At 59.7% G+C, this 57,671-nt stretch carries 45 protein-coding genes (2 of these 45 only partly in view); 29 read left to right on the top strand and 16 right to left on the bottom strand.

What is annotated here, in order from left to right:
* The 4 genes from RHM69_RS02785 to RHM69_RS02770 all read left to right on the top strand — a co-directional run.
* Positions 1-1,920, top strand: partial view of an efflux RND transporter permease subunit gene (locus RHM69_RS02785; RefSeq protein ID WP_060767815.1) — the 3' portion only. 1,179 nt of this gene lie to the left of the window's left edge; only the last 1,920 of its 3,099 coding nucleotides appear in the window; the start codon falls outside the window, past its left edge; its stop codon occupies positions 1,918-1,920.
* Positions 1,921-2,041: 121 nt separating this feature from the next.
* The gene (locus tag RHM69_RS02780; protein WP_060767814.1) at positions 2,042-2,683 is read left to right on the top strand and encodes a DUF1345 domain-containing protein; all 642 of its coding nucleotides are present in this window, start codon (positions 2,042-2,044) and stop codon (positions 2,681-2,683) included.
* A 72-nt stretch (positions 2,684-2,755) separates the two neighbouring features.
* On the top strand, positions 2,756-3,595 hold the full coding sequence (locus RHM69_RS02775; protein ID WP_038450369.1) for an AraC family transcriptional regulator: 840 nt from the start codon (positions 2,756-2,758) through the stop codon (positions 3,593-3,595).
* A gap of 50 nt (positions 3,596-3,645) precedes the next feature.
* The gene (locus RHM69_RS02770) at positions 3,646-4,239 is read left to right on the top strand and encodes a LysE family translocator (RefSeq protein WP_014718718.1); all 594 of its coding nucleotides are present in this window, start codon (positions 3,646-3,648) and stop codon (positions 4,237-4,239) included.
* Positions 4,240-4,291: 52 nt separating this feature from the next.
* On the opposite strand, the gene RHM69_RS02765 is transcribed toward RHM69_RS02770, so the two are convergent.
* The 3 genes from RHM69_RS02765 to RHM69_RS02755 form a co-directional block, all read right to left on the bottom strand.
* Positions 4,292-6,556: an autotransporter outer membrane beta-barrel domain-containing protein gene (locus RHM69_RS02765; protein WP_060767813.1), complete on the bottom strand. Its 2,265-nt coding sequence runs from the start codon at positions 6,554-6,556 to the stop codon at positions 4,292-4,294.
* 231 nt (positions 6,557-6,787) lie between these two features.
* Entirely contained in the window at positions 6,788-8,860 is a 2,073-nt protein-coding gene (locus tag RHM69_RS02760; protein WP_234452075.1) for a hypothetical protein, read from the bottom strand.
* A 140-nt stretch (positions 8,861-9,000) separates the two neighbouring features.
* Positions 9,001-10,977: a hypothetical protein gene (locus tag RHM69_RS02755; RefSeq protein WP_322255472.1), complete on the bottom strand. Its 1,977-nt coding sequence runs from the start codon at positions 10,975-10,977 to the stop codon at positions 9,001-9,003.
* A gap of 248 nt (positions 10,978-11,225) precedes the next feature.
* Between RHM69_RS02755 and RHM69_RS02750 the strand changes: the two genes are divergently transcribed.
* From RHM69_RS02750 to RHM69_RS02725, 6 genes are all read left to right on the top strand, one after another.
* Positions 11,226-12,287, top strand: a complete 1,062-nt coding sequence (locus tag RHM69_RS02750) for a LacI family DNA-binding transcriptional regulator (protein WP_282377365.1) — start codon at positions 11,226-11,228, stop codon at positions 12,285-12,287.
* 84 nt (positions 12,288-12,371) lie between these two features.
* Positions 12,372-13,154, top strand: a complete 783-nt coding sequence (locus RHM69_RS02745) for a sugar phosphate isomerase/epimerase family protein (RefSeq protein ID WP_200600339.1) — start codon at positions 12,372-12,374, stop codon at positions 13,152-13,154.
* Entirely contained in the window at positions 13,147-14,088 is a 942-nt protein-coding gene (locus tag RHM69_RS02740) for a sugar kinase (RefSeq protein ID WP_014718724.1), read from the top strand. The genes RHM69_RS02745 and RHM69_RS02740 overlap by 8 nt, the downstream gene beginning before the upstream one ends.
* A gap of 45 nt (positions 14,089-14,133) precedes the next feature.
* Entirely contained in the window at positions 14,134-15,426 is a 1,293-nt protein-coding gene (locus tag RHM69_RS02735; RefSeq protein ID WP_069558964.1) for an MFS transporter, read from the top strand.
* The gene (locus RHM69_RS02730; RefSeq protein ID WP_200600337.1) at positions 15,423-16,400 is read left to right on the top strand and encodes an NAD(P)-dependent oxidoreductase; all 978 of its coding nucleotides are present in this window, start codon (positions 15,423-15,425) and stop codon (positions 16,398-16,400) included. Before RHM69_RS02735 ends, RHM69_RS02730 begins: the two co-directional genes overlap by 4 nt.
* A gap of 462 nt (positions 16,401-16,862) precedes the next feature.
* The gene (locus RHM69_RS02725) at positions 16,863-18,164 is read left to right on the top strand and encodes an IS4 family transposase (protein WP_074059269.1); all 1,302 of its coding nucleotides are present in this window, start codon (positions 16,863-16,865) and stop codon (positions 18,162-18,164) included.
* A 318-nt stretch (positions 18,165-18,482) separates the two neighbouring features.
* Here RHM69_RS02725 and RHM69_RS02720 read toward each other — a convergent pair whose 3' ends face one another.
* Positions 18,483-20,108: a methyl-accepting chemotaxis protein gene (locus RHM69_RS02720; protein ID WP_014718728.1), complete on the bottom strand. Its 1,626-nt coding sequence runs from the start codon at positions 20,106-20,108 to the stop codon at positions 18,483-18,485.
* A gap of 233 nt (positions 20,109-20,341) precedes the next feature.
* On the opposite strand from RHM69_RS02720, the gene RHM69_RS02715 reads away from it, so the two are divergent.
* Positions 20,342-21,772 (top strand): nucleobase:cation symporter-2 family protein, encoded by a 1,431-nt coding sequence (locus RHM69_RS02715; RefSeq protein WP_032901653.1) that lies wholly within the window; start codon positions 20,342-20,344, stop codon positions 21,770-21,772.
* Positions 21,773-21,784: 12 nt separating this feature from the next.
* Positions 21,785-22,246, top strand: a complete 462-nt coding sequence (locus tag RHM69_RS02710; RefSeq protein WP_014718730.1) for an LEA type 2 family protein — start codon at positions 21,785-21,787, stop codon at positions 22,244-22,246.
* A gap of 56 nt (positions 22,247-22,302) precedes the next feature.
* Here the strand turns inward: RHM69_RS02710 and RHM69_RS02705 are convergent, their stop codons facing one another.
* Positions 22,303-23,229 (bottom strand): carbon-nitrogen hydrolase family protein, encoded by a 927-nt coding sequence (locus RHM69_RS02705; protein WP_019817808.1) that lies wholly within the window; start codon positions 23,227-23,229, stop codon positions 22,303-22,305.
* Between the two features lie 91 nt (positions 23,230-23,320).
* Between RHM69_RS02705 and RHM69_RS02700 the strand changes: the two genes are divergently transcribed.
* Complete coding sequence (locus RHM69_RS02700; protein WP_014718732.1) at positions 23,321-24,241, top strand: LysR family transcriptional regulator; 921 nt, start codon at positions 23,321-23,323, stop codon at positions 24,239-24,241.
* Here the strand turns inward: RHM69_RS02700 and RHM69_RS02695 are convergent.
* On the bottom strand, positions 24,213-24,467 hold the full coding sequence (locus RHM69_RS02695; RefSeq protein WP_003190904.1) for a hypothetical protein: 255 nt from the start codon (positions 24,465-24,467) through the stop codon (positions 24,213-24,215). The two genes, RHM69_RS02700 and RHM69_RS02695, sit on opposite strands and share 29 nt — an antisense overlap.
* Positions 24,468-24,631: 164 nt before the next feature.
* On the opposite strand from RHM69_RS02695, the gene RHM69_RS02690 reads away from it, so the two are divergent.
* On the top strand, positions 24,632-24,952 hold the full coding sequence (locus RHM69_RS02690; RefSeq protein ID WP_019817806.1) for a DUF883 family protein: 321 nt from the start codon (positions 24,632-24,634) through the stop codon (positions 24,950-24,952).
* Between the two features lie 33 nt (positions 24,953-24,985).
* Here RHM69_RS02690 and RHM69_RS02685 read toward each other — a convergent pair whose 3' ends face one another.
* Positions 24,986-26,023, bottom strand: coding sequence for an Ldh family oxidoreductase (locus RHM69_RS02685; protein WP_020301093.1), 1,038 nt, complete (start codon positions 26,021-26,023; stop codon positions 24,986-24,988).
* Positions 26,024-26,193: 170 nt separating this feature from the next.
* On the opposite strand from RHM69_RS02685, the gene RHM69_RS02680 reads away from it, so the two are divergent.
* Entirely contained in the window at positions 26,194-31,335 is a 5,142-nt protein-coding gene (locus RHM69_RS02680) for a dermonecrotic toxin domain-containing protein (RefSeq protein WP_322255471.1), read from the top strand.
* 19 nt (positions 31,336-31,354) lie between these two features.
* On the opposite strand, the gene RHM69_RS02675 is transcribed toward RHM69_RS02680, so the two are convergent.
* Positions 31,355-31,624, bottom strand: coding sequence for a PepSY domain-containing protein (locus RHM69_RS02675; RefSeq protein WP_014718736.1), 270 nt, complete (start codon positions 31,622-31,624; stop codon positions 31,355-31,357).
* A gap of 148 nt (positions 31,625-31,772) precedes the next feature.
* Between RHM69_RS02675 and RHM69_RS02670 the strand changes: the two genes are divergently transcribed.
* From RHM69_RS02670 to RHM69_RS02640, 7 genes are all read left to right on the top strand, one after another.
* On the top strand, positions 31,773-32,771 hold the full coding sequence (locus tag RHM69_RS02670; protein ID WP_014718737.1) for a FecR family protein: 999 nt from the start codon (positions 31,773-31,775) through the stop codon (positions 32,769-32,771).
* 314 nt (positions 32,772-33,085) lie between these two features.
* The gene (locus tag RHM69_RS02665; RefSeq protein WP_019817803.1) at positions 33,086-33,544 is read left to right on the top strand and encodes a hypothetical protein; all 459 of its coding nucleotides are present in this window, start codon (positions 33,086-33,088) and stop codon (positions 33,542-33,544) included.
* Positions 33,544-34,095, top strand: coding sequence for a hypothetical protein (locus RHM69_RS02660; protein ID WP_020301092.1), 552 nt, complete (start codon positions 33,544-33,546; stop codon positions 34,093-34,095). The genes RHM69_RS02665 and RHM69_RS02660 overlap by 1 nt, the downstream gene beginning before the upstream one ends.
* 68 nt (positions 34,096-34,163) lie before the next feature.
* Positions 34,164-34,898, top strand: coding sequence for a hypothetical protein (locus RHM69_RS02655; RefSeq protein WP_003190893.1), 735 nt, complete (start codon positions 34,164-34,166; stop codon positions 34,896-34,898).
* Positions 34,899-34,959: 61 nt separating this feature from the next.
* Entirely contained in the window at positions 34,960-35,640 is a 681-nt protein-coding gene (locus RHM69_RS02650) for a C39 family peptidase (RefSeq protein ID WP_020301091.1), read from the top strand.
* 37 nt (positions 35,641-35,677) lie between these two features.
* The gene (locus RHM69_RS02645; RefSeq protein ID WP_032901657.1) at positions 35,678-36,421 is read left to right on the top strand and encodes a hypothetical protein; all 744 of its coding nucleotides are present in this window, start codon (positions 35,678-35,680) and stop codon (positions 36,419-36,421) included.
* Between the two features lie 49 nt (positions 36,422-36,470).
* On the top strand, positions 36,471-37,778 hold the full coding sequence (locus RHM69_RS02640; RefSeq protein WP_032873010.1) for a hypothetical protein: 1,308 nt from the start codon (positions 36,471-36,473) through the stop codon (positions 37,776-37,778).
* A gap of 1,164 nt (positions 37,779-38,942) precedes the next feature.
* Here the strand turns inward: RHM69_RS02640 and RHM69_RS02635 are convergent.
* Positions 38,943-40,265: a sigma-54 dependent transcriptional regulator gene (locus RHM69_RS02635; protein WP_102666935.1), complete on the bottom strand. Its 1,323-nt coding sequence runs from the start codon at positions 40,263-40,265 to the stop codon at positions 38,943-38,945.
* Between the two features lie 344 nt (positions 40,266-40,609).
* On the opposite strand from RHM69_RS02635, the gene RHM69_RS02630 reads away from it, so the two are divergent.
* Complete coding sequence (locus RHM69_RS02630) at positions 40,610-40,870, top strand: hypothetical protein (protein ID WP_014718744.1); 261 nt, start codon at positions 40,610-40,612, stop codon at positions 40,868-40,870.
* A gap of 67 nt (positions 40,871-40,937) precedes the next feature.
* Here the strand turns inward: RHM69_RS02630 and RHM69_RS02625 are convergent, their stop codons facing one another.
* From RHM69_RS02625 to gnd, 3 genes are read right to left on the bottom strand one after another with little or no spacing between them, the layout of a single operon-like run.
* Positions 40,938-41,762: a Cof-type HAD-IIB family hydrolase gene (locus tag RHM69_RS02625; protein WP_014718745.1), complete on the bottom strand. Its 825-nt coding sequence runs from the start codon at positions 41,760-41,762 to the stop codon at positions 40,938-40,940.
* On the bottom strand, positions 41,759-43,282 hold the full coding sequence (gene zwf, locus RHM69_RS02620; protein ID WP_014718746.1) for a glucose-6-phosphate dehydrogenase: 1,524 nt from the start codon (positions 43,280-43,282) through the stop codon (positions 41,759-41,761). Before zwf ends, RHM69_RS02625 begins: the two co-directional genes overlap by 4 nt.
* Positions 43,279-44,262 (bottom strand): phosphogluconate dehydrogenase (NAD(+)-dependent, decarboxylating), encoded by a 984-nt coding sequence (gene gnd / locus RHM69_RS02615; RefSeq protein ID WP_019817573.1) that lies wholly within the window; start codon positions 44,260-44,262, stop codon positions 43,279-43,281. The genes zwf and gnd overlap by 4 nt, the downstream gene beginning before the upstream one ends.
* 259 nt (positions 44,263-44,521) lie before the next feature.
* Here gnd and RHM69_RS02610 point away from each other — a divergent pair, with 259 nt between their 5' ends.
* The 4 genes from RHM69_RS02610 to RHM69_RS02595 all read left to right on the top strand — a co-directional run bounded on the left by RHM69_RS02610 (position 44,522) and on the right by RHM69_RS02595 (position 49,318).
* A complete protein-coding gene (locus RHM69_RS02610) occupies positions 44,522-44,698 on the top strand; it encodes a DUF6026 family protein (RefSeq protein ID WP_196492057.1) in 177 nt (58 codons plus the stop codon).
* 157 nt (positions 44,699-44,855) lie between these two features.
* On the top strand, positions 44,856-46,598 hold the full coding sequence (locus RHM69_RS02605; RefSeq protein ID WP_003190879.1) for a phosphoethanolamine transferase CptA: 1,743 nt from the start codon (positions 44,856-44,858) through the stop codon (positions 46,596-46,598).
* A 128-nt stretch (positions 46,599-46,726) separates the two neighbouring features.
* On the top strand, positions 46,727-48,964 hold the full coding sequence (locus tag RHM69_RS02600; protein ID WP_200601236.1) for a TonB-dependent siderophore receptor: 2,238 nt from the start codon (positions 46,727-46,729) through the stop codon (positions 48,962-48,964).
* A gap of 141 nt (positions 48,965-49,105) precedes the next feature.
* On the top strand, positions 49,106-49,318 hold the full coding sequence (locus RHM69_RS02595; RefSeq protein ID WP_014718750.1) for a hypothetical protein: 213 nt from the start codon (positions 49,106-49,108) through the stop codon (positions 49,316-49,318).
* A 101-nt stretch (positions 49,319-49,419) separates the two neighbouring features.
* Here RHM69_RS02595 and RHM69_RS02590 read toward each other — a convergent pair whose 3' ends face one another.
* Together RHM69_RS02590 and zapE are read right to left on the bottom strand one after the other, a co-directional pair.
* Positions 49,420-49,911 (bottom strand): GNAT family N-acetyltransferase, encoded by a 492-nt coding sequence (locus RHM69_RS02590; protein ID WP_014718751.1) that lies wholly within the window; start codon positions 49,909-49,911, stop codon positions 49,420-49,422.
* 165 nt (positions 49,912-50,076) lie between these two features.
* A complete protein-coding gene (gene zapE, locus RHM69_RS02585; RefSeq protein ID WP_200601237.1) occupies positions 50,077-51,183 on the bottom strand; it encodes a cell division protein ZapE in 1,107 nt (368 codons plus the stop codon).
* Positions 51,184-51,659: 476 nt separating this feature from the next.
* Between zapE and RHM69_RS02580 the strand changes: the two genes are divergently transcribed.
* Positions 51,660-52,961, top strand: coding sequence for an IS4 family transposase (locus tag RHM69_RS02580; RefSeq protein WP_322255506.1), 1,302 nt, complete (start codon positions 51,660-51,662; stop codon positions 52,959-52,961).
* A gap of 458 nt (positions 52,962-53,419) precedes the next feature.
* Here RHM69_RS02580 and RHM69_RS02575 read toward each other — a convergent pair whose 3' ends face one another.
* On the bottom strand, positions 53,420-53,644 hold the full coding sequence (locus tag RHM69_RS02575) for a DUF465 domain-containing protein (protein WP_014718181.1): 225 nt from the start codon (positions 53,642-53,644) through the stop codon (positions 53,420-53,422).
* A 175-nt stretch (positions 53,645-53,819) separates the two neighbouring features.
* Between RHM69_RS02575 and tkt the strand changes: the two genes are divergently transcribed.
* A complete protein-coding gene (gene tkt, locus RHM69_RS02570; RefSeq protein ID WP_102667036.1) occupies positions 53,820-55,877 on the top strand; it encodes a transketolase in 2,058 nt (685 codons plus the stop codon).
* A gap of 58 nt (positions 55,878-55,935) precedes the next feature.
* Here tkt and uvrA read toward each other — a convergent pair whose 3' ends face one another.
* Positions 55,936-57,671 carry the 3' portion of an excinuclease ABC subunit UvrA gene (gene uvrA, locus RHM69_RS02565; RefSeq protein WP_200601235.1) on the bottom strand. The gene runs 784 nt beyond the window's last position, so 1,736 of the gene's 2,520 nt are visible here — the last part of the coding sequence; its start codon lies beyond the right edge, outside the window — the gene reads right to left on this strand; it ends in the stop codon at positions 55,936-55,938.

Here is a 57,671-nt window from a genome sequence, read left to right as displayed (position 1 = left end):
ATGTTCGGCATGGTATTGGCCATCGGTATCCTGGTGGACGATGCCATCGTGGTGGTGGAGAACGTCGAGCGCATCATGGCCACCGAGGGCCTGTCGCCCAAGGAAGCGACGAAGAAAGCCATGGGCCAGATCACCGGCGCCATCATCGGTATCACCCTGGTGCTGGTGGCGGTGTTTCTGCCGATGGCCTTCATGCCGGGTTCGGTGGGGGTGATCTACCAGCAGTTCTCGCTGTCGATGGCCACCTCGATTTTATTCTCGGCGTTCCTGGCCCTGACCTTGACGCCGGCACTGTGCGCCACGCTGCTCAAGCCGATTGCCAAGGGCGAGCATCATGCCAAGGGTGGTTTCTTCGGCTGGTTCAACCAGCGCTTTGAGCACCTCACCAACCGTTATGAAGGTTGGGTGGCCTATGCCCTCAAGCGCAGCGGCCGCTATTTGCTGATCTACCTGGTCTTGCTGGTGGGCATGGGGCTGTTGTTCAGCCGTTTGCCCTCCTCGTTCCTGCCGGTGGAAGACCAGGGCTACACCATCACCGATATCCAGTTGCCACCGGGCGCCAGCAAGAACCGTACGGTGCAGGTGGCCGAACAGATCGAGGCGCATAACGCCGGCGAGCCTGGGGTGGGTGATACCACCATGATCATGGGCTTCAGTTTCTCCGGTTCCGGGCAGAACGCGGCGCTGGCGTTTACCACGCTCAAGGATTGGTCAGAGCGTGGCAGTGATGACTCCGCTTCCTCGATTGCCGATCGCGCCAACATGGCCTTCAGCGAACTCAAGGACGCGATTGCCTACGCGGTTCTGCCGCCGCCGGTAGACGGCCTGGGCACTTCCAGCGGTTTTGAGTTCCGTTTGCAGGACCGTGGTGGCGTTGGCCATGCGGGGTTGATGGCTGCGCGTACTGAACTGCTGGACGCTGCAGCGAAAAGCCCGATCCTGGCCAACGTGCGTGAAAGCGCCCTGGCCGAAGCACCGCAAGTGCAGCTGGAAGTGGACCGCAAGCAGGCCAACGCCTTGGGCGTTTCGTTTGCCGACGTGGGCAACGTGCTGTCCTCCGCGATTGGTTCGGCGTATATCAACGACTTCCCCAACCAGGGCCGCATGCAGCGCGTGGTGGTACAGGCCGAAGGCGACCAGCGCAGCCAGGTGGCCGACCTGATGAAGATCCACGTGCGCAACAACGCTGGGAAAATGGTGCCGCTGTCAGCCTTTGTCGAAGCCAAGTGGACCCAGGGCCCAACGCAGTTGACCCGTTACAACGGCTACCCGGCCATCGCCATCAGCGGCGAAGCGGCGCCGGGGCACAGCACGGGCGAGGCCATGAACGAAATCCAGCGCCTGGTCAGCCAGTTGCCTGCCGGGCTGGGCCAGGAATGGACGGGCTTGTCGTTGCAGGAGCGCTTGTCCGGCTCCCAGGCACCGTTGCTGTTGGGCCTGTCGCTGCTGATCGTGTTCCTGTGCCTGGCCGCGCTGTATGAAAGCTGGTCGATCCCCACCTCGGTGTTGCTGGTGGTGCCGCTTGGGGTGCTGGGCGCGGTGTTAGCCGTGTCGCTACGCGGGATGCCTAACGATGTGTTCTTCAAGGTCGGCCTGATCACCATCATCGGCCTGTCGGCGAAGAACGCGATCCTGATCATCGAGTTCGCCAAGGACCTGTATGACCAGGGCGAGGATTTGATCGACGCCACCTTGAAGGCGGCGCGGTTGCGCCTGCGACCGATCATCATGACCTCGATGGCGTTTATCCTCGGCGTGGTGCCATTGGCAATTGCCACCGGGGCCAGTTCGGCCAGCCAGCAGGCGATTGGTACCGGTGTGATTGGCGGGATGATCACAGCGACATTGGCGGTGGTGTTTGTGCCGGTGTTCTTCGTGGTGGTGATGAAGCTGGTGCGCAAGCGCCATAAAGCAAACTGATCAACGCCGCAGCCAAATGTGGGAGCTGGCTTGCCAACTCCCACAGGGTTATTGATTGCATTCATGATCAGGTACACCCGAATAAGCTATGGTGCTCACACATAGTTCTTTGTGAGCCACCATGCCCTTCCTCGCCCGCACCCACCCTCGCCTCTCATCCGCCGCCTTACTCGGCCTTGCCGTCGGCCTCCTGGTGCCGGCCGACACCCTCGCCAGTAAAATCCTGATCGGCTGGAACGCCGGGGTCTGGACCTACCTGATACTGATGCTGTGGCTGACCATTCGCGCCAAGGCCGAGGACGTCAAGCGCATCGCCGAAATCGAAGACGAGAACGCCGGCCTGGTGCTGTTCATGGTATGTATCGCCGCCATCGCCAGCTTGGCGACCATTACCTTCGAACTGGTCGGCAGCAAGGACCTGGCCACCTCCGAGCGCCTGCTGCACTACGGTTTCACCGGGCTGACGGTGATCGGCTCCTGGCTATTGATCGGGGTGATTTTCAGCGTGCACTACGCCAGGCTCTATTACACCTGGCCAGGCAAGGAGCCCGCCTTGCGTTTTGCCGAAGGCTTGCTCACGCCCAACTACTGGGATTTCCTGTACTTTTCCTTCACCATCGGCGTAGCGGTACAAACCTCGGATGTGGGCGTCGCCACCCGTAGCCTGCGCAAGGTGGTACTGGGGCAGTCGCTGATCGGTTTTTTGTTCAACACCGCCATTCTGGGCTTTTCGATCAACATCGCCGCCGGGTTGTTTGGCTAGACTGCACAAACCTTCTAGACGCCCACTGAGGCGTCGCCGCTAATAACCCTTCACTTTCCGCCTCGGTGTTGTATGCCTGCGCACAATTGGATCGACTTGTCCCAGGACGCCGACACCGGCATCGAGACCCTGCGCGCGCATTTCGAAGGCCATGCGTATGATCCCCATTGGCACGACAGCTACCTGGTGGGCGTCACCGAACAAGGCGTACAGCAATTCAACTGTCGGCGCATGCGCCATGACAGCGTGCCGGGGCAGGTATTCCTGCTGGAGCCAGGGGAGCTCCACGACGGCAATGCTCCGACGGTCGACGGCTTCACTTACCGCATGCTCTACCTCGACCCGCAGTGGCTGGAACGGGAAATCGCCAGTGTCTTCGAGGAAGCACCCGCCCATCATCAGCTGAGTTTCGCCCGCACCTTGGCCAGCGATCCACGCCTGGCCCTGGCCACCAGCCAGGCGTTTGAGAGTTTGCACCACGGCGAACTGCGGATCGTGCGGCAAAGCGCTCTGGATCAGTTATTGGAACGCCTCACAGGCCAGCTTTACTGGCGCATGCGCTACCGCGATGACCCGCGCTTGCCGCAGGTGGCCCACAAGGCACGGGACTACCTGCACGCCCACCTGCATCAGGACGTCGGCATGGATGAACTCGCCCTGACCTGCGGCGTCGACCGCTTTCGCCTGAGCCGCGCGTTCAAGAGTGCCTTCGGCCTGCCGCCCCACGCTTATCTGGTGCAACTGCGCCTGGCCCGTGCCCGGTATCTATTGGCCAAGGGCGATCAACCGGCAGACGTGGCGATGGCCCTGGGTTTCGCCGATCAAAGTCATTTGGGCCGCTGGTTCATGCGGGCTTATGGGCTGACACCGGCCGCGTACCGCAAGCGCTGCACAAATCTTCCAGACCGGTAACGCCCGGACTTGTGAAGATGGTCGCTCTGAGCCCGCCGGAGTCACCCGCCATGCTGTCCACCTTCGTGCCTTTCATGCTGTTCGCCTTTGTCGCCTCCATCACCCCCGGCCCGACCAATATCCTGGTGCTCAGCAACAGCGCCCGTTACGGTTTCAAGGCTGCGCTGCCAATCATCATTGGGGCTTGCGTGGGGGCATCGGGGATTGTGCTGCTGGTGGGTTGCGGTGTGGGTCAGTCATTGGTGCAACTGCCCAACGTGCAAACGGCGATGCAGTGGGCCGGTGTGGCTTGGCTGAGTTACCTGGCCTGGCAGATCTTCAGGGCGCCAGCCCAGGCCATCAATGCCGATGACACGCAAAAACCCTTGGGCCTGTTGGGCGCCGCGGCCCTGCAATTGATCAACCCCAAAACCTGGATGATGGCACTGGCGGTGGTCAGTGTGTTCGCTGGCCAGGGTGGGCAGCGCCAGGTGGTGTACCTGTCCCTGATGTTTTTCCTGATCGCCTTGCCCTGCCTCGGCGCCTGGGCTTTATTGGGTGCCGGGTCTAGCCGCCTGTTGCGCTCCCCCAGGACCGTAGGCGCATTCAACCGAGTCATGGCCTTGCTGCTGTTGGGCTCAGCCTGGCTGAGTGTGCTGATCTGAAGGCGAAAAAAAGGGGAAGCCTAAGCCTCCCCTGTTCGGGTGGATGGATGAATTAAAAGTCGTAACGCACGCCGAAGTTGACACCCCATGGCTGGTCGACGGTTTTACCACGTGTATGCTCGAGGTCCGCATGCAGCTTGACGTTCTGAGTCACCGACATCGCCACACCACCGGCCATTTCAATGCGCGAACCGAATACATCGTTGTTGAAGCGCTCGCCGTTTACCGTGACCTTATTGTTGTGGTTGAACTCGTGGGCCAACGCAGTACGCAAGTACGGTTGCAACACACCACCGCTGTCCAACTGGATATTCTTGCCCACCGTGACGCCAGCCTTGCCCACGACCGAGGCCGAACGGTCACCTTTGGCGTGCAGGCCATTGTCCAGGTCATAACTCTGGGCCTGGGTGATCGCAGCGTTGAGTTGTCCGTAGGGTTCTACGAAGTAGCCGTCATCCAGTTTGATATGCCGACCGACTTCCACCGAAGCCCCCACGGCGTTCTGGGTGTAGTTGCCCTTGGCTTTTTTGCCGTCGCTCATGCTCACGTTGACTTCGTTGTGCAAGCGGTTGAGCTTGACCACACCGTCGAAATACAGGCCGCTCTCGTCATCGAGCCACGTGGCATAACCGCCCAGGTAGTAGCTGTCGACTGTACCGCCACCGGAGCGGTTGAGGTCGATATCGGAGGTGCTGTGACCGGCCATCACACCGGCCACCCACTGCCCATCGCCGCCGTACAGCGGTGTGTCGATACCCAAGGTAAAGCCGCGCTGGTTCTGCGTGTAGCCGCCACCATCCTGATTGCCGCTGACCTCGTACTTGTTGCCGTAGCCGCGCATCCAGAAACCTTCGTTGTTGCCCTGGCTGAAGCGCAGCTCACCCATGCGGGTACGCAACAAAGTCATCTCGCCGTACAACACTGTGGGCGAGGTGTTGAACAACGCCATCACCGCTTTGGTGCTGTTGCTGGTGCCGCGCCGGTTAGGGTCCAGGTACCAATCGGTGTCTTCCTGCTTGAGCCCGTAACTGTAGGCACCTGCGTCAACCGTTCCGCCGACCAGGGCGAACTGTGCATCACCGCCCTCGGTGCTCACCACGCGAATCGGCTCGGCCGTGGCCAACTCCGACCCCGTGGCCGCCAGCAACAGGCTGTGGTTACCTTCGGCGATGCCATTAACGGCGAGCAAGTCGGTCTGGCCGCTGCCAAAGTCGGTATGCATCACGAACGTGCCTTCGCCCGACAGGCTGTCGACATCCAACCGGTAGAACTCATCAGGCCCACCAAAATGCACGCTGCCGCCCGCCATTTTCAGGTCACCGACTTCGCTGTCACCCACCAGCGCCCAGTGGGAGGCGTTGTTCACGCTTAACTCAGCTACGTTTTTCAACTGGCCGGTCAACCACGAGCCGTTGTTGAGCTGCAACTTCGCGGTGCTGCCCTCCTCGACCACGACGTCACCGAACAAGGTACTGCCGTCGACATTCATGTTGGCGAAGGAGCCACCGGTGACTTCGAGGATATTGCCGTTGCCGCCCTTGAGGGTCGCACCGTTGCGCACATCTATAGTTGCATTAGCCGGTGTACCCGCCTTTGAGCTTTCGACCAGAATGGCTGCGCCCGCTTTTCCTTCCACGTATGAGCCATCAAGGATCAATGCAGCTGGCACGTCGGGGCTGCGGTCCATATCCAGCCGCACGCCATTGAGCTCACCGGTGATGGAGCTATCGATCGCAATGGCTTGACCGAACAGATACAGACCCACGCCATTTTCGCCAGTGCCTGCAACGTCGGTTTGGTAGAGGGCCAACGCGCTGTTACCACCCACACTGACGCCACGCGTGGTGCCGGTGATGCTGCTGTTGAATACCGAGCCAATTGCCCCCTCGTCACTGCCGATCGGACGAGAAACGACCAGGCCAACGCCATTGCTGTGGGTAAGTGTGCTGTTCTTGAGCGACAGCGTCCCGCCACTCATGAACACTGCTGCCGGCTGTGTCGCCCGCGCAGTGATCTCGGCGCCATCAATATTCACGTTCGAATTGAATGCCGTGATGTCTTGAGTTTTGCTGCCCGGATTAACGGTCAAGTTGGCAGACTGGGCACGGATTTGTTTGGTAGTGGCCCCTTCCACGGTGAGACCCGAGCCGGGCCTGAGCTCGAAACTGTCAGGTGGAGGGCCAGGCCGAACTGTTTCATTCGGGCCCGTAACCACGCGGGCTTCGGCCACGCTTGACATAAGAACTGCTAATGAAACCGCGTTGGCCTTCAAGGCAAAACTCAACGGCTTGAGCTTAAAATTAAACATTGACGACATCGAAAACCCTCTGGGTTTGGCATTCCTATTGAAGAAATTGGCCGGTACCTAAGAGCGTGGAACCCTGCCAATCAAGCGGTGCCAAAGTTATCCAGAGTTGTTCCCTATTTATGTAGGATTAATCTTAATACCCCCGAATCAATCTCGATGCGCACGGTGAGAACAAATGAGTTGTCCCTCTATGAACCTTGGGAGCAGCGTGGCTGCTCCCAGGCTGTTTTCGCAACCACGTCAAGGCGCTGCGGGTACCGGCGTGCCGTCGCAGTAGGTGGGAGAGGCGCCGGTTTTGACCGAGCGTGCCCGATGCAAAGCGTCGCTCGATGTTAAAGGCCCTGTTGGCAGTTGGATGGTGTAGTTGATCCTTGCCGCCCCCCGGAGCCGTTGGCCTGAGTGTGTATGAATCGTCTTCATGAGGGTGGAGAAAGGCGCGTCTAGGGTCACCAGAAACCCCAGCGCGATCATGGAGGCGGTCAACGGAGGGGAGTCTTTGAACCCTACGGATGCAAGCACTGGGGTCGTGCCATCATTATCACTGTAGCCTTGCCAGTTCACCCGGACCACCATGGTCGGCTCAAACAAGTCCGACGGAGGAATACGAACAGTGATACGTCCGTCCATATTCAAAGGCCTGAAGGTAGTACAGTTGATCACGCCTGGAGCACCGCCAATTAAATCCAGGTCCTGGACCTCGGGCATGACAAGGGCCTGGACATTGGCCTGTACGTCCACCGAGGTCACCTCAGACTGCTGCCGATTCGTACCGAGGCCCGCGTCGATTGTGTAATGCACCTGTTTCATAGGCGGTGCATTACCGTGCTTGGCGATCAGCGCCCACGGAATCTGCAGCGGCGGGGTGACCGGGGCGCCGGCAACCCCGCCCGTTATCTGGCGAGTGGCGGCGAGTTCACCCTCGTACCACAGCCGGATGAAAAAATCCTCGGCGTCAGGGGTTGGGGCCTCATCCCACAACGTGATATGGGCATTGGCGGGCCGATTGGCGTGCTCCGGCAATAGCTCGTTGTCAGCGCCCTCCATGCCAGCGGCATTTACCCCCTTGATCACCACCGGATCCAGGTCGGTATTCGTGAGTTCCGGAGGATCGGTAGGAGTCGGCCCGACCACGTGCAAATTCAAATTGATGATCGTCGACGGCGCAGCAGGATACGTGACGGATCGACGGCGGATGACGTAAGTGACCGTCAACAGCTCGTCACCTGTCAACGCGCCATAGAGAATTTGCAAAATATGAAGTGGAACAACAATGGGCACTGGAAAGCTCGTACCGTTGCCCAATGCCGTACCCTCGATGGTTTCGGTACGGACGCTGGTCGACAGTATGACGTCAAAGACATCACCATCATTGCCCCGCTGCGGATGGTCATAAGCGGGAATTCTTACAATCATTCCCAGGTCAATGGAGGCGTCAATCCGGTCGAAGCGGTTATCTCCCGGAAACGCCCTGCCGATCAAGGGCTGCTTCAGATTAGCCGGTGCAGGTAGCAAGGCCACATCCAACCGCAAGGAGGAGGAAAGCTGGCTGGGATTGCCCGCGGCGTCCAGTAACTGATATCGAAGCGTGTTAAACGCGTCCGGTCCAGCCGAAACAACACCCTTGGGCAACGGGAACCTAAGGTCCGTCACCGGCCAATCCACCTCGGTAGAGGGAGGATCAGGAGCATATGGGGTATCGGAACCGCCGTAGAACGCCCTCAGCCTGTCACCCGGCGCACGCCCGTGGAGAACATAATCTGGAATTGAAAAAAACAACCGATCATTGGGAGCAGCTGGAAAATCGGCCTCGTCAATGGGCAGTGTCAAGCCTGCCGGTAGGGTAGGCGCTGGCGGAAGACTCGGAGATGATGCGTACGGTGCATCAGTATCGACAATCAAACGCATCTCGGTCGATTCGCTCAAGTTATCCGCACGTCTGATATACACCTCGTACTTGATATCCCAGTGACCTGGCGGACGCCTGCCTCGGGCGATATTTGCAGTTGCATAGGCTTGTGGCAGTGTTGCATCGAAATTAAAAGTGAACGTTAGGAACGGTTCTCCATACTCCGCATCATCTACCGGCTTTATAAACACTCTCACGATATCCTGATCGCCACCACTGTCGCTGTAGTCTTGCCATCGTGGCATTCGCAGTTCCAAATATTCGGACAACGCCTGTTCCCGAGAAAGCAATCCTGGAAAACCTGGAACAAAATCAACTTCTGGCGGATCCAACTGTGAGAAAACAACTGTCGACGGGCTAACAGCAGAGTTTAATCTGGCAAAATAATCACGCGTTTTTTTATTCATCATCGTTCTCCATTAGTGACAATATGGGCGACGAACAACTGCGAAAAATATTCGTTTAACCCTATTCGTTTAGTACAGCCATTTGCCGGCTAGAAGCACCTGTGCCCGCCGCTCATTTCAGACGCCCTGCCCCGATGTCATCAACTTTTCTTTATCAGGGTGGGCACGCCGTCACTTGAACACTGAATAATGTCGCCTGCCTGGCAGTAACCACCTGCGGGATAAGCCAGGTCAACTCTGAAGCGCCGCAGGATGGATTCGCCGATTTTGCGCCCACCACGCCACACCTCATACCACGCGACAGCAGTACTCTCCTGGCGCAGCGAATACACCACTGGATCGAAAGGCGTCACTGTAAAGTCCAACCCATTGACCAAGTCCGCCGGCGTATCAAATGTCTTGCCTTGAGTAAATCGACTGTCCTCCACCACGGGGTCATCCCAGCCGTTATTGTTATAGCCATGGGTAAAAAATCGAACTTCATCGTTCAAATCAAAATCGCCATGAGCGACAACTTTCCAACTCACGCCGACGAATATCTCTGGGGATGAGCAACAGGTGAGAAACGTACCCGTGCTACCCACCAGCGTGTGCTGAATAATCGGAGTAGGAAAGCTCAGCAGCGGCCCGGTATGAACATCGACTTCAGTATGTCGGGACTGTTGCTGGTTAATCCCATTATCGGTGGTGTAATGCACAGGCAACGAAGCGTTAATAGTGCCCTCCATCACCGCCCATGGAATAACACTGGAGAATACTAATTGGCCGGCGACTTCCCCGACTTGAACTGTCTTGGTAGCCACAGGCCCTATACCATTCCAAAAGAATCTCAATACCTGGCCTGGCTGTGGGTCGTCATAGAGAAACACCCGGGCACGGGCGCCTACATCCTTGTCGCGAAGGTCAACCAGATTGGCCTCATCTGACACCAGGCCACGTACTTCAGCCAACGGTAGATCGGGGTTTAGCAGTGCGGGCGCACCCGCATGGTCTTGCCCGGCAACCGTGAAATCCTGGCTGATACGACGCCGGTATGACGGGTAGATCGTCAGACCGCGGATGATTTCGTAACGTATCCGGATCTCTTCTGCCACCAGGACTGGGGATGGCCCCCGCATAGTGGCCCAGGGAACCGGTACCTGTGTTACGACGCCGTCGAACACCGGCACATCTGCGAGCGGCCGCTCGTCCCAAAAAGCCCGGGCGTGATCTCCGGCGGCCCAATTGATATAGGGGTCAATCAGCAGCACCACCGCGGCCCGGGCGTCGTCGCGCTTGATGATATTGTCATCGTAGGCCGGCGGCATGATAGTGGGTGCAGGCAGCGGTACATCTGGACCTGCTATCAGATCGAGTGAAAACGGTAAACCGGCACTACGCGTACTGAAATTCCCGGCCTCGTCGAACACTTGATAAAAGATATAGGCTGGGCCGTTATTCAGGCGACGAAACGCAGCCGCTGGCAACTCACAGACCAGCGGGTCTGAAACATCTACCAGTACATAGTCGCCGTCCGGCGCAGCAGCAGCTGGGTTCGGACTATTGGATAGCACCATTTCGATACGATCATTTCGCTCACGCCCCCGATAAGGCGGAATATTGAAGCGCACCGGGTCATTGCTCGCCAAATAGGCTTCATCAACACCTGTGACGGGTGGATTCACGAAGCTGAGTTGGTCATCAGGCCGGAGCAATTCCGGGGATTCCAAATCAATGGTCAACGTGACCTTTGGATCAAGCTCGCTGCGTTGTCCCTCGGAATCGATCACGCGATAAAACAGTTTCACAGTGCCTGAACGCTCTCTGAGCATGGCTAATGGCACGTGCATTGGCACAAACGCAGGCAGAGGTGGAGGAGGGGCATCGATAAGCTTCAGATCAGCCTGCCTTTCAATACCGTCTCGCTCCCAGAGAAGTTGCACCCGGTGGGGTGTATCCAATGGTTCAGGCGCCGGGAGCCACATAGGTATCCTGACCAACAGAGGCGCAAGAGTCAGTGAGACCGGTACGAGACCGTTTGGGTCAAGAGGATCGACACCTGGGATGTCCATCGGGTCTAGCGCAAGTACACCGCCACTGGTCGCTTCAGGAAGGTGACTCACTTTTGAGATGGACATGTTCTTTCCTCTTTTAATTTTAACGGCGGGTTCACAGAACCGTCCTCCCCCGTCAAGTTATGGAAAAGTAAACGCCAAACCGTCCTTTCTGGGTACTGTCAGATCTAACAGGTTGCGAGTGCCATTCGTCAGTTGTCTCGAGCTTGCCGCGTCTGAATGTCGAAGATTAACTTGACGGTTTCTTATACTTGGTGTTTTCTGAAACCGGTTTCAGCGTCTCTCCCAACTCCAATAAGAAAGGCTTTAGCGTGACTCCATTCTCCGCCGCCCAGCGCAGCCGCGTGACCATGCTCGACGTCGCCCAGCGCGCCGGAGTATCCAAAGCCAGCGTCTCGCGCTTTATCGGCGATGACCGCGCCCTGCTCTCCGATGCCATCGCCCTGCGCATCGAACAGGCCATCGACGAACTCGGTTATCGCCCCAACCAGATGGCCCGCGGTCTCAAACGTGGACGCACGCGCCTGATCGGTATGCTGGTGGCTGATATCCGCAACCCTTATTCCATCGCGGTGATGCACGGCGTCGAAACCGCCTGCCGCCAGCACGGCTACAGCCTGGTGGTGTGCAACACCGACCGCGATGACGAGCAGGAGCGCCAACATCTGGCCGCGCTGCGCTCGTACAACATCGAAGGCTTGATCGTGAACACCCTGGGCCATCACCTCGACCAACTGCTCGAACTGCAACGGGAAATGCCCCTGGTGCTGGTGGACCGCAAGGTCGAACCGCTGCACAGCGACCTGGTCGGCCTGGATAACCCGGCGGCGGTGCGCATGGCGGTGGAACACCTGGAGCAACAGGGTTACCGCGACGTGCTGCTGGTAAGCGAGACCACCGATGGCACCAGTTCACGTTTGGAGCGTCTGGAGAGTTTCAACACCGAAATTGCCAAGCGCCCGGCGTTGAAAGGTGCCGTGGTGGAACTGGACGGTGAACTGGAAAACCGTTTGCAAGCCTTTCTCGCCAAACCCGGCCCCAAGGCATTGTTTTGCGCCAACGGCGTGGCAGCACTGGCCTGCACCCGTGCACTCAAGGCCCAGGGTTGCGAGCTGTTCGGCGACGTGGGCTTGATCGCCCTGGATGACCTGGACTGGTACCCGCTGGTAGGTAGCGGCATCACCGCCCTCGCCCAACCGACGCAAGCAATTGGCGCCAGCGCCTTTGACTGTTTGCTCAAGCGCCTGCGCGGCGATACCGCCCCCACGCGCACCCTGGATTTTTTACCGGAGCTGATTATCCGTGGCTCGACACAATCCCCTGTGAGAGCGGGCTTGCTCGCGAACGCGATAGATCAGCCACTCTTGCGCTGACTGACACACCGCCTTCGCGAGCAAGCCCGCTCCCACATTTTGTTTTGCGTATAAAAATGAAACCGGTTTCAGAGGTAAACAACAATGCATAAATACCCCGTCTCCATCAGCCTTTCCAGCTACGGCGCCGACCTGGTTCGCCAGCAGGGCCAATTGAGTTTTGTCGCGCTGCTGAGCGCCGCTGGTGCCCAGCGCATTGAATGGCGCGAAGAATTGCTCACCACCGAGCAACCGGCCGAGCTGGCCCTGGCCGCTGCAGAACAAGGCCTGGAATCAGTATTTTCCTCGCCCTTGGAGCTGTGGGTCGCCGGCCGTGCCCAGCCCAATGCCGAGCTGGCCGCCACGCTGGACCGCGCCCAGGCCTTTGGCTCGGGCTGGCTGAAGGTCTCGCTCGGCTACTTCACCGACACAAACGACCTAGAAAGCCTGCACGCCCTGCTCAACCGCCACCCGGTCAAGCTGCTGGTGGAAAACGACCAGACCCTGCACGGTGGGCGCATTGAACCGATGCAACGGTTTTTCACTGAAGTCGAACGTCTCGGCGTGCCGGTGAAAATGACCTTCGACATCGGCAACTGGCAGTGGCAAGACCAATCCGCGCTCACCGCCGCGCGGTTGCTGGGTCGGCATGTGGATTACCTGCACTGCAAGGCCGTGGCCCGTCGCGCCGATGGCAGGCTCGTCGCCTTGCCGCCGGGCGCCACCGACGTGCATCTGTGGGAACAACTGCTCAAACACATGACTCAAGGTATTACCCGCGCGGTGGAATTTCCGTTGCAGGGCGATGACCTGATCGAGGTTACCGCACAACAGGTCGCGACCCTGGCCCGCCTTGGCCAACACCATGTGGAGAACGCCCATGTCTGAGATCGATATCCTCTCGTTTGGCGAAACCATGGCGATGTTTGTCGCCGAACAGACCGGCGACCTGGCCCAGGTCGGGCAGTTTCACAAACGCATTGCCGGCGCCGACAGCAACGTCGCTATCGGCCTGTCGCGCCTGGGGTTCAACGTGGCCTGGCTGAGCCGCGTGGGTAACGATTCCCTCGGACGTTTTGTGGTCGATACCCTGACCAAAGAGGGGCTCGATTGCCGCCATGTGGCCGTCGACCCCCTGCACCCTACCGGCTTTCAACTCAAATCCCGGGAAGAGGCGGGCGCAGATCCTCAAGTGGAGTACTTTCGCAGAGGCTCGGCGGCCAGCCACTTGTCCATCGAGGCCATCCACCCAACGCTGCTGCAAGCCCGCCATCTACACGCCACCGGCATTCCACCAGCACTGTCCGATGCCACTCGCGCACTGTCGTTCGAGCTGATGGCGCAAATGCGCAAGGCCGGGCGCAGCGTGTCGTTCGACCCGAACCTGCGCCCGTCCCTATGGGCCAGCCAGGCGCAGATGATCCGCGAGATCAATGCGCTTGCCGCTTTGGCCGACTGGGTCCTGCCGGGCCTGGGCGAAGGTCGCCTGCTCACTGGTTTTGACGACCCGCAAGACATCGCCGCGTTCTATCTCGACCAGGGCGCCGAAGCCGTGGCGATCAAACTCGGCTCGGAGGGCGCCTATTACCGCACTCATATGGACCAGGGTTTTGTCGCCGCCGTACCGGTAGCCAAGGTGGTGGATACCGTGGGTGCCGGCGATGGCTTTGCCGTGGGGATGATCAGCGCCCTGCTGGAAAACTCAAGCTTCCCCGAGGCGGTCCAGCGCGCTAACTGGATCGGCAGCCGCGCTGTGCAGAGCCGTGGCGACATGGAGGGTTTGCCGACCCGCGCCGAATTACCCACTCGATCCGTTGCGTAACCCATTACCTGTTGCCACAACTACAACAAGCTCAGGAGCAACCCCATGGAAACCGTGAAACTCGCCACCCGCCGTTGGTGGTACATCATGCCTATCGTGTTTATCACCTACAGCCTGGCCTATCTGGACCGCGCCAACTACGGCTTCGCCGCCGCCTCCGGGATGGCCGAGGACCTGATGATCACGCCGGGTATGTCCTCGCTGCTTGGCGCGCTGTTTTTCCTCGGCTACTTTTTCTTTCAGGTGCCGGGGGCGATCTATGCGCAAAAGCGCAGCGTCAAGAAACTGATCTTCGTCAGCCTGATCCTGTGGGGCGGCCTGGCGACGCTGACCGGCGTGGTGTCCAACGCCTACATGCTGATCGTCATCCGCTTCATGCTTGGGGTGGTCGAGGCGGCCGTGATGCCGGCCATGCTGGTGTACCTGTGCCACTGGTTCACCCGTGCCGAACGCTCGCGGGCCAACACTTTCCTGATCCTTGGCAACCCGGTGACCATGCTGTGGATGTCGGTGGTGTCGGGCTACCTGGTGCAGCATTTCAGCTGGCGCTGGATGTTCATCATCGAGGGCCTGCCGGCGGTGTTGTGGGCGTTTATCTGGTGGAAGTTGGCCGATGAGCGTCCCAAGGATGCCCAGTGGCTGAGCGATGCCGAAAAGCACAGCCTGGAAACCGCCCTGGCCGCCGAGCAGGTGGGGATCAAGGCCGTGAAGAACTACGCCGAGGCGTTCCGTTCGCCCAAGGTGATCATCCTCGCCCTGCAGTTCTTTTGCTGGAGCATTGGCGTGTATGGCTTCGTGCTGTGGCTGCCATCGATCCTCAAGGCCGGCTTGCAGATGGACATGGTCGAAGCCGGCTGGCTCTCGGCCCTGCCCTACCTGGCGGCGGTGATTGGCATGCTCGTGGTGTCCTGGGGTTCGGACAAGCTGCAGAAACGTAAGCGTTTTGTCTGGCCGCCGCTATTGATTGCGTCGATTGCTTTCTACGCGTCCTACGTGCTGGGCGCCGAACACTTCTGGTGGTCCTACACCCTGCTGGTGATCGCCGGGGCCTGCATGTATGCACCCTACGGCCCGTTTTTCGCCATCGTCCCGGAAATCCTGCCGGCCAACGTCGCCGGTGGCGCCATGGCACTGATCAACAGCATGGGCGCCTTGGGCTCGTTCGGTGGCTCGTATCTGGTGGGTTACCTCAACAGCAGCACCGGCTCGCCCGGCGCTTCGTACCTGCTGATGAGCGGCGCGCTGCTGCTTTCGGTGGTGCTGACGATTTTCCTCAAGCCCGGCGCCAGTGACCGCTCGCCGGCGCCAACCCTGGAGTTGAAGGTAAAGACCTCATGAAAAAGTCCGTTGTGTTGTACAAGAAACTGTCCGCGCCGCTGATGGCCCGCCTGCATGAGCAGGCCGAGGTCACGCTGATTGATGCACTGGATGAGACCGGCCTGGCCAAACTGCGCGATGCACTGCCCACTGCCCACGGCCTGTTGGGTGCAAGCCTGCGCCTGGACGCCCGATTGCTCGACCTGGCACCCAAGCTGGAAGCAGTAGCCAGCGTCTCGGTGGGCGTCGACAACTACGATATCGATTACCTGACCCAACGCGGCATCCTGCTCAGCAACACCCCGGATGTGCTCACCGAAACCACCGCCGACACCGGCTTTGCGCTGATCCTGGCTACCGCCCGGCGCGTGGTGGAACTGGCCGACATGGTACGCGCCGGGCAATGGAACAAAAACATCGGCCCGGCGCATTTTGGCAGTGATGTACATGGCAAGACCCTCGGCATCATCGGCATGGGCCGCATCGGCGAAGCCCTGGCCCAGCGCGGGCATTTTGGCTTCGGCATGCCGGTGATCTACCACAGCCATTCGCCCAAGCCGGCGGTTGAAGCGCGCTTTGGCGCGCAGTACCGAAGCCTCAAGGACTTGCTCAAAGAAGCGAATTTTGTCTGCCTGACGTTGCCGTTGACCGCTGAGACCGAGAAGTTGATTGGCGCCGAGGAGTTTGCGCTGATGGGGCCAGAGACGATCTTTATCAATATCTCCCGAGGCAAGGTGGTGGATGAGGCAGCACTGGTGCAAGCATTGCAGCAACGCACTATCCGCGCGGCGGGGTTGGACGTGTTTGAGAAGGAGCCGCTGGATCACGCGTCGCCGTTGTTGCGGTTGAACAATGTGGTGGCTACGCCGCATATCGGCTCGGCCACCCATGAGACGCGGGAGGCGATGGCCAAGTGTGCGGTGGATAATCTGTTGGCGGCACTGGCTGGCGAAAAGCCGGTAAACCTGGTGAATCCAGGGGCATGGCGGCACTGACACAACACAAGAGCAAAGGTGGAAGCTGGCTTGCCTGCGATAGCCATAGGTATCTACACAACTCTGAAGCGATCGACGGTAACCACGATGCTAAGCGAGCCGCTCTTGATCTTGATCTGGCTTTTGATCTGAAGCGCCCCGTCAAACCACGCTGGCCGAACGCAGGCTTGAAGTCGTGGGCAACCCGGCAGGACGCCGGGTTAGCCGCCCCGCGCCATGGATGGCGCGTGGCGGCGGCCCACGAATTCAAGCCTGCGTTCGGGCACACCGAGCCTAGGCGAGGTGCCGAGTGGTGGGGCGAAGGCCTTTTGGTTACTTTTGGGCCTTTCCAAAAGTGACCCGCTGTAAGAGCCAGCCCTTTCAAGGTCTTCTGTAAAATCCCCTGAAATTCATTCAGGGGGTACCTAAACGATGTGGGCGGAAGTTCTAGCGCGTTTCGAAAAAAAAGCACCTGCCAGTGTCATGGCCAAACTGGCGCTGCAGCAGGCTATTGCCCCCGAGTGGATTGATCAGGTTTTCGAAGAACACCGGCAACGGCAGTATTCTCGTGAGCTATTGTTCTCGACCATCATCAAGCTAATGTCCCTTGTTTCATTGGGCTTGAAGCCATCTCTGCACGCCGCCGCGCGACAACTGGAGGACCTTCCGGTCAGCCTGGCGGCTCTCTACGACAAGATCAGTCGTACCGAGCCTGCTCTGTTGCGCGCCCTGATTACGGGCTGTGCACAGCGCCTGGCTCCAACCATCCGGGAGCTGGGCTGCACGGCGATGCTGCCGGGTTGGCAGGTTCGGGTAGTGGACGGTAATCACCTGGCATCCACTGAAAAACGTCTGGGAGCTTTACGCAACGAGCGCGGCGCCGCTCGTCCCGGTTTTTCGGTTGTTGCATACGATCCCGATCTGGATCAGGTCGTCGACCTTCAGGCGTGTGAGGATGCCTACGCAAGCGAGCGCGTTTGTGTGCTGCCTTTATTGGCCAATGCCGAGCCAGGCCAAGTGTGGCTGGCTGACCGGCTTTATTGCACGCTCCCGGTTATGGAGGCTTGTGAGCAAGTCCAAACTTGCTTTGTCATTCGTCAGCAAGCCAAGCATCCACGCTTGATTCAAGAGGGTGAGTGGCAAGAGCCAGTACCTGTGGAAACTGGCACTGTGCGTGAGCAGATCATCCAGGTCAAAGGCGGTTACCAATGTCGGCGTGTCGAACTGACGCTTCATTCGCCAACGGACTCCGGCGACAGCAGCTTGATGTTCTGGAGCAACCTGCCTGAGAGCGTCAGTGCGCAACAGATCGCCGAACTGTATCGCCGCCGCTGGAGCATTGAAGGTATGTTCCAGCGACTGGAAGCGATCCTGGAAAGTGAGATCGAAACCCTTGGCAGCCCAAAGGCTGCCTTACTGGGGTTTGCAACGGCGGTATTGGCTTACAACGTCCTGGCTGTTCTCAAACGCAGTGTTGAACAAGCTCATCGGGATACCCAGCCTGAAGGATGGGAAGCCTCGATTTACCATTTAGCGGTTCAGGTCAGGAGTGGATATGAGGGAATGCAGATTGCGCTGCCCTCGGAACATTTTCCTGTCATTCCGTTGGAAAAACTGGCTCAGCACTTATTGGCGCTTGCCAGAAATATCCAACCTAAACAAGTTGCGAAAAGCCCCCGTGGCCCCAAGGTACCCAAGCCCAAAACATGGGTTAAAGGCACCGCGGTGAATGCGCATGTTTCAACGGACCGGATAATCAAGGCTGCCAAGACGAAAAGACCTTGAAAGGGCTGGCTGTAAGAGCGGAACCATAGGTGGCCGTTACCGCAGGAACGGATATGTACGCGGTCAGATCCAACATCCTGGTCGGCTGTAAGGCCGCCATCGCAGGCAAGCCAGCTCCCACATTTGGATTGCGGCGCGTCAGTTAGATCAGCGTCGGCTGTCAGTCCGTCACGGGAGCAAGCGCCCTCGCCACAGGTCAGCACCGGCCCAAGTTGTGTAGATCCCTATGCTGCGATAGCGGTAAGCCAACCCATGATGTGCTGACTGTAAGATTGCTATCGCAGGCAAGCCAGCTCCCACAGGGTTTTGTGGCGGCTGTTAGACGACGAACCTGGCCACCATCCCATTCAAATCCACCGCCAACCTCGACAGCTCATGGCTGGCCGCGCTGGTCTGGTTGGCGCCCGCCGCCGACTGGGTGGCCAAGTCACGGATGTTGACCAGGTTGCGGTCCACCTCGCGGGAGACCTGGGCCTGTTCTTCCGACGCGCTGGCAATCACCAGGTTGCGTTCGTTGATCAGGCTGATAGACGCCGTGATCTGCTCCAGTGAGGCGCCGGCTGCGCGTGCCATTTCCAGGGTGGTCTGGCTGCGCTGGTTGCTCTGTTGCATGGACTGCACCGCCTCACCGGTACCGTTCTGGATGCCGGCGACCATTTTCTCGATTTCCTGGGTCGACTGCGCGGTGCGATGGGCCAGGGCGCGCACTTCATCGGCGACCACCGCAAAGCCACGTCCGGCCTCGCCGGCACGGGCGGCTTCAATCGCCGCGTTGAGCGCCAGCAGGTTGGTTTGCTCGGCAATCGCACGGATCACATCCAGCACCTTGCCGATATCCCGGCCCTGAGCGGCCAGGCCTTCAATCATCGCGGAGGTATTCTGTACGTCCTGGGTCATGGTCTGGATCGCGCCGACGGTTTCCATTACCCGATCACGGCCTTCCCGCGCGGCCTGGTTGGACTGCCCGGACGCCTCGGAGGTGGAAACCGCGTTACGCGCCACCTCCTCCACTGCCGCCGTCATCTCATTGACGGCCGTGGCGGCCTGGTCAATTTCATTGTTCTGCTGTTGCAGGCCACGGGAGGCTTCCTCGGTGACCGCGCTCAACTCTTCCGCCGCCGAAGCGAGCTGCGTGGCCGAACCGGCGATGTGCTGGATGGTCTGGCGCAGGCTGGCTTGCATGGTCGACAGCGCACTGAGCAACCGTGCCGGTTCGTCCTTGCCATCGTCCTCGATGGTTTTGCTCAGGTTGCCGGCGGCAATGGTTTCAGCCACTTCCACAGCCTTGCGCAACGGGGTCACGATACTGCGGGTCAGCAACCAGGCCAGCAGCACGGTGAGCAATGCCGCCACCACGGAGACTGCCACCACACCGGTGATCGCGCCTTCGTAGCTTTGCCCGGCATCCTCGTCGGCCTGCTTGGCGTCGGCCGCATTGATGGCAATCAGCTTGTTCAGTTGCTCGCCCATCTGGTCAGTGCCGTCCTTGATACGGCTGTTGATCAGGGCGCGCATCTCATCGACCTTGCCCTGTTTGGACAATGCCACCATCTCGGCCTGGGCCTTGAGGTAATTGTCCAGGGTCACGCCAAAGGTCTTGTACAGCGCTGCCTCCTCCGGGCCGGCAGGCAGCGTGGCGTATTTGGCCTGGGCGGTCTTGACCTTGTCAGCCAACACACCGATGCGGGTCTCGGCTTCCTGCAAGGCGGCAGGCTCGCGGTTGACCAGCACACGAAACGACAGAATGCGCATGCGCAGCACGTTTTCGGTGATGGTGCCCAGGTGGGTCATGCTGGGCAGTTGGTTGGCGCTCATGTCCTGGGAGGATTGGCGCATTTGCGTCATGCGGTTGACCGCAAACACGCCCAGCAGCACCACCAGAACCGCAATGAAGGCAAAACCGATAAACGCGCGAGGGGCAATATTCAGGTGACGGAGGGACATAGGGCTGCTCTCAGAAGTAGTGTTTGCGAGCGTCCTTGCCGCGAAACGATCCGTCAGCGTCAACGCGCTGCCCAGACCTTGGTCACCACTGTTGTCGTTGTAGTGTGGGCCTATGCTTGATATCGGCTGGGCCACGGCTTTAGCGCAGGGTTTTTATAAATATTTTTTTACACTTCAGGCGCCTGGCACTTTCTGGCATCCTGCGCCTCCATTTTCTGACCCGAGCCATCATTTTGTCTGACGCTCAAGCCCCCCGCCCGCGCTATAAATCCGACCTCATGTACGGCCTCGAAGATCGCCCGCACTTCACCGCCGCGATTTTTGCCGCGTTGCAGCATGTGTTGGCGAGTTTTGTCGGAATCATCACGCCCACCCTGATCGTCGGCGGCGTACTCGGGCTGGAAAGCGAAGTGCCGTACCTGGTGAGCATGGCGCTGTTTGTCTCGGGGCTCGGCACCTTTGTGCAGGCGCGCACCTTCGGGCCGGTGGGTTCGGGGCTGTTGTGCCTGCAAGGCACCAGTTTTTCTTTTATCAGTGTGATTTTGAGCGCCGGGTTTATGGTCAAGGCCCGGGGCGGCGGCACCGATGAGATCCTCTCGACGATCTTTGGCATCTGCTTTTTCGCGGCGTTTATCGAAGTGGTGCTCAGCCAATTCATCGGCAAACTGCGCAAACTGATCACCCCGGTGGTCACCGGCACCATCATTACCTTGATGGGCTTGTCACTGATCAAGGTGGCAGTCACCGACATGGCTGGCGGCTATGGCGCCAGCGATCTGGGCGCGGCGGGCAACATGGGCCTGGCGGCGTTGGTGCTGCTGACCATCGTGGTACTCAACCGCTTCAACAACCCGTTTCTGCGCCTGGGTTCGATCGTGATCGGTTTGACCCTGGGCTTTGTAGTAGCGTGGCTGCTGGGCCGCGTCGACATGGCCGCCCTGCCCCAAGTACCGCTGATCAGCGTGCCCGTGCCGTTCAAATATGGTTTCTCGTTCGACTGGGTGGCGTTTATCCCGGTGGCGGTGATCTTCCTGATTTCGCCCCTGGAAGCCGCCGGTGACCTGACCGCCAACTCGATGATTTCCCAGCAACCGGTCAAGGGCCCGCTGTACATCAAGCGCATCAAGTCCGGCCTGCTGGCCGACGGCCTCAACTCGGCGATGGCCGCCACGTTCAACAGCCTGCCGATGGTGACCTTTGCCCAGAACAACGGCGTGATCCAATTGACCGGCGTGGCCAGCCGCTACGTGGCGTACTTCATTGCTGGCCTGCTGGTGCTGCTGGGGCTGTTTCCGATGATCGGCGCGGTACTGCAACTGATGCCCAAGCCCGTATTGGGTGGCGCGACTCTGATCATGTTCGGCACCGTGGCCGTGGCCGGCATCAAGATCCTCGCTGAAGCGGGCCTGCATCGACGTAATGTGCTGATCGTGGCGATTTCCCTAGGCATGGGCCTGGGCGTCGCCGCCGTGCCGGAAGTGCTGCGCGAGCTGCCCAAGGCGCTGCACAACATCTTCGAATCGCCGATCACCGTGGGCGCATTCTGTGCAATCCTGCTGAACATTTTCCTGCCCGAAGAGTTCATAGAGCTGGAAGAAGATGAATTCGAGCCGGAGTCCTCTACCCTCAAGGTCATGCAGGACCCGGACGTTACCCAAAAGTAGGAGCATTTCTTTATGCGCAAGCTCATGGTTGTATCGCTGTTGCTGCTGACCTTGAGCGCCTGCGCACTGTTCCCCAACCGCGACCCGGTGAACATCAATGTGGTGGGCATCGAGCCGCTGCAAAGCCAGGACCTGGAAGTGCGCTTTGCGGTGAAGCTGCGGGTGCAAAACCCCAATGAAGCGGCAATCGACTACAACGGCGTGGCGCTGGATCTGGAGGTCAATGGCCGGCCACTCGCTTCTGGCGTCAGCGATCAGGCTGGGAGCATCCCACGCTTTTCTGAAACCGTACTGATGGTGCCGGTCAGCGTTTCGGCGTTTTCGGTGTTGCGCCAGACCCTGGGCCTTAGCCAGACCCAAAGCCTGAACAACCTGCCCTACGTGCTGCGCGGAAAATTGGCGGGTGGCCTGTTTGGCACCATGCGTTTTGTGGAGCGTGGCACCCTGGACTTACCGAACACTGCCACCTGGTAAGTGGCTGAAAACCACATGTGGGAGCTGACTTGCCTGCTCCCACAGGTTGATTGCGTTCAGTCAGTGATATAGCGAACGCCTGGCTTGGCGCGCTCGTCGACCACCAATTCAAAAATATCCGGCCGGGCGTAATGCCCCACTACGTCGTAGTCGTAGCGGGCCCGCACCAACTGATCAGTATCGATCTGCGCCGTCAACAAACCCGCTTCGCCCACCAACGGCCCCGCCAGAATATCGCCCATGGGTCCAACGATCACGCTGCCGCCGGCAATCAACGGACGGTCCACCGGCCAGTTGGCAACCTCCACACCCAAGGCTTCAGGCGATGCCTGCACCTGGCAGGCGCTGACCACAAAGCAACGCCCTTCATGGGCAATATGGCGCATGCTCACCTGCCACATGTCGCGCTCGTCCACGGTGGGTGCACACCACACCTGGACGCCCTTGGCGTACATCGCGGTGCGCAGCAACGGCATCATGTTTTCCCAGCACACCGCGCCGCCGATACGCCCAACCGCGGTGTCAATCACCGGCAGGGTCGAGCCGTCGCCCTTGCCCCAGATCAGCCGCTCGGTGCCGGTCGGCATCAGCTTGCGATGCTTGGCCACCAGGCCGCCCGAGGGTTCGAAATACAACACGCTGCAATACAGCGTACTGCCACTGCGTTCAATCACGCCCAGCACCAGGCTGGCACCGGTACGCGCCGACATCCCGGCCAGCGCCTCGGTTTCTGGCCCCGGTACGTCGATGGCGTTGGCAAAATACCGCGCAAAGGCTTCCCGGCCCTCGGGCAGGCGATAGCCCAACTGCGTGCCAAAGCTTTCGCCCTTGGGATAGCCGCCCAGCAACGCCTCGGGCATGACCACCAAGTGCGCGCCACTGCGCTGGATTTGATCCTCATAGGCCAGGATCTGCGCCAGGGTGTCAGCCTTGCCGCCAGGCAAGGCGCCGATTTGCAGGGCTGCGACAGTCGATACGGGCATCAGGCTTACTCCGATAGATAGGGGTTGCCCATTCTCTGGCCAGACTCGATCATGAATAAAGCCCACCTCAGTGCTAAATGATATGAGCCAAATGAATATCGCCCAGGTTGACCTCAACCTGCTCAAAACCTTCGAAGCCCTGCACGACGAGTCCAGTGCCAGCCGTGCGGCGCTGCGACTGGGTGTGACGCAGTCGGCGATCAGCGCGGGCCTACGGCGCTTGCGTGAGCTGTACGGCGACCCTTTGTTCGTGCGCACCGGACGCGGCCTGGCGCCCACATTGCGAGCCAATCAGTTGAAACCGGTGATCAGTGAGGCATTGGATCGCTGCCGCCAGAGCCTGGCGATGATCAGCCCGCAAAACCCGCACTACGAGGGCCGCTCGGTGGTGCTGGGGCTGTCGGATGACTTCGAGATTGCTTATGGCCGAAGCCTGATGGAGGCCATCGCACTGCGCCTGCCCAAACTACGGGTGATCTTTCGCCAGACCTACAGCCAGATCGTCGCCGCCGCCCTGCTCGACCGCACGCTGGACCTGGCCATTACCGCCGGCGGTTTTACCGAGCGCAGGCTGAGCCGACAGGTGCTGGGGGAAGGTGACTATCGTTGCCTGGTAGACCCCCATAGCCTGGCGCCGGGCCAGGAGGCTATCGACCTGCAGGGGTTTGTCACACGGGAACATGTATTGGTGTCGTCAGGCGGGTTTATCGGCATTACCGATGAAGGTTTGGCCGCCCACGGGCTGCGCCGCCACGTGTGTGCGTCCACCAGCCACTTTGCCGCGCTGCCGTATCTGCTCCAAGGCAGCACCGCCGTGGCAACCATTCCCGGGCATGCAGCCCACGCCATTGCGCAAATGACCGGCCTGCGCGTGCTGCCCTGCCCGCTGGCGCTACCGCATTACCCGGTGGAGTTGGGCTGGCGCACCCAGGCTCAGTTGGACCCGCTGTTGCTCAAGGTACGCGAAGCGATTGTGGCGTGCTTTACTTCGCCGCCGCCATCAGCTTGTTGACTTCACTGCGCACCATGTTGGAAAACTCCGGCGGCGACATGCCGTCGAGTTCGGCACGCACCCATTCGGCCCACTTGCCCTTGCGCTTGGCGCGCTCACCGAACAAGCGCGCGGCTTCGCCCTTGGCCTTGCCCAGGTTGGTTTGCCACAGGTCGTAGAGGCGCGACTTTTCATCTTCCAGCTCGGCGCGTTCGGCGAGGGTCTTGTTGGCGAGATTGAAGCTCATGTTGAATTACCTGCTGCACAAATAGGTGACATCTTACACTGTAGGCCCAAAGTTCCCGATCCGGATTTTGCCTCGGATGAGCGCATGGGGAAAAAAACTGCAACTTTTGCCTCCCCCCGATACTCCATTGTTCACTGCCACATCCACCTGCAAGGAGTCACTCAATGGCCCGCAAAACCGCCGCCCAAGCTGTCGAAGATCAAATCAAGGACCAAGCGTTCAGCGAACTGAGCGCGTTGATCGAAGAGTCGGACAAACTGCTCAAAAGCAGCGCATCCCTGGTGGGCGAGGAAGGTGAAACCCTGCGCGAGCAGGTTGCCATCAAACTCAAGCAAGCCCTGGAATCGGTGTCCAATGTGCGTGAACGCAGCAAGCCGGTCGTGGATGCCACCGAGACTTACATCGGCGGGCACCCATGGCAGACCGTGGCCATTTCCGCAGGCTTTGGCCTGGTGGTCGGCCTGTTGCTGGGTCGCCGTAACTGATCCATTCAGGCTGCGCCCCCCGCGCAGCCTGTTTCACCCCGCCGCCAACGCCCTCAACTCGCGCAACGCCTGCGCGTCCAGTTCGATCCCGGTTTCCTGCGACTTCGCCCGCGTACGATGGCGTCGGTCCCCCGGCAATCGACGCAACCCCGCCGCATGCATCTGCCGCACCAGCTCCTGGCTGCGTTGGGCGAAGCTTTGCCCAGCGGTTTTACTCGGGTCGATCACGATCAGAAGCTGGCCTGTCCACGGCGTGCGCGCGCCTGGGTGGTCCGTCCAATCGAATTCAAAAGAGAAGTTGCCGCCCGTCAACGCTGCCGCCAGCAACTCCACCATCATCGACAGTGCCGAACCCTTGTGCCCGCCAAATGGCAACAGTGCGCCGCCTTCCAGAATGGCTTTAGGGTCCTGGGTCGGCTGCCCGAGGCTATCGACGCCCATGCCCGGTGGCAACCGCTCGCCTTTGCGCGCGGCGATTTGCACGTCGCCATGGGCGATGGCGCTGGTGGCCAGGTCAAACACAATCGGCGCACCGTCGGCCCGGGGCGCCGCAAACGCGATGGGGTTGGTGCCGAACAACGGACGATCCGCGCCGTGGGGCACCACGCAGGTCATGCTGTTGACCACGCTGAGTGCCACCAGCCCCTCCTCGGCAAACGGCTCGACGTCCGGCCACAGGGCAGCAAAGTGATGGGAGTTATGGATTGCCAGCAACGCGATGCCGGCGCTGCGTGCCTTCTCCACCAGCAACGGGCGCGCCGCCGCCAGGGCCGGCTGGGCAAAACCATTGCCCGCATCGACGCGCACAAAGCCTGAGGCCACATCGGTCACGCTGGGGACGGCGGTGCCGTTGACCCATCCACTGGCCAGCGTCGAAAGGTAACCGGGGATGCGAAAAATACCGTGACTGTGGGCACCGTCACGCTCGGCACTTGCGCAGTTGTGCGCAAGAATCGCAGCAACCTGCGCCGATGTGCCGTGCCGAACGAACACCTGATGAAGTAACTCCTCCAGTTCAGCGAAGCGGATCGAGGCACAAGCGGTGGCAACTGTCGGGGACTGCGCAGACATTTGAAGCTCCGTTTTTATGATTGGAAGGGGCAACGAATGGGACATCCAGACCCTCGATTAAACACCACGCACGCTCTGCGTTGTCAACGTGCGCAGCGCTGAATATTTACCGCCTTGCGCCACGGACGCCTGCCTACCCTGTGCTTTTCCTGGCACGCCGGAGACAGGCTGTGGTTCGCTTAACGCCCCCGTATTTCTTCCCTGAGTTTCTCAAACCCCAAGGCAAAGCCTCGCCCACCGCTCGTGAACGTACGCTGGGGCTCACCGCCAAAGACCTTGATTGGCTGTACAACCTTTACCTGGCTACCGACGAGTCTCGGCAGGACACAAGCCGGCATGATCACCCCATGCGTGTTGAAAAGGTCCTGATCAACATTTCCGGCAAGCCCCCCATTCCCCTTGCCGGCGCGTTCGCGATCAGCCCGACACCCGACGCCGCCAAGGCATTGCTCTACACCCCGGATAACGGCATACAGGTCTATGACAGCCACGCTGCTCTGCTGAGCGAATTGATCGAGCAATTGGAAGACCCACTGCAGAGCGCCCCTTTGCTGAGCTACCTGTCGATGGACCAACGCAATGCGCTGGGCGCTGACACGCCCATGGTGTTGACCACTCAGCTCATCGAAGGTGAAGTCATGACGGAGCAGGCACGCATGCTCCAGGCCTGCCAGCTGGATAACGTCAAGGCCATGCTCGACCACCTGCAAAAAACCCCGACCTTGCCTGACATGCTCGACACGCTGCTGAGCGTCATGGCCCGCCCCCATTTCAAACACCTGGATCAACGGGACACACGGGTCAATGTCTTAACCCGCGAAGCTGAGCAAGCAACGCCACGCTGGGTCAACTCGCAGACCTTGAGCGAAGCGCTGCTGCAATTTTATGTGCGTCACAGGTGGCCCAAAGGGCAGATACGCGAATACTCGAACCCAAAACATGACACCACTGGTTTCAATGCCTCCGAACGGGAAGAAGATCACCGGCGTTGGGAGGCCTTGATCGAACAAAGCTCCAGTACTTTCTCGAAGCTGTTGGAAAGCCTGTTGCAGACCTACTGGAATGAAGATATCGACAGCGGCACCTCGCGCGTGGATTTTTTTGCTCAAGGCGTGGCGCAGAAGTTTCGCCTCGATGTGTTGCTCAAGCGCCAGGGCGAGATTATTACCGCCGAGGAAAGCCACGCACTTCAGGCCCTGTTCCTCAGCGACCAAAGCGCCCGCAGCGCCCATGCCGAAAACCTCAGCGTGGAAAAGGTGCGCCTTTATGCCCCTCATCAACATTACGTTGAACCAGCGAGCACCTTGATGATCACCGAGCACCACGCGTACCTCTACACCCAATCGCGCGGGTTACAGGTGCTGGAAAACCTCGACGACCTCAAAGACCGGTTACTGAGCATGCTCAAGGCCGAAGGCTACGAGGACGAATGGCTCAACTTCCTCTCATTGGATGAGCGCGACACGCTGCTCGGCCTGGACCCGATCACCATCGCGGCAAGGCCGATACCCGGCAATGTGTTCGTGACCTTGGTACAAGACATTGCGCGCAAGCAAACGGACAACCTTAACCACGCCCTGGAAATCTACCGGCGCAGCGATGGCCAAGTGGACCTCACAGCCCTGCTCGACAGTGCCCTGGACGTACGTGCCTTGCTGGACAATCAACTGGCCACACTAGAGACCAACGGGCGCTGGACCTTGCATCCGGTCACCCGTGGTAATGGCCGCCCTACGACCGTCAAGGCCGAGCGCGCCCGGCTGCAGCTTCAGAACCTGCGGGCGATTGAGCGTGCGCTGGCGATGGAGCGCGCGCACCACCCGACCTTACGTAGCATCGTCGCTGACACGCTCAACGCTGAACTGCAACTGCAGCAACAGTCAGCCAAAGCCGAAGAGGTGTTTATCAATACCTACGCCACGCGTGCCCAGGAGCGTGAAGAGCGTGCGACAGTGCAGTCATTGAGCATGCTTGAGCACTTCATTGAACGCCTGGCCCAAGAGGCGCCTGCGGTGCCCTTCTCGTCCAGGACGAAGTTCTATACGCGGGGCGAAGGCAATGTCTTCGTGCAATTGCCAAGCATGACGCTCAAGACGTTCAACACCGTCATCGAGCGCGTCCTGCTGCTGTTTTCCAAGCACGCCATGCGCCAGCAACCCCATGAGTTTCTGGTCAAGACTCACGCCAAACACGCCCACTCGATGCTGGTGGGGTTACGCAGCGAAGCCGAGCTGAGGTCGCTGGATAAAACCCTGGCGCCCACAAGCCAGGCCATTCTCGACACGCTACTTCAGCCCGACAGTCTGTCGCGCTTGACACGCCATGGCCTTAACGGTTTTTTGCCGGATGCCTATGGGTTGACGTTGGACTTGAACGCCGTCGATACGCCACAACCGCTGGCCAATACGTTCGTGATTACTGAGCGCGGCGGTATCGACCCGCAGCGCTCGGGCCAGGCGCTGCTCTGGACCCCGCGCCTGGGCTACGAAGTCTTTGCCTCGATCAACGCCCTGCGCGATGAAATCACCCAGCGCCTGGCGCACCCGATCAACAGCTTGAGCCTGCTGGAAAATCTGCCGTTCAGCTTGCGCGAGCCCCATCAGGCATTTCGCCAGGGCCCGCTGCAACGTATTGATCAGGACATGTTGAATGACCGAGTAGACAGCTACAACGACGCGGTCATGGAAGGCGTGGATCACCTGCAATCCATGGGCCTGCGCGCCCGTGCCTTGCAGGATCGGTTGGACGCCGTCATCGAACAGCCTCCGCCCACCAACCTTGGCAGGGCAATCACACTGGCCGATGCCATGGTCAACCAGCAGGCACTGCCGGTGTGGCTGGGTATGGCGCCGGCCCAGGACCAAATCCACCAGGCTGAACTTCTGGAGCAGTACTGCAACAACGCCGACGAGGAACATGACTACCTGCATGACATCCAACCCCTGCGTGCTTATGCCTTCACCACGCTGATGACGCTGCTTGAGGCGCGCTTTCCCGGCCAGGCGCTCAACCCCGATCACATCCTGATCCCCACCGATGCAGTGCTCGATGTGAATGTCGACAACCTGACCGACTTTGCGTTGCGGCACTGGCCAAATCTGACGGTTCAACACATCCGCCCACGTTCACGCACGGCAAAGCCATTACCGCAAGCCCTGGACGCAAGTGCCGTAATACAAATGGTGCGACAGCTGGATCTCAAAAGCGCTTATCAGCAACAGGTGCGAAGCCACCTTGAGGCGCAAACCGATGATGCACGCCAACGCAGGCGTCTGTTTTGCCGTCAGTTGCCGTGGCAAGCGCTGCAACACGCCGACGAGCAACGGTTGCAGGAGCGGCTTTCCACCCGAGCCTTGAGCCTGGTCCAGCAGATTTTCGATATGCCGGACACCGTGGCCCGAGCTTCACTCAGCGGGACCACGGCGATGATTCGACCGCTGGAACTGATCGCCACCGAAGGCGCCAGTACCGCCAAGGTGCTGGGTGTGTACCTGATCGGCCCGCAGTTTCCTGGCGAGGGTCCATGGGTGCTCTACGCGCCGTACAGCGAACAGCATGTGTTCAAGGAATACGCGGATGAAACGGCCTTGCTGGATGAGATACAAAGGCCCGGCATCCTGCAGGACTGGGTGCTTATGCACCTGGAAGATCCGCACCAGGCCACTTACCGCCATTTGCTGAAAAACAACCAGCATAGCCCGTCCGATATCCGCCTGGCCGCTTCGGCAGTGACGGGCAATGTGCTGCATTACCTGTTCAGCGAGAACACATTGATGTTGCTCAAGGTACTGGGCAGCCAATTCGAAGAAGGCACCAAGACCTTGTGGGATCATGCGACCCGCTTGTTCGGCACGCAAATCCCGACGGCGGTGCAGTTCATGGCCGGCAAACTCGCCTACCCGCTGGTGGTATGGCGTAGCTACACCTTGTTCAAGCGCTCGGCCGAAGCCTTGCAGCTACACCAGTGGCAGGCTGCATTCAAGGATTTCGTCAGGGGCGTGGCGCAAATGGCCGCCCTGCGCAGTGCGCTGGACGGCACCGCCCTTGCCCCACCCACTGAAAAGGAGCGCTCGCTGGCCGAGCTGACAGATGAGTCACTGCCCGCAGCCACCACCCTCGCCACCTGGCATGTCACCTGCCCTTCGCGCACCCGGCTGCAACCGTTCGAGGCACAGGACGTGGCGTTGCAAGACCTGAAAAAGAGCACGCTCAGCCAGGTGTATGAAGACCAGAAAAACGCGAAATACTACGTGCCGCTGGCCGGCAAGGTGTATAGCGTCAAGAACGCCGCACAACATTGGCGCCTCGCCAACGACGAGCAGGTGGGGCCGTACATCGGCCGTAATGCGCAGGGCATATGGGTACTGAAGCTGGACGGCCAGGAGCCGCGCTTCGGCAGGGCCCAGTCGTACCTCAAGACGTGGCGCAATGAGGTACGGGACATCAACATTGAAGCGGTCGGTATCCGCGATATTGGCGCGTTGACCTATTGGAAAGCCCAGGCCATCACCGAAGCGTTGAACTTTGCGACTTATTACGCGCTGAACTGCCGCCGCAACGTTGCGCAATTTGCTGTACAACGCGACCCTGACAGCCGGGTTGGGCGGTTTTTAGGGGAAATGTTTGGTGTCGTCACACTGACCCCGGACCAGGTCTTGAGAGTCACAAAAATAATCGACGAGATCATCGATGAACTCACCGACCCCAGCTTGACCGGTCCGAACTCCATGCGTTTTGTCGCGGGCACCAGCCGACAGGACCCGGCGTCGGATTATGCATTCATGATTCCCGCTGACACAGAACGCAAGCTGTATCTTCTGAGCCGATTCTTCGACCCTAATCTGGACGTCTACCAGAACCGTCTGCTGGAGAATGTGGCGTTCAACATATCGACGCACGCCAGGGCCAGCACGCTGATTCACGAATTATCGCACTTGAAGCTCGACACCGTGGACATTGCCTACCTGGACAGCATGCGACCCTTCCCAGACTTGATCAATATCGAAAGGCCCGGCGCCGAAGTGCTTAAAACCACCCTGGAGGATCTGCGCAGCACCGCGTTATCGACGATGACGCCTGCAACGATGCTGTTCAAGACTCAAGACACCCTCACCGAACTGTGGGAAGACTTCAAACCAGGTTCTGCAATTGAAAAGAAAATTTTCAAGGCCACCGGTGCCAAGACCTTGCAGGACGCGAGGATCATTTTCATGTCAGTCCCTGATAAACGGATTGACACCATTCTGGCCAACGCCGACTCGGTGACGTACCTGATCACCCATCTTGGCCGCCAGGTGGAGCCGGGCGCCTGAACGGCCCCCGGCGAGTGCATCAGTCTTTCTGGTCACGCAGCACGTTACCGGAAGCGCCATCGATGCGCGCCTCATACACGATGCCATCGGACTTGCGACCTTTGACTTCCCAATAGCCATTGTCATCCGCTTCAGCGGCGTAGACCTCAATGTAGCCGGCCTTGGTTTTCGCCACCTCGATGGCTTTCTCAATGGTGATCCAGCCTGCACCCGGCTTGTCGGCCATGGCGGCGCCAGCGCTCAACAGCGCGGAAGTAGCACACAGGGCGATCAAGGTTTTCTTCAACATTTTCGTACTCCATAGTGGACGACAGGTTAATTCCTGAATTTTTAGGCGCACACAAACAAGAATAAGTTCCAATTGATGTGCAATCGCCATGATGCGGTTCTCGCCGTCCACCTTGGGAGGTTAGAATGTGGGAAATCAGGATGAGTTAATGAGCGAAAAGCCCCTTTCAGAAACCGAATATGACGCCATCACCGACGCCGCCGCGCATTGGTGCATGCGCCTGCATGCTGCAGATTGCACGGCGGGCGAACGTCAGGCTTTTACCCAGTGGCACGATGCCCATCCGCTGCACGCCTTCGAATATGCAGCCATGCTCGAGATCTGGGACGTGGCCGACCACCTGCCCCGCGACAAGCCTGAGGCGGTGGTGGTCCCAATCAAGAAGCCAGCCAGCCGCTTGCGCACCTACGCGGTGGCCGCAGCGGTGTGCCTGGCGGCATTGCCGCTTGCCGCCTTCACCGGCTGGGAAGCGGGCTGGTTGCCCAGCTCCTATGAACGGTTCGAAGCAGCCAATGGCTTGAAAAAAGTCACCCTGGGCGATGGCAGCCAAGTGGAGTTGAACCTGGGCACCGAGTTGGTCTACAGCCATTACAAGGACCAGCGCCGTGTCACCCTGAAAAAGGGCGAAGCGTTCTTCAACGTCACGCACGACAGCCACCACCCGTTTATCGTGCGGGCCGGCGAAGGCCAGGTGCGAGTGACCGGCACGCAATTCAATGTCTGGGAATATGAAAATCAGGTGCGGGTGATGTTACTGGAGGGCTCGGTGCAGATCTCCAGCGACGGCGAGCATGCCAGTGTGCCGCTTAGCCCAGGCATGCAAGCCAGTTTCCATCAGGGTGACGCGACCCCGCAGGTCGCCGCTATCAATCCCGATGACACCGCGCTGGCATGGCGCCAGGGCAAGCTGGTGCTCGACAACCTGACCCTCACGGACGCCTTGCCCCTGATCAACCGCTACCTGAAAAAGCCGGTGATGCTCGCAGACGCCAGTACCGGCGCGATTCGCGTCGGCGGTATCTACAACATCAATGAGGTCAACAACCTCGTGCCCTCCCTGCCCAAGGTGTTGCCGGTGTACCTGACCCAAAACCAGGACGGCAACCCCGTGCTCAACTCCATTCCGCGTAAAGCCCCCAAGGGCTGAGCCCGCTCGCACGAAGCGGGACGTTTGGGCCGCAGGTGTCCATTTTTGAAACACCTCCCTCACCTGCATCGCCCGCCGTATGCGGATTCATGGTTCTGTCACAGGCAGTGTTACATGGCTGAGACAGCGTGAGATGAGCATGGGCCTATCTCACGCCTTTGAGACTGTTTCAACCCTGAAACAGGGTTGCCATCACTTTGCCTCGACTTTCTCCCAACCCCTTGAATAACCACATCTAATAAAAAGCGGCACGCCTTCTGCTCTTTCCCTGACACCGCTGTTTAGGGTCAGCGTTAAGAATAAGGACTGCCGCCGTGAACACACTCACACACGCCTCGTCGATAAACGTACTGCTGATCAGTTGCGTGCTCAGTGCAGGTGTCAGCCTGACGAGCCAGGCGGGTGACGGTGTGATCGTGACCGGGCGTACGGTGCAGGGCCACATGTACGGGCGCACCTCGCTGCCCGACCCCTACCCCAACACCGCCAATGCCAACCCCAGCAAAGAGATCAACAACGCTTTGACCGGCGAACTCAGCGACAGGGATATCGGCGGCATCAGCAGTGGCTCCAGCCTCGCCCGCTCCCTACAGCCCAACGGCAGCCTGTCAGGCCTGGGCGCCACCCAAAACAGCATGTCGACACTCGGCGCTGGCGCAGCGGCAGGCCATGGTGCGGGCAGCGGCAGCAGCATGGGCGGGCAGATCAGCGACTCGATCCAGCGTGGCATGGCGCCGCTCAACAACCTCGGCAGCATGATGGGGGGCAAGTGATGAAGCGCGCCCTGTTGGTGCTTGCCCTGCTGGGCAGCGCCTCGGCCATGGCCGACAACACCGCCGTGATCAACCACAGCGGCCAGCAATACGACGGCGTGCTGTCGATCAACCAGGCCGCCGGCACGGGGCAACAAATGTCCAACAGCCGCGCCATCGCGCTCGGTGGCCAGGCCACCAACGTCGACATCCAGCGCGTCGACGGCAAGGTCGACCCGTCCCTGAACGCCAAGGCCGCGATCCAGGGCAACTCATTCAGCAGTGGCAACGGCGTACTGGGCATCAACCAGTCTGCCGGGGCTAATAACCAATCCATCAACGCTGTGCGGATCAGCCTCAACCCTGGCCCGCAGAGCATCGATGACAGCGTCCTGTTGCAACAGAACACGACGACGCTGGCAACCGACTCAGGGCTCACCCCCACCACTGGCAGCCGCCAGGTCGTGACCAGCGACCAGGCCTTCACCGGCAGCCGAGGAGTGACACAGGTGAACCAGAGTGCCGGGGTGGGGAACCGAGTGGCTAACACCCTGGGCATCACTATCAAGTAACCGCTTGGTAGACGTTCGTTAGACCGTACCAACACTTAACCAACTAATTAGAAGCAAGGAGAAACACCATGAAACCTCAAATGGCTCTGAAACCAATGGTTTTCGCTCTCGCCGCACTCATGGCTGCTGCTGCTCAAGCGGGTGGCTGGCATCCAACCCCACAACCCACCGGTACTGTGGCCGCTGTGGTCACTGACGTACAGAAAAGCGAACACAACAAATTCGACGACACCAACACCGAGAACAACGCATCAGCCGACAACTCGGTAAATAGCAACAGCGGTAATGTCGGGGTCAACGCACAATCAGGTTCCGGCAACCAGGCTGACAACGCCGGCGCCATTTCCAGTGCCAAAGGCGACTTCGCCACCGTGTTTGCCGTGATCGATGTCGACCAAGGCAGCTCGCATAACAACTTCGTCAACAAAGGCACGCAAAACAACGCCTCCCTGGACGGTTCCATCACCGGCAACTCCGGCAACGTGGGTTACAACGGCCAGGCCGGCCAGGGGAACCAGGGTAAAAACAACCTGGCCATCACCACCGCTGACGGCAAGAACATCGCAGCAGCGTCCAACACCGAGCAGAACTCGCTCAACAACAGCTACCTGAACACGGCCGCCAGCAGCCATGGTTATGGCAAGCCTCAGTACGTGTCCAACAACGCAAGCCTCGACAACTCGGTTAACCGCAACTCCGGCAACGTAGGTGTCAACCTGCAATCGGGTGCGGGCAACCAAGGCAGCAACAGCCTGTCGATCGGCCAAGGTTGCAGCGTCTGCGCCAGCGGCGTGCGCTTCTGATCCAACGGGGCCTTGGCGACAAGGCCCTTTTTTATTCCAGTGTCCAACAGGTCATTCGATCATGCGTATCGCGACCCTCACCCTCCTGATGTTACTCACCGGCACGACCTGGGCAGGCACCATGGCGATTTCCGCCATGCCCGGCGGTGCGGTGATTTTCAAGAAGGTCGAGAGCATTCGCGAGCGCCGGTTCGCCAACCTGGTGGAACAGAAAACCGACTTCAGCTGCGGTGCCGCAGCACTCGCCACCATCCTGCGCCAGGCCTATTGGCTGGACGTCGACGAAGCACACATCATCAAAGGCATGCTGGTCACCGCCGACCAGGACCTGGTGCGAACCCAGGGCTTTTCCATGCTGGACATGAAGCGCTACCTCGAGAGCATCGGCATGCGTGCCCGGGGCTACAAGATCGCGCCTGAGACCCTGCTGACCGTGAAAATCCCCGTGGTGGTGCTGCTGGAAATTCGCGGCTACAAGCACTTCGTGGTGTTGCAACGGGCCGACAAGGACTGGGTGTACATCGGCGACCCCGTATTGGGCCACAAGCGCTATTCCCGTGACGATTTCGTCAAAGGCTGGAATGGCATTGTCTTCGCCGTACTGGGTGAGGGTTACGACAAGGCCAACGTCTTGCTCGACCCGCCCCTGCCGCTGACCGCCAAGAGCCAGATGAATGAGTTCAGGCCTGTGGGCGATGCCGAGCTGATGGATTTCGGTTTTATCCAGAGCGACTTCTTCTAGAAGCGCAATAAGGGGCAGGACGCCCCAGGAGCAGCAGATGAACACTTCCCGTTGGCTGACGGTCTTGTGTCTGGCCGCCTCAATGCCTGCTTATGCGTCCTCGGGGTTCAAGCCCATCGAACTCAAGGACGCCGAAATGGCCGAGCTGCGCGGCCGTTATGTGATGCCGGGACGCATCATCAGCTTTGGCATTGTCATGAGCAGCACCTGGACCAATGCCGAAGGTAGCAACATCACCGGCACGGCCAACATGCAGATCGACAAGACCACCATTACGCCACAGTTCTACGTGCAAACCACCGGCTCGACCGGTACCGGCACGCGCCCCAACACGGGCACCGGCAATGTGGTCGGTGGTGCCGGCCTCGGCAGCGGCCAGGGCGTGACCCAAAGTGTACGCACCGCCGGCGATGGCAACGCCGCCTACAACAATGTGGGCATCAACGTCGAAAATGGGGTTAGCCCCGCCAATAACCTGCAGTCCGGCCAGGTGCTGGTGGCGGGCGGTACAGTGACCGGGGACAGCGCCGCGGGCCGTGTCAGCGTATCGGCCAACAGTGGCGGCGTGCAGATGGCCATCCAGGCCAATCACAACCAGGGCAACAGCCTGCAGCAGATCGGCGCGGGGAACGTGCTGCAGGGCACGGTATTGACCGGCGATAGCAACCTTGTCAGAAACATCACCCAGATCAACGTGGTGATGAACAATAACGGGCTGAACAACGCCGCGTTGAACTGCAACCTGGATCAACTCAAAGGCCTACGCACGCTCGGTTATTGAACTACGCTGACCCTCGACACTTACGCATTAGAAAAGGACGGCTTATTTCATGCATCGATCGTTATCGCTACGTGCGGTGGTTTGTTTGAGTACGCTCTTGCCCGCATCCGTGCTGTATGCCGCGCCAGACGCTGACATCGAAACCCTGAAGAAGGAACTGCTGGAACTCAAGCAACGCTACGACGTGCAGCAAAAAGCCTTGGCCGTGCTGGAGCAACGTGTGCGCCAGGTCGAGGACCAACCGGCAACGCCCGCCCCCAGGCGCCTGGCCAAATCACCGGCCGACTTCAAGAACGGCGCTAACACTGTCGCGGCTAGCGGTACGGGCGCAGCCGCGGCATCCGGTGGCGCTGGCGGGGGTGGCAGCTCCTACGGCCAGGCCCTCAAGGACGACTCGGCCCCTGCGCAAAGTGTGAGCAACCTGTACAACGAGGCCAGCGGCTTTTTCGGCAATGGCAAGTTCAGCGTGGAAACGGGCATCACCTATGCCCGTTATGACGCGCGCCAGTTGACGCTCAATGGTTTCCTGGCGCTGGACTCGATTTTCCTGGGCAACATCAACCTGGACCGGATCAAGTCCGACAGCTGGACCCTGGACCTTACCGGGCGCTACAACGTCGACAACCGCTGGCAGTTCGACCTGAACGTGCCGGTGGTGTACCGCGAGTCCACCTACCAGTCGGGCGGCGCCGGCAACGACGCCACCGCCACCTCCGAAGGTTCCGTGACCCGTGACCCGACCATCGGCGATGTCAACTTTGGCGTGGCGTACAAGTTCCTCGACGAAACCTCGACCTTGCCCGATGCGGTGGTGTCGGTGCGCGTCAAGGCCCCGACGGGCAAAGAGCCCTTCGGCATCAAACTGGTCAAGCAACCTAACAACGATAACCTCTACGTGCCCGAAAGCCTGCCCACGGGTAACGGGGTCTGGTCGGTCACGCCGGGCATCTCCCTGGTCAAGACCTTCGACCCGGCCGTGCTGTTCGGTTCGTTGTCGTACACCCACAACTTTGAAGATTCTTTCGATGACATCAGCAGCGAAGTCAATCAGAAGGTAGGAGGCAAGGTACGCCTGGGCGACAGCTTCCAATTCGGGGTCGGCGTCGCCTTTGCCTTGAACGAGAAGATGAGCATGTCGTTCTCGGTTTCCGACCTGGTGCAGCGCAAGAGCAAGCTCAAGCCCGATGGCGGCGACTGGCAATCAGTGGTGTCCAGCGATGCCAACGCCGGCTATTTCAACGTGGGCATGACGATTGCCGCCTCGGATAACCTGACCATCGTGCCGAACCTGGCGATTGGGATGACCGATGATGCGCCGGACTTTACGTTCAGCCTGAAATTCCCGTATTACTTCTGATTGGTTTGCCTGCGGGCGGTGTGTCAGTTACTGCATCTGTGACTGCACTCCCGCTTTCGCAGGCAAGCCAGCTCCCACATGGGCCCTGTATTGCCCACAGAATCAGCGCCTGACACAAATCCCCTGTGGGAGCGGGCTTGCCCGCGAAGGCGGAGTGTCAGTTGCTGCATCTGTGACTGCACTACCGCTTTCGCAGGCAAGCCAGCTCCCACATTGGCCCTGTATTGCCCACAGAATCAGCGCCTGGCACAGATCACCTGTGGGAGCGGGCTTGCCCGCGAAAGCGGAGTGTCAGTCACTGAATCTCTAACTGAACCACCGCTATCGCAGGCAAGCCAGCTCCCACATTGGCCCTGTATTGCCCACAGAATCAGCGCCTGACACAAATCCCCTGTGGGAGCGGGCTTGCCCGCGATGGCGGTGTGTCAGTTGCTGCATCTGTGACTGCACTACCGCTTTCGCAGGCAAGCCAGCTCCCACATTGGCCATGCATTGCCCACAAAATCAGCGCCTGACACAAATCCCCTGTGGGAGCGAGCTTGCCCGCGAAGGCGGAGTGTCAGTCACTGAATCTGTGACTGCACTACCGCTTTCGCAGGCAAGCCAGCTCCCACATTGGCCCTGTATTGCCCACAGAATCAGCGCCTGACACAAATCCTGTGGGAGCGGGCTTGCCCGCGATGGCGGTGTGTCAGTTGCTGCATCTGTGACTGCACTACCGCTTTCGCAGGCAAGCCAGCTCCCACATTGGCCATGCATTGCCCACAAAATCAGCGCCTGACACAAATCCCCTGTGGGAGCGGGCTTGCCCGCGATGGCGGTGTGTCAGTTGCCGCATCTGTGACTGCACTACCGCTTTCGCAGGCAAGCCAGCTCCCACATTGGCCATGCATTGCCCACAAAATCAGCGCCTGACACAAATCCCCTGTGGGAGCGGGCTTGCCCGCGATGGCGGTGTGTCAGTTGCTGCATCTGTGACTGCACTACCGCTTTCGCAGGCAAGCCAGCTCCCACATTGGCCATGCATTGCCCACAAAATCAGCGCCTGACACAAATCCCCTGTGGGAGCGGGCTTGCCCGCGAAGGCGGTGTGTCAGTTGCTGCATCTGTGACTGCACTACCGCTTTCGCAGGCAAGCCAGCTCCCACTTTGGGTTTACCCGCCCTAGCGGATCTGGTGTTTATGCAGCAACCGGTAGAACGTCGGCCGGGAAATCCCCAGTACACGGGCCGCGACACTGAGGTTGTCGCTGTGCCGGTTGAGCACATCGCACAACGCCTGACGTTCGGCGCGGTGTTTGTAGTCTTCTAATGTCGCCATCGGCGCCGACATGGCTTGCTGGCCTTGCAGCCCCAGGTCAGCCGCTTCGATCTGCCGCCCTTCGGCCAGTACCAGGCCACGCCGCACGCGGTTGGCCAGTTCACGCACATTGCCCGGCCACGGGTGTTGCCCCATCGCCACCAAGGCCTCTTCGCTGAAACTGCGCGGGCGCCGTCCGGTTTCCTGGCTGTAAAAACGTGAAAAGTGGTTGGCCAGCATCGCCACGTCACCATGGCGTTCGCGCAACGGCGCGGTGACCACTTGCAGCACATTCAGGCGGTAATACAAGTCTTCGCGAAAGGCGCCCTTCTCTACCGCAGCCTCAAGGTTGACGTGAGTGGCGGCCAACACCCGTACATCCACCGGGATCGGCTGGCTGCCGCCAACGCGTTCGATGTGTTTTTCCTGAAGAAAGCGCAACAAGTTGGCTTGCAGCTCCATCGGCAGATCGCCGATTTCATCGAGGAACAGGGTGCCGCCGTTGGCCGCTTCAATACGCCCGATCTTGCGCTGATGGGCGCCGGTAAACGCGCCTTTTTCGTGACCGAACAGCTCGGACTGGATCAGGTGTTCAGGAATAGCGCCACAATTGATCGCGACAAACGGCTTGGCATGCCGCTGGGATTGGCGGTGCAGGGTCTTGGCCACCAACTCTTTGCCCGTGCCACTGTCACCGCGGATCAACACCGGGGATTCAGTCGGCGCCAACTTGGACAACAATTTGCGCAGCTCACGAATGGGGCGGCTCTCGCCCAGCAATTCATGGGGCTCATCCACCGGCGCGTGGCCCTTGCCACGCAGGCGCGCCATGCCGAACGCGCGACCCAGGGTCACCTGTACCCGGGACACATCGAAGGGTAAGGTATGGAAGTCGAAAAACCATTCGCAGACAAAATCGCCGACGTTCTGCAAACGCAGTACATCCTGGCTGAGCACGGCGATCCACTCGGTGCCGCTGCGACCAATCAACTCCTTGACCGCTTCGGGGCGCTCCAGGTGATCCCGCTGCAAGCGCAGCAGGCCCACATCGCAGGAGCGCTCCCCCACCGCCTCCAAGGCACAGCTGTCTACTTCCCAGCCGGCGGTGCGTAAACCGGGTAATAACCCGTGGCAATCGTCACAGGGGTCGACCACCAATAAGCGGCGTTGGGCGGGTGTCGCAATCATGACTATTCCTTGGCGCCAAGATTGTTAAAGTTATTTAGAAACAACAGTTTGTGGCGACCGTTGGTAACCCTAGCAAGATCTTGACGCTTTCCTTGTACCCTTTCGCTATAAGTGCGGGCAAAAAGCCATGCTTGTTTCGTAGCACGCCGAAAGTTGCTCGTCAGTGAAACGCTTATGGCGCTTTCAAAACAGCCGCTTACATGACGTCAATCAGGAAAAGTTAAATTTTCTTGCCCTAGCATGTGACCCGCACGCCACCATCGTGCATCAGTACAAGTAACCCACCGCACGGTCAGCCCAACCGCCGGTACTCACTTGAATGGGCATACAGAGAGAAGACCCAAATGAACGCTCCGCTGCGCATCAACGAAGCTCTTTTGATTGCAGACCGTGCTTTCCAGCCCTTTCAGTGCGTGGCCTGGCACGATGGCGTCGGCGCCCTCAGCCTGAGCGTCATCGACCGTACCAACACCCGCATCGGCAGCAAACAGCTGTCCTGCACTGCGTATACCGACCCGGCTCAACTTGAAAACCTGTTGTTACAGGCCCGCGCCGAGCTCGATAAAGATGGCCACCAGTTGCAGTCTTGGGCAATGCCGAAGTAATGCAATGCGGCAACTTCCAGCCAACGCCAAACATCGGCTGGAAGTTGCGCACTAAAACGTCAGTTACTTAGCGTGCCGCGAGAATAAACCGTTCGAACGCCTCGGCAGCGCCGTCCTCGACATTGCTGCCGGTCACCACATTGGCCTGGCGCTTGACGGTTTCTTCGGCCTGGCCCATGGCAATCGACAATCCCGCCACATGAAACATCGCCGGGTCATTGCCACCGTCACCAATCGCAGCCGTTTGCGCAAGCGGCACGCCCAGGTGCTCGGCCAGGGTTTTCAAGGCTTCGCCTTTGTTGGCCAGCATCGCGGTCACGTCCAGATACACCGGCTGCGAGCGCGATACCTGGGCCAACCCCTGCACTTTCGGCTGCAATTGCGCCTCCAGCTCCACCAGCAACTGGGTGTTGTTGCTGGCGGCGACGATCTTGTCGACCCGGTCCAGGTAAGGCTCGAAACTCTCCACCACCACCGGCCCATAGCCCAAGCCGTCGGCTTCGCGCTGCACCATGGGCCCGGGCGGATCACGGCGCAGCCAGTCGCCATCGGCAAACACCCAGACTTCCACGTCCGGCTCGGCCGAAAACAGCGCCAGGGTGATCAGCGCCGCTTCCGCCGGCAGATGGTGAGCAACCAGGATGCTGCCATCCGGGTTGACCAACGTACCGCCATTAAAGCCAGCCACCGGCACATCGATGCCAAAGGTCTCGATCAAATGCCGCATGGCTTTGGGCGGACGCCCGCTGGCCAGGCTGAAAAGCACCCCGGCCTCGCGCATGGCGCGAATGGCATCGGCGGTGCGTTGGCTGAGGCTGTGGTCGGGATGCAATAGCGTCCCGTCCACATCACTGAGGACAAACCGGATGGGTTGAATCGTCGCGTCACTCATCCGAGGCTATGCCAAGCGCGGCCATCGCGGGCCAGCAAGGCATCGGCCGCTGCTGGGCCATCCTCACCAGCCTTGTAAGCCTGGATACCGTCATCTTCCTTCCATGCATCCAGGAACGGCTGCACCGCACGCCAACCGTTCTCGATGTTGTCGGCGCGCTGGAACAAGGTCTGGTCGCCGGTCATGCAGTCGTAGATCAGGGTTTCGTAACCCGTCGACGGTTGCATCTCGAAGAAGTCCTTGTAGTCAAAGCCCAATTCGATATTGGCCATTTCCAGGGTCGGCCCAGGCTGCTTGGCCAACAGGTCGAACCACATGCCTTCGTTCGGCTGGATCTGGATCTTAAGGTAAGTTGGCTTGAGCTCATCGACTTCGGTATCGCGAAATTGCGCATAAGGCGCCTGCTTGAAGCAGATCACGATCTCGGTGTCGCGGATGCTCATGCGCTTGCCGGTGCGCAGGTAAAACGGCACACCGACCCAACGCCAGTTATCAATCATCACTTTGAGCGCGACGAACGTCTCGGTGCTGCTGTCCGGCGCGACGTTGGCTTCTTCGCGATAGCCGGGTAATGGCTTGCCGGCGATTTCGCCGGCGGTGTATTGGCCGCGCACGGAGTTGGCCCGCGCATCCTCCAGCGACCAGGGGCGGATGGCACCGACCACTTTGGCCTTCTCACCCCGCACCGCATCGGCACCAAAGGCGGCCGGCGGTTCCATGGCGACCATCGCCAGCAGCTGGAATAGGTGGTTGGGCACCATGTCCCGCAGTGTGCCGGTCTTCTCGAAGAAGTTGCCCCGGGTTTCAACGCCGACGGTTTCAGCGGCAGTGATTTGCACGTGATCGATGTAGTGGTTGTTCCAGAACGCTTCGAACAGCACGTTGGAGAAACGGCTGACCAGGATGTTCTGCACCGTCTCCTTGCCCAGGTAATGGTCGATGCGGTAGATCTGCTTCTCGCTCATCACCTTGAGCAGGCAGGCGTTGAGCGCCTCGGCGGTGGCCAGGTCGGAGCCGAACGGCTTCTCGATCACCACGCGCCGAAAGCCATCGTCCGTTTCATTCAACAAGCCAGCGCTGCCCAGGCGCTGCACCACTTCACTGAAAAAGCGCGGAGCGGTGGCCAGGTAGAACACCGCATTGGCGGTGCCGCTGTCAGCGATCTTGCTGGCGATATCGGCATAGGTGCTGTCGTCGAGGAAATCGCCCTCGACGTAGCTGATGCCCTTGGCCAATTGTGCCCACAACGCGGGGTCGAGGGCGTTCTCGGCATTGCCCCTGACCTTGCTGGAGGCTTCGGTACGAATGAAGTCCTCAAGTTTCTTGGCAAAGTCCGCGTCGCTGATGGCGTTGTGATCAACGCCGACAATACGCAGGCCATCGCCCAGCAACCCATCGCGGCTCAGGTTGTACAGCGCCGGCATGAGCAGGCGCTTGACCAGGTCGCCATGGGCGCCAAACAGAAACAATGTGGTGGGTGGAGCAGGTTCGGCCTTAGGTTTCTTGCCGTTGGCGGTCATTTTTTGGAAGTCTCCACATGGCCACCAAAGCCGAAGCGCATGGCAGACAGCATTTTGTCACCGTAGGTGCTCTGCTGGCGGGAGCGGAAACGCGCGAACAGCGAGGTCGACAACACCGGAACCGGCACCGCCTGCTCCATGGCTGCTTCGATGGTCCAACGACCCTCACCGCTGTCGGCCACGGAGCCCGAGTAGCCGTCAAGTTTGGGGTCGGTGGCCAGGGCATCGGCGGTCAGGTCCAGCAACCAGGACGACACCACGCTGCCACGACGCCAGACTTCGGCGATGTCGCCGACGTTGAGGTCAAAGCGCTGGTCTTCCGGCAGGTTTTCCGAGTTCTTGGTCTTGAGGATGTCAAAACCTTCGGCAAACGCCTGCATCATCCCGTACTCGATGCCGTTGTGGATCATCTTGACGAAGTGCCCAGAACCCGCTGGGCCGGCGTGAATGTAGCCCTGCTCGGCACGTGGGTCGGCAGAGGCCGAACGGTCCTTGGTGCGCGGGATGTTACCCAGGCCCGGCGCCAGGCTTTTGAAGATCGGGTCGAGGCGATTCACGGTCTCGGTGTCACCACCGATCATCATGCAGTAGCCACGTTCCAGGCCCCAGACGCCGCCCGAGGTGCCCACGTCTACATAGTGCAGGCCCTTTTCAGCCAGGGCTTTGCCGCGACGCACGTCGTCCTTGTAGTTGGTGTTGCCGCCGTCGATGATCACATCGCCGTCTTCCAGCAGTTCGCTCAGTGCGTTGATGGTGTCTTCGGTGGGCGCGCCCGCCGGCAACATGACCCAGACAGCACGGGGCTTTTGCAGGCCGGCCACCAGTGCTTTCAAGTCGGCGACGCCGGTGGCGCCCTCCTCGCTCAAGGCTTTGACGAAGGCTTCGTTACGGTCGTATACAACGGTGGTATGCCCATTGAGCATCAGGCGCCGCGCAATGTTACCGCCCATGCGGCCTAGTCCGATAATCCCCAGTTGCATGTGCTGATGCTCCTAACTTCTAAAAAATGTGTGACATAGTTTATAGCGCAATGAGGCTAATGAGGGTTAGTCCAGAGCGGATCCGTGTAGTTTCATGACAAAAAAGTGGCCATCGTTTCACCATCACCCCGGCAAAAGTCACACGACCGCCAAAAATAAAAAAGTTCCCTTGCTGCGAAAAAGAATTCAAACTTGCTTCCGACTGTTGCCAAAAACCTGTTTTGGCACCGCGATCTACCGGCTATTTGCGAGGTAAGCAATGAGCACAGCACAGATGACCCGTCCGCCACAGACCCTCTACGTCACCCTCCGTCGCGATGAACTGCGCCAGTTGAAAGACGAGCGCGATCAGTTGCAACAGGAAGTCCTGCGCCTGCGCTTGCACCTTCAAGCCCAGCTCGATCAACCGTCGGATGCCAAGCCAGCCCTGTGCTGAAAGCCGGGCCGAACGCGTTGTAAGGCAATACCTACAGAAAACTCACAAAGTTTTCACATTCCCCTCTTGATACTCCCGTTCCGCGATGCCGCTCACTTCCTGGGCGGCCCGATGTTGCGCGCCTGTGCGCGACAATCTTTCTCTGATGGGGCGCTGGATGGCGATGTTCAAACGCAGCACGACGACTGCGAAAGGCTTTGATTGGGCCGGCCTTGGCTGGTTATTCCTGTTTTTCTGGTATTTCTCGGGTATTACCCAACTTCTTATCCAACTGACCGGCACCTCCGGCTTCAGTGGCTTCCGCCAGGCCTTCTTCATGAGTGCGCTGTGGCTGGCGCCGATGTTGCTGTTCCCGCGTCGTACACGCCTGCTCGCCGCCTTGATCGGCGTGGTGCTGTGGGCTTGCTCCATGGCGAGCCTGGGTTATTTCTTCATTTATCAGCAGGAATTTTCCCAGAGCGTCATCTTCATCATGTTCGAGTCGAACATCTCTGAAGCCGGCGAATACGCCACCCAATACTTTGCCTGGTGGATCGTGCTGGCGTTCATTGCCCACACCGCCTTCGCCATCTTCCTGTGGACGCGCTTGCGCCCGGTGTACCTGCCGCGCGGTCAGTCAATCGTGGCAGCCATTGCCATCGTCCTGGCGGTGGTGGGCTACCCACTGGTCAAGCAGATCGCCACCAGCGAAACCATGGAATTGGCCATCGACCGTTTCGAAACCCGCATCGAGCCTGCCGTGCCTTGGCAGATGATCGTCGCCTACCGTCGCTACACCGAGCAGCTGGATAACATGCAAGGCATGCTCACCAGTGCAAGCAAGATCCCGCCCTTGAACAACCTCAAGGACAGCATGGCCGGCCAGCCGTCCACACTTGTCTTGGTCATCGGCGAGTCGACCAACCGCCAGCGCATGAGCCTCTACGGCTACCCGCGCAACACCACGCCGGAACTGGACAAGCTGCGCGACCAACTGGCCGTGTTCGATAACGTCATCACCCCGCGCCCCTACACCATTGAAGCGCTGCAACAGGTGCTGACCTTCGCTGACGAAGAAAACCCAGACCTGTACCTCAAGACACCGTCGATTGTCAGCGTGATGAAACAGGCCGGCTACAAGACCTTCTGGATCACCAATCAGCAGACCATGACCAAACGCAACACCATGCTCACGACCTTTTCCGAACAGGCCGACGAGCAGGTGTACCTCAACAACAACCGCAACCAGAACGCCCGTCAGTACGACGGCGATGTACTGGCGCCGTTTTCCAAGGCCCTGGCCGATACCGCCGAACGCAAGTTCATCGTGGTGCACCTGCTGGGCACCCACATGAGCTACCAGTACCGCTACCCGCCGACCTTCGACAAGTTCACCGACCGCCAGGGCGTGCCAGCGGGTGTCAGCGATGCGCAGTTGCCGACCTACAACAGCTATGACAACGCGGTGCTGTACAACGATTTCGTGGTCTCCAGCCTGATCAAGGACTACGCCAAGACCGACCCCAACGGCTTTTTGCTGTACCTGTCGGATCACGGCGAAGACGTGTTCGACTCCGCCGGCCACGACACCTTGGGCCGTAACGAAGGCAAGCCGACCGCGCCGATGTACACCATCCCGTTCATGGCCTACGCCTCGCCAAAATGGCGCGAAAGCCACGACTGGAGCTTCGCCGGCGACTTGCAACGGCCTTACAGCAGTTCGCAGTTGATCCACACCTGGGCCGACATGGCAGGCTTGAGTTTCGATGAGCTGGACCACAGCAAGAGTCTGGTAAGCGACAGCTTCAAGCCACGCCCCCTGTTGATCGGCAACCCTTACGAGACCAAGCAGAAGGCGCTGATCGACTTCAGCCTGATCAAGCCCAAGAAGGCCGACGGCGCCGAAGTGGTGGCCAAATAAGCCAGGGGCTTGCAACAGAAAGATAATAATCATTCTCGTTTAACCCTAAAGTTCCGCAGCTCCTTTCGTCTTTGAACCAAGCCCTCCCTGCTTGGGGAGGTATCCAAGACGACAAGGAGTCTGCAGTGATGTTCGCGCCCTTCACCCGTTCCATGACCTTCACCCTCGGCCTGTTCAGCCTGGCGCTGAGCCCGGATTCGCTGGCCGACACCGACCCCGATACAGCCCCCGCCAAAGCCCTGGAACTGGGCGCGACCACCATCAGCGCCGACAACCTGGGCGCCACCACCGAGCACACCGGCGCCTACACTACTGGCTCGATGAGCACCGCCACGCGGCTGAACCTCTCCGTCAAGGAAACCCCGCAATCGATCTCGGTGGTCACACGCCAGCAGATGGACGACTTCAATCTCAACACCCTGACGGATGTGTTGCGCCAGACCACGGGCGTCAACGTTCAGCATTACGACTCCGATCGTGTCTACTACTCCGCCCGAGGCTATGGCATCAGCAACTTCCAGGTTGACGGGATGCTCAACACTTTCGGCTACATGAAGACCGACGCCGACACCATCATCTACGACCGCATCGAAGTAGTGCGCGGCGCGACGGGCCTGACCACGGGCGCAGGCGACCCTTCGGCCACCGTAAACATGGTGCGCAAGCGCCCTACCGCCCACTGGCAGGCCAAGACCGGCATCAGTGGCGCCAGCCATGACAACTACTACAGCTACGTCGACGTCGGCGGCCCGCTGGCGTTCGACGGCAAACTGCGCGGGCGTAGCGTGCTGGCTTACCGTGACAGCCAGTCCTTTCGTGACAACTATGGGCTGCAGCGGGCAGTGGGCTACGGCATTCTCGAGGGCGATCTTTCCGACGATACCGTGCTGGCCGTCGGCTTTGATTACCAGGACAAACAGGTACAAGGCACCTCCTGGGGCACCGTGCCCTACTGGAACAGCCAGGGCGGCAAGGCCAGGCTGCCCCGCTCCATCAACATGGCGGCGCACTGGAGTTCCTGGCCGCTGACCGACAAGACCACCTTCGCCACCCTCGACCATCGGCTCGGCGGCGACTGGCACCTGAAGGCCGCCTATACCCATCGCCAGAGCGACACCGATGGCAAGGTGTATTACGGCGGCGCCGGTTTCCCCAACCCCGACCGCAGCGGCATGACGGCCTGGGCCAGCCATATGCGCGGCACCTCGCGCATGGAGGCCATCGACCTCAACCTGGCCGGCAGCTACACGCTGCTGGGCCGCGAACACGCGCTGATGATGGGCTATGGCGAAGCCGCCCAACGGGATGTCTCTCCCTTCATGCGCAGCGACCTGCCAGCCAGCTACTACCCCATCCAGGACTGGAAGCACATGGGCGGCATCGGCAAGTTCACCGACCAGGTGACCGACCTGAAGGGTGAGCACAGCAAGAAACAACAGAAAGCCGGTTACCTGGCCACAAGGCTGAGCCTCACAGACCGCTTGCACGCCGTACTGGGCAGCCGTTACGGCAGTTGGGAGCTGGAAAGCGCAGAGCCCAAATACGATGCCAACGACCAACTGACCGCTTCGGGCAAAACCAGTCAGACCCACAATGATATGTGGACGCCATACGCCGGCCTGCTCTACGACATCACGCCGCAGTACACCGTCTACGCCAGCTATACCGACATCTTCAAACCCCAGGACTACCGTGATGCCAACAAGAAGTACCTGGAGCCCGTGGTCGGCAGTAACTACGAAGTGGGCCTCAAGGGCAGCGTGCTGAACGAGCGCTTGAACCTGGCCGCCGCGTACTTCTGGAGTACCCAGGACAACGTCGCCGAGCGGGATGACTCAGTCCCGCCCAACCCGGTCACGGGCGAGGAGTACTACAGATCCGGCGGCAAAGGTAACAAGGTCAACGGCTTCGAGCTGGAAGCCGCCGGTGAAATCACGCCGGACTGGAACCTGACCGCCGGCTACACCTACACCCATTCAGTTAATGGCTCGGACAAACGCAATAACACCAGCCAACCCTTGAACCTGGTGAAGATCTCCAGCGCCTATCGCCTGCCGGGCGCCTGGCGCAACCTGACGGTGGGCGGCGCAGTGAACTGGCAGAGCGAAACCTACGACTTCAGCAACCGCCCGACCGGGCAGCGCAACAGCGAAGGCCGGCCGATAACCACCCGGGCGAAGATCACGCAACAGGGCTATACCGTGGTCAACCTGATGTCGCGCTACCAGTTCGACGAACAGGTTTCGGCGTCGGTCAATGTGAATAACCTCTTTGATAAGAAATACTACGAGCGCGTTGGTTTTTATAACGGCGTGTATTGGGGTGAGCCGCGTTCCGTCACGCTGGCATTGGATTGGAAGTTATAGCCCCGCGCGTTGAAGTTAACAAAACTGTTAACTTCAACGGCATCTCCCGTTAATTCCCACTTAATAAGATAGCGCCATAGTCGCTCCATGATCTGATCACGGAGCGACCGGACACCTATCACTTTTAATGGGAATACCGCGATGAAAATGTCGACCTTGATACTGGCCAGCCTGATGACCCTGACCTCCGCCGCCGCCTTTGCAGAGGGCGGCGCAGAGCGCTCCAAGGAGTTCTACAACAACTTCAGCTTCATTCAGGAAAAAACCCACGGCAAGGCTGAGCAACAAGTTGCCAGCGCCGATGGCAAATCGGTTAAGTCTGAGACTGTTGATCAGGCACAACCGAACAGCTGAGTTAATGCTTACTTAATCCGTAGCACCCTGCGCCATTCTGCTCCGTTGGCAAAGGTTTATTGGGCGCCCTTTAATGGCGCCCTTTTTTTGCCGGTTATTTATTACAACGGCTTATGCCAGAACAGCATTCGCCCATGGGCGGGATCAAACACTGAGTCGTCAAACCCGAACTTGCGGTATGCCGACTGCGCCAGGGCATTACCTTCCAGCACTTCGAGGGTGATCTTGCAGCAACCGCGCTGCCGGGCGATTTCCTCGACCTTTTGCAGCATCTTCTGACTCAACCCCAAACCCCGAAATTGCTCCTTCACCATCACGTCATGGACGTTGACCAAGGGCCGGCAGGCGAAGGTCGAAAAGCCCTCGAAACAATTGACCAACCCCGCTGGCTCCCCCCCGACGAACGCCAGCACACTGAACGCGTGTGGGCGCTTGGCCAGTTCGGCTGGCAGTTGCTGCAAGAGATCGGCTGGCAGGCTGTGGCCGCCGCCCATCGGGTCTTCAGCGTAAGAGTTGAGCAGCAGGCCAATGGCGTCGGCGTGCACGGCGTTGGTATAGCTGGCTTGCAGCACCAGGATGTCTGGGGTGTCCATGTCCTTCCTCGATAGCGACAACCAGGGAATCGGTTCCCTTTGAGAGGTGCGATTGTAAGCGTGGAGTCGGCAGTAGATGAAGGAGATAAGCGACAAATAGCTGACAGAAAGTGCGAAGGTTGCGCGCATCAAAGCGTGCAATGAGCTTTGGTACAGCGATTTTTCCTATGTGGCGAAGCGTTGCAGCTGCATCTCTTGCAGACGGCTCAGGGTGCGGCGGAAAGGAAACTCCAGGTAGCCTTCGGTGTACAGGCTGTGCAACGGCACCGCGGCGTCGATAAAGAGTGGCACTTTGCGGTCGTAGCATTCGTCCACTAACGCGATAAAACGTCGCACGCTGTCATCGTGCACCGACAACTGCGGCAACTCTCGATCCCCGGCCACCACGCGCTCGGCGCCATCTTCGGTGCCACGGGCAATTCGACCCGGGCGTATTTGTGCACTGAGGTTAGGGACGTCTCCCAGCAGAATGGCGTGGAAGCGATCACACACCAGCATGAAATCCATGGCGGCCAGGGGTTGCTCACACAGGTCGGCATAGCGACACCAAAGCACGGTATCACTGGCCTGCACCGTCATGATGGTGCGGTGCCCTACGCTTACCGCCACACTGTTCACGGCTTGGCCTTGGCTCAATTGTCGGAACACCGCCGCCAGTGCCTCGGGTTGATTCACCCAATAACGCTGCATGCCCACGCCGGGATGCAAGCGATGATCCTCGCCACCTGCCACGGCCACCACCTGCATATGCTGCTTGAGCGCATCGATGCCCGGCAGGAAACGCTCACGGTTGAAGCCATCGGCATACAGCTGGTCGGGCGGCTGGTTGGACGTGCACACCATCACCACACCCTCCTCGAACATCACCTGGAACAGGCGACCGAGAATGATCGCGTCCCCGATGTCATTCACAAACAGCTCATCGAAGCACAGCACACGCACCGCCTGGCTCAGCTCCCTGGCCAACGCCTGCAAGGGGTCCTGGGTGCCCGTAAGCTGGAATAAACGCTGGTGGACCCAGGCCATGAAGTGGTGAAAATGCTGACGCCGCGCAGGCACGCGCAGGCTTTGGTAGAACTGGTCCATCAACCAGGTCTTGCCACGCCCCACCGGCCCCCAGAGGTAAACGCCGGCAATCGACGAACGCCCTTGATGCAAGGCCTCGTGACAGGCTTGCAAGGCTTGTACCGCCCGGCGCTGGGCATCGTCGGCGACGAAACCTGGTTGGGCGATTGCATGTTGATAAGCGGCGAGAGGCGAGTCGAAAGTCATGCTTGCCAGTATGACGGACGCAGAGCTGTCGAGGCGCGAAATCTTGGCCTGTTTGCCTGAGGCGAGGATGAGTATTTGCACAACGCTGTAACGGTAGACGGTAACCACGATGCGAAGCGAGCCGCTCTTGATCTTGATCTTAGGCGCCCCGTTAAACCACGCTGGCCGTAATTCGACAGGGATTTGGGGGGTAAACCGGCAGGGATGCCGGTTTAGCCGCCCCGCGCCATGGATGGCGCGTGGCGGCGGCCCCCCAAATCACTGGCGGATTACGGGCACACCGAGCCTAGGCGAGGTGCCGAGTGGTGGGGCAAGAGCCTTTTGCTTACTTTTGGGCTCTTTTCAAAAGTGAGCCGCTGTAAAAGCCAGCCCTTTCAAGGTCTTCTGTAAAATCCCCTGAAATTCATTCAGGGGGTACCTAAACGATGTGGGCGGAAGTTCTAGCGCGTTTCGAAAAAAAAGCACCTGCCAGTGTCATGGCCAAACTGGCGCTGCAGCAGGCTATTGCCCCCGAGTGGATTGATCAGGTTTTCGAAGAACACCGGCAACGGCAGTATTCTCGTGAGCTATTGTTCTCGACCATCATCAAGCTAATGTCCCTTGTTTCATTGGGCTTGAAGCCATCTCTGCACGCCGCCGCGCGACAACTGGAGGACCTTCCGGTCAGCCTGGCGGCTCTCTACGACAAGATCAGTCGTACCGAGCCTGCTCTGTTGCGCGCCCTGATTACGGGCTGTGCACAGCGCCTGGCTCCAACCATCCGGGAGCTGGGCTGCACGGCGATGCTGCCGGGTTGGCAGGTTCGGGTAGTGGACGGTAATCACCTGGCATCCACTGAAAAACGTCTGGGAGCTTTACGCAACGAGCGCGGCGCCGCTCGTCCCGGTTTTTCGGTTGTTGCATACGATCCCGATCTGGATCAGGTCGTCGACCTTCAGGCGTGTGAGGATGCCTACGCAAGCGAGCGCGTTTGTGTGCTGCCTTTATTGGCCAATGCCGAGCCAGGCCAAGTGTGGCTGGCTGACCGGCTTTATTGCACGCTCCCGGTTATGGAGGCTTGTGAGCAAGTCCAAACTTGCTTTGTCATTCGTCAGCAAGCCAAGCATCTACGCTTGATTCAAGAGGGTGAGTGGCAAGAGCCAGTACCTGTGGAAACTGGCACTGTGCGTGAGCAGATCATCCAGGTCAAAGGCGGTTACCAATGTCGGCGTGTCGAACTGACGCTTCATTCGCCAACGGACTCCGGCGACAGCAGCTTGATGTTCTGGAGCAACCTGCCTGAGAGCGTCAGTGCGCAACAGATCGCCGAACTGTATCGCCGCCGCTGGAGCATTGAAGGTATGTTCCAGCGACTGGAAGCGATCCTGGAAAGTGAGATCGAAACCCTTGGCAGCCCAAAGGCTGCCTTACTGGGGTTTGCAACGGCGGTATTGGCTTACAACGTCCTGGCTGTTCTCAAACGCAGTGTTGAACAAGCTCATCGGGATACCCAGCCTGAAGGATGGGAAGCCTCGATTTACCATTTAGCGGTTCAGGTCAGGAGTGGATATGAGGGAATGCAGATTGCGCTGCCCTCGGAACATTTTCCTGTCATTCCGTTGGAAAAACTGGCTCAGCACTTATTGGCGCTTGCCAGAAATATCCAACCTAAACAAGTTGCGAAAAGCCCCCGTGGCCCCAAGGTACCCAAGCCCAAAACATGGGTTAAAGGCACCGCGGTGAATGCGCATGTTTCAACGGACCGGATAATCAAGGCTGCCAAGACGAAAAGACCTTGAAAGGGCTGGCTGTAAAAGCGGAACCCTAAGTGGCCGTTACCGCAGGAATGGATATGTACCCGGTCCAACTGTGTTGACTGTCAGGCCGTCATCGCAGGCAAGCCAGCTCCCACAGTTTGATTGTGGGGTGTCAGGTGGATAGGCGTCGGCTGGGAGGCCGTCTTCGCAGGCAAGCCAACTCCCACATTGGATTGTGGGGTGTCAGGTGGATAGGCGTCGGCTGGGAGGCCGTCATCGCAGGCAAGCCAGCTCCCACAGGCAGCATTTGCAGCCGACCGATTCGGCCCTGTATTGCATGAATTCTGAGGATGCCCACCCGGCTCAAACAACGCAATCCTTGCGTCGCAACAAGCCCCAGAGCCGAGTGGACGGGGCGCATCATAAGGAGTGAAACGGCATTTGTCCTCCAGACAATTCTGAACAAATGTGCACATTCCAAGTGTGTGGCGAGGGATTGCCTAACCCAGCCGCCCCACAATTTCGTCTTTGACCAATAGCCGTTTCTTCTTCAGCTTTTCCACATCCTCATCGCTGGCACTGGCTTTTTCCGCTTTTAGCACCTCAGCGTCGGCGTCGTCGTATTGAGTGAGCAGCGCATCCAACCGTTTGTCCTGCGCCCTGCGTTCGTGAACAACTTCCTTGCTCAACCCCAAGTCCTGATACAGGTCGTGTTTCACTGGCATGGCGTACCTCCACAGATTGATCGATGGTCTACGCCCTTGAAGCTAGCCCATTCCAACAAGACTTGTCATGTTTGAAGTCAAGAACGACCCGTTCGTCGCGGCGCAAGCGATGGGATCAAACCTTTGCCCCGCCCCGCCCTCCACTGTAGATCGCCACCCCAGGGAGAACGGTTTTATGAATCACGTTGCCACTGCTGCCGACACCCAATGCATCAACACCCTACGCACCCTGGCCATGGATGCCGTGCAGAAGGCCAATTCGGGGCACCCGGGTACGCCCATGGGCCTGGCGCCGGTGGGTTATACGTTGTGGAGTCGCTTCCTGCGTTATCACCCCGAGCATCCTGACTGGCCCAACCGTGACCGTTTTGTGCTGTCGGTAGGGCATGCCTCGATGCTGCTGTATTCGCTGTTGCACCTGGCCGGCGTGGTGGAAATCGATGCCCATGGCCAGCGCTCGGGCGAGCCGGCCGTCAGCCTGGACGACATCAAGCAGTTCCGGCAGATCGGCTCCAAGACCCCAGGCCATCCCGAGTACCGCATGACCACGGGCGTGGAAACTACCACCGGGCCGCTGGGCCAGGGCTGCGCCAACAGCGTGGGCATGGCCATGGCCGAGCGCTGGCTGGCTGAGCGCTTCAACCGCGACGGCCAGGTGCTGTTTGACTACGACGTCTACACCCTGTGCGGTGATGGCGACATGATGGAGGGCATCAGCAGCGAAGCCGCGTCCCTGGCCGGGCACTTGAAGCTCGATAACCTGTGCTGGATCTATGACAACAACACCATCAGCATCGAGGGCCACACTGAGCTGGCGTTCAGTGAAGACGTAATCCAACGCTTCCAGGCTTATGGCTGGCACACCGTGCACGTCACCGACGCCAATGACTTGCAGGCCTTGAGCGTGGCGCTGGAAACCTTCAAGGCCAACACCGGCGCCCCCACCTTGATCGTGGTGGACAGCGTGATCGGCTACGGCTCACCGCACAAACACAACACCGCTGCGGCCCATGGCGAGCCACTGGGAGAGGACGAGATTCGCCTGACCAAGGCCGCCTATGGCTGGCCGCAGGATTCAAGTTTTCTCGTGCCCGAAGAGGCCCGCACACTGTTGCGCGATGCCCTTTACGAACGCGCCGAGCCGCTGTACGCCGAGTGGAACCAGACCCTCGCCGCCCTCGACCCGCAACGGGCCGATGAGCTGCAACGCATGCGCGCCGGGGAGATGCCCGAGCAATGGCAAGCACACCTGCCCAGCTTTGCCGCCGATGCCAAAGGCGTCGCCAGCCGTGCTTCGGGCGGCGAGGTATTGAATGCCTTCGCCCAACAAATTCCATGGCTGCTGGGCGGTTCGGCAGATCTGTCGCCCTCGACCAAGACCAACCTCACCTTCGACGGTGCCGGGCGTTTCAGCGCGGGTGACTACAGCGGGCGCAACCTGCACTTCGGTATCCGCGAACACGCCATGGGCGCAATTGCCAACGGCATGGCGCTTTCCTACCTGCGCCCGTACACCTCGACCTTCCTGGTGTTCAGCGACTACATGAAACCGCCAATCCGCCTGGCGGCGATCATGGAATTGCCGGTGATCTTCGTGTTTACCCATGACTCCATCGGCGTAGGCGAAGACGGGCCCACCCACCAGCCCATCGAACACCTGACCCAACTGCGTGCCACGCCGGGGCTGTTGACGCTACGGCCGGGCGATGCGAATGAAACCCTTGAGCTGTGGAAGGTGGCGCTGGCACAAACCCATCGGCCCAGCTGTATGGTGTTATCGCGCCAGGCATTGCCGACCCTCGACCGCAACCACTTTGCCGCAGCTTCCGGCGCGGCCAAAGGTGCGTATGTGTTGGCCGAGGCGGATCAACCGAAGGTCATCTTGATCGCCACCGGCAGCGAAGTGGGCCTGGCGGTGGCCGCTTATGAGCAGCTCAAAGACCAAGGCATTGGCGCTCGCGTGGTGTCGATGCCCAGTTGGGAGCTGTTTGAAGACCAGGATCAAGCCTACCGCGACAGCGTCCTGCCGCCTGCGGTAAAAGCCCGTGTAGTGGTGGAGCAGGCAGGGCCCTTGGGGTGGGACCGCTACGTCGGGCAGACCGGCGCCAAAGTGGTGATGAACAGCTTCGGCGCCTCGGCACCGCTGGCCAAGTTGCAGGAGAAGTTCGGGTTTACCGTGGAGAATGTGGTGAAGCTGGCCAAAGAGCAGATCCAGCACAACCTCACTGACTAACACGGGGCTTAATGGGGGAGCGGGCTTGCCCCTCCCACATGTTGGGCATCAGCCCCCGTTAGATCAGTGATTGGGCTAGATAAGGTGCGGTGCGGCTGTGTTTGCTCTTGGCAACCTTGTGGGGCGTGCCGCACGCCACTACCGTTCCGCCCAGGTCCCCTGCCCCCGGGCCGATATCAATCACCCAGTCACTCTGGGCCACCACGCGCATTTCATGCTCCACCACAACCACCGTATGCCCCGCCTCCACCAAGTGATTCAACTGGCTGAGCAAACGATCGACGTCCTTGGGGTGCAAGCCGGTGGTCGGTTCGTCCAAGACATACAAGGTGGCGCCCCGGGCGTTACGTTGCAGTTCAGTAGCGAGCTTGATGCGTTGGGCTTCGCCGCCGGACAGCTCGGTAGCCGGCTGCCCCAGGCGCAGATAACCCAGGCCGATATCGCGCAGCACGACTAACGAGCGCAGGATGCCCGGTTGCTCGGCGAACACCTGCACCGCCTGCTCCACCGTCAGCCCCAGCACCTGGGCGATATTCAAGCCCTGCCATTTGATCGCCAGGGTGTCGGGGTTATAGCGCGCGCCGTGGCAGGTCGGGCATGGCGCGTACACGCTGGGCATGAACAGCAACTCGACGCTGACAAAACCTTCACCCTCACAGTTCGGGCAACGGCCCTTGGCGACATTGAAGGAGAACTGCCCGGCATCGTAATTGCGCTTTTTGGCCGCTGGCGTGGCGGCGAACAGTTTGCGCACGTTGTCGAACAGCCCGGTGTAGGTCGCCAGGTTGGAGCGCGGCGTGCGGCCGATGGGCTTCTGGTCCACCTGCACCAGGCGCTGGATGTGCTCCAGCCCGGCGCTGATGCGCCCGCCACTGGCTTGCGGTGCAGCATCTTCCAGGCTCGGTTCGTCGTCGCTTTCCAGCACACGCCCCAGGCCCGTGCCCACCAGCTCCAGCAGCGCCTGGCTGACCAGGCTGGACTTGCCCGAGCCGGAAATACCGGTCACCGCGGTGAAACAGCCCAGCGGGAAATCCACGTTCAAATCTTTCAGGTTATTTCGCGTCACGCCTGTGAGCTTCAGCCACCCGGCCGGCTCGCGGCTTGGCGCATTGGCCGGGCGAGGTGGGGCAAACAGGTATTCGCGGGTCTGCGAGGCCTCGACGTCCGCCAACCCTGCGGGCGGCCCGCTGTACAGCACTTGCCCGCCATGTTCGCCGGCAGCCGGGCCCACGTCGATCAGCCAGTCGGCGCGGCGCATGGTTTCCAGGTCATGTTCCACCACAAACAGCGAATTGCCCGCGGCCTTCAAACGATCAAGCGCCGTGAACAATGCTTCGCCATCCGCCGGGTGCAGACCCGCCGAAGGCTCATCGAGCACATAAATAACACCGAACAACTGCGAGCCCAATTGGGTAGCCAGGCGCAGACGCTGCAGCTCCCCGGACGACAGGGTCGGCGTACTGCGCTCCAGGGACAGATAGCCCAGGCCCAGTTCGATCAAGGTGTTGACCCGCTCGAGCAGGTCCTGGGCGATGCGTTGGGCCGCCAGGCGTTTTTCCACCGACAGCTTCATCCTGTCCTGTCCCGCAGCCACCGGCCGCAGCAGCTCGGCCAATTGCGCCAAAGACAGCTGCGACAGCTCACCGATATCCACCCCGGCAAACTTCACCGACAACGCCGCCTGGTTCAGGCGTTTGCCCTCGCACAATGGGCAGGCGCTGCCTTGCATGAACTGCGATACACGCTTTTTCATCAGCGCGCTTTGGGTGTGGGCGAAGGTGTGCAGGATATAGC

It is taken from the genome of Pseudomonas sp. CCI1.1 (assembly GCF_034348165.1).
In the GTDB taxonomy this organism is placed as follows: Bacteria; Pseudomonadota; Gammaproteobacteria; order Pseudomonadales; family Pseudomonadaceae; genus Aquipseudomonas; species Aquipseudomonas paracarnis.
This window is presented reverse-complemented; position numbering and strand designations above follow the sequence as displayed.

Excerpts from the sequence above, each read along its gene's own strand:
- RHM69_RS02780 (WP_060767814.1), top strand. The coding sequence starts at position 2,042 with ATGCCCTTCCTCGCCCGCACCCACCCTCGCCTCTCATCCGCCGCCTTA.
- RHM69_RS02775 (WP_038450369.1), top strand. The coding sequence starts at position 2,756 with ATGCCTGCGCACAATTGGATCGACTTGTCCCAGGACGCCGACACCGGC.
- RHM69_RS02770 (WP_014718718.1), top strand. The coding sequence starts at position 3,646 with ATGCTGTCCACCTTCGTGCCTTTCATGCTGTTCGCCTTTGTCGCCTCC.
- RHM69_RS02765 (WP_060767813.1), bottom strand. The coding sequence starts at position 6,556 with ATGTCGTCAATGTTTAATTTTAAGCTCAAGCCGTTGAGTTTTGCCTTG.
- RHM69_RS02760 (WP_234452075.1), bottom strand. The coding sequence starts at position 8,860 with ATGAATAAAAAAACGCGTGATTATTTTGCCAGATTAAACTCTGCTGTT.
- RHM69_RS02755 (WP_322255472.1), bottom strand. The coding sequence starts at position 10,977 with ATGTCCATCTCAAAAGTGAGTCACCTTCCTGAAGCGACCAGTGGCGGT.
- RHM69_RS02745 (WP_200600339.1), top strand. The coding sequence starts at position 12,372 with ATGCATAAATACCCCGTCTCCATCAGCCTTTCCAGCTACGGCGCCGAC.
- RHM69_RS02740 (WP_014718724.1), top strand. The coding sequence starts at position 13,147 with ATGTCTGAGATCGATATCCTCTCGTTTGGCGAAACCATGGCGATGTTT.
- RHM69_RS02735 (WP_069558964.1), top strand. The coding sequence starts at position 14,134 with ATGGAAACCGTGAAACTCGCCACCCGCCGTTGGTGGTACATCATGCCT.
- RHM69_RS02730 (WP_200600337.1), top strand. The coding sequence starts at position 15,423 with ATGAAAAAGTCCGTTGTGTTGTACAAGAAACTGTCCGCGCCGCTGATG.
- RHM69_RS02725 (WP_074059269.1), top strand. The coding sequence starts at position 16,863 with ATGGCCAAACTGGCGCTGCAGCAGGCTATTGCCCCCGAGTGGATTGAT.
- RHM69_RS02720 (WP_014718728.1), bottom strand. The coding sequence starts at position 20,108 with ATGTCCCTCCGTCACCTGAATATTGCCCCTCGCGCGTTTATCGGTTTT.
- RHM69_RS02710 (WP_014718730.1), top strand. The coding sequence starts at position 21,785 with ATGCGCAAGCTCATGGTTGTATCGCTGTTGCTGCTGACCTTGAGCGCC.
- RHM69_RS02705 (WP_019817808.1), bottom strand. The coding sequence starts at position 23,229 with ATGCCCGTATCGACTGTCGCAGCCCTGCAAATCGGCGCCTTGCCTGGC.
- RHM69_RS02700 (WP_014718732.1), top strand. The coding sequence starts at position 23,321 with ATGAATATCGCCCAGGTTGACCTCAACCTGCTCAAAACCTTCGAAGCC.
- RHM69_RS02695 (WP_003190904.1), bottom strand. The coding sequence starts at position 24,467 with ATGAGCTTCAATCTCGCCAACAAGACCCTCGCCGAACGCGCCGAGCTG.
- RHM69_RS02690 (WP_019817806.1), top strand. The coding sequence starts at position 24,632 with ATGGCCCGCAAAACCGCCGCCCAAGCTGTCGAAGATCAAATCAAGGAC.
- RHM69_RS02685 (WP_020301093.1), bottom strand. The coding sequence starts at position 26,023 with ATGTCTGCGCAGTCCCCGACAGTTGCCACCGCTTGTGCCTCGATCCGC.
- RHM69_RS02675 (WP_014718736.1), bottom strand. The coding sequence starts at position 31,624 with ATGTTGAAGAAAACCTTGATCGCCCTGTGTGCTACTTCCGCGCTGTTG.
- RHM69_RS02670 (WP_014718737.1), top strand. The coding sequence starts at position 31,773 with ATGAGCGAAAAGCCCCTTTCAGAAACCGAATATGACGCCATCACCGAC.
- RHM69_RS02660 (WP_020301092.1), top strand. The coding sequence starts at position 33,544 with ATGAAGCGCGCCCTGTTGGTGCTTGCCCTGCTGGGCAGCGCCTCGGCC.
- RHM69_RS02655 (WP_003190893.1), top strand. The coding sequence starts at position 34,164 with ATGAAACCTCAAATGGCTCTGAAACCAATGGTTTTCGCTCTCGCCGCA.
- RHM69_RS02650 (WP_020301091.1), top strand. The coding sequence starts at position 34,960 with ATGCGTATCGCGACCCTCACCCTCCTGATGTTACTCACCGGCACGACC.
- RHM69_RS02645 (WP_032901657.1), top strand. The coding sequence starts at position 35,678 with ATGAACACTTCCCGTTGGCTGACGGTCTTGTGTCTGGCCGCCTCAATG.
- RHM69_RS02640 (WP_032873010.1), top strand. The coding sequence starts at position 36,471 with ATGCATCGATCGTTATCGCTACGTGCGGTGGTTTGTTTGAGTACGCTC.
- RHM69_RS02635 (WP_102666935.1), bottom strand. The coding sequence starts at position 40,265 with ATGATTGCGACACCCGCCCAACGCCGCTTATTGGTGGTCGACCCCTGT.
- RHM69_RS02630 (WP_014718744.1), top strand. The coding sequence starts at position 40,610 with ATGAACGCTCCGCTGCGCATCAACGAAGCTCTTTTGATTGCAGACCGT.
- RHM69_RS02625 (WP_014718745.1), bottom strand. The coding sequence starts at position 41,762 with ATGAGTGACGCGACGATTCAACCCATCCGGTTTGTCCTCAGTGATGTG.
- zwf (WP_014718746.1), bottom strand. The coding sequence starts at position 43,282 with ATGACCGCCAACGGCAAGAAACCTAAGGCCGAACCTGCTCCACCCACC.
- gnd (WP_019817573.1), bottom strand. The coding sequence starts at position 44,262 with ATGCAACTGGGGATTATCGGACTAGGCCGCATGGGCGGTAACATTGCG.
- RHM69_RS02610 (WP_196492057.1), top strand. The coding sequence starts at position 44,522 with ATGAGCACAGCACAGATGACCCGTCCGCCACAGACCCTCTACGTCACC.
- RHM69_RS02605 (WP_003190879.1), top strand. The coding sequence starts at position 44,856 with ATGGCGATGTTCAAACGCAGCACGACGACTGCGAAAGGCTTTGATTGG.
- RHM69_RS02600 (WP_200601236.1), top strand. The coding sequence starts at position 46,727 with ATGTTCGCGCCCTTCACCCGTTCCATGACCTTCACCCTCGGCCTGTTC.
- RHM69_RS02595 (WP_014718750.1), top strand. The coding sequence starts at position 49,106 with ATGAAAATGTCGACCTTGATACTGGCCAGCCTGATGACCCTGACCTCC.
- RHM69_RS02590 (WP_014718751.1), bottom strand. The coding sequence starts at position 49,911 with ATGGACACCCCAGACATCCTGGTGCTGCAAGCCAGCTATACCAACGCC.
- zapE (WP_200601237.1), bottom strand. The coding sequence starts at position 51,183 with ATGACTTTCGACTCGCCTCTCGCCGCTTATCAACATGCAATCGCCCAA.
- RHM69_RS02580 (WP_322255506.1), top strand. The coding sequence starts at position 51,660 with ATGGCCAAACTGGCGCTGCAGCAGGCTATTGCCCCCGAGTGGATTGAT.
- RHM69_RS02575 (WP_014718181.1), bottom strand. The coding sequence starts at position 53,644 with ATGCCAGTGAAACACGACCTGTATCAGGACTTGGGGTTGAGCAAGGAA.
- tkt (WP_102667036.1), top strand. The coding sequence starts at position 53,820 with ATGAATCACGTTGCCACTGCTGCCGACACCCAATGCATCAACACCCTA.